57 protein-coding genes and 1 tRNA gene (1 of these 58 cut by a window edge) are annotated in these 55258 nt (G+C 70.5%); 36 read left to right on the forward strand and 22 right to left on the reverse strand.

Annotation, left to right across the window (positions count from 1 at the left end; all coding sequences use genetic code 11):
- Window positions 1–349: 349 nt before the first annotated feature.
- The gene (locus ACK8GG_RS00005) at window positions 350–1006 is read right to left on the reverse strand and encodes a hypothetical protein (protein WP_440355216.1); all 657 of its coding nucleotides are present in this window, start codon (window positions 1004–1006) and stop codon (window positions 350–352) included.
- 267 nt (window positions 1007–1273) lie between these two features.
- Here ACK8GG_RS00005 and ACK8GG_RS00010 point away from each other — a divergent pair, with 267 nt between their 5' ends.
- Entirely contained in the window at window positions 1274–1603 is a 330-nt protein-coding gene (locus ACK8GG_RS00010) for a hypothetical protein (protein ID WP_440355217.1), read from the forward strand.
- Window positions 1604–1865: 262 nt separating this feature from the next.
- Here ACK8GG_RS00010 and ACK8GG_RS00015 read toward each other — a convergent pair whose 3' ends face one another.
- On the reverse strand, window positions 1866–2795 hold the full coding sequence (locus tag ACK8GG_RS00015; RefSeq protein WP_440355218.1) for a hypothetical protein: 930 nt from the start codon (window positions 2793–2795) through the stop codon (window positions 1866–1868).
- Between the two features lie 405 nt (window positions 2796–3200).
- Between ACK8GG_RS00015 and ACK8GG_RS00020 the strand changes: the two genes are divergently transcribed.
- Window positions 3201–3620, forward strand: coding sequence for a GNAT family N-acetyltransferase (locus ACK8GG_RS00020; RefSeq protein WP_440355219.1), 420 nt, complete (start codon window positions 3201–3203; stop codon window positions 3618–3620).
- 136 nt (window positions 3621–3756) lie between these two features.
- On the opposite strand, the gene ACK8GG_RS00025 is transcribed toward ACK8GG_RS00020, so the two are convergent.
- Window positions 3757–4176: an ester cyclase gene (locus ACK8GG_RS00025; RefSeq protein WP_440355220.1), complete on the reverse strand. Its 420-nt coding sequence runs from the start codon at window positions 4174–4176 to the stop codon at window positions 3757–3759.
- 156 nt (window positions 4177–4332) lie between these two features.
- Window positions 4333–5223 carry a GNAT family N-acetyltransferase gene (locus tag ACK8GG_RS00030; RefSeq protein ID WP_440351322.1) on the reverse strand — a complete coding sequence of 297 codons (891 nt, stop codon included), beginning with the start codon at window positions 5221–5223 and terminating at the stop codon, window positions 4333–4335.
- Between the two features lie 289 nt (window positions 5224–5512).
- Here ACK8GG_RS00030 and ACK8GG_RS00035 point away from each other — a divergent pair, with 289 nt between their 5' ends.
- Together ACK8GG_RS00035 and ACK8GG_RS00040 are read left to right on the forward strand one after the other, a co-directional pair.
- Window positions 5513–6091, forward strand: coding sequence for a hypothetical protein (locus tag ACK8GG_RS00035; RefSeq protein ID WP_440351323.1), 579 nt, complete (start codon window positions 5513–5515; stop codon window positions 6089–6091).
- Window positions 6092–6198: 107 nt separating this feature from the next.
- Window positions 6199–6753, forward strand: a complete 555-nt coding sequence (locus ACK8GG_RS00040; RefSeq protein ID WP_440355665.1) for an Imm21 family immunity protein — start codon at window positions 6199–6201, stop codon at window positions 6751–6753.
- Between the two features lie 69 nt (window positions 6754–6822).
- Here the strand turns inward: ACK8GG_RS00040 and ACK8GG_RS00045 are convergent, their stop codons facing one another.
- Window positions 6823–7011 (reverse strand): hypothetical protein, encoded by a 189-nt coding sequence (locus tag ACK8GG_RS00045; protein ID WP_440351325.1) that lies wholly within the window; start codon window positions 7009–7011, stop codon window positions 6823–6825.
- A 17-nt stretch (window positions 7012–7028) separates the two neighbouring features.
- The gene (locus tag ACK8GG_RS00050) at window positions 7029–7376 is read right to left on the reverse strand and encodes a nuclear transport factor 2 family protein (protein ID WP_440355221.1); all 348 of its coding nucleotides are present in this window, start codon (window positions 7374–7376) and stop codon (window positions 7029–7031) included.
- 56 nt (window positions 7377–7432) lie between these two features.
- Here ACK8GG_RS00050 and ACK8GG_RS00055 point away from each other — a divergent pair, with 56 nt between their 5' ends.
- Window positions 7433–8251, forward strand: a complete 819-nt coding sequence (locus tag ACK8GG_RS00055) for a MerR family transcriptional regulator (protein WP_440355222.1) — start codon at window positions 7433–7435, stop codon at window positions 8249–8251.
- An 82-nt stretch (window positions 8252–8333) separates the two neighbouring features.
- Here ACK8GG_RS00055 and ACK8GG_RS00060 read toward each other — a convergent pair whose 3' ends face one another.
- From ACK8GG_RS00060 to ACK8GG_RS00070, 3 genes are all read right to left on the reverse strand, one after another.
- Window positions 8334–8759 (reverse strand): SgcJ/EcaC family oxidoreductase, encoded by a 426-nt coding sequence (locus ACK8GG_RS00060; protein WP_440351328.1) that lies wholly within the window; start codon window positions 8757–8759, stop codon window positions 8334–8336.
- Between the two features lie 110 nt (window positions 8760–8869).
- Complete coding sequence (locus ACK8GG_RS00065) at window positions 8870–9340, reverse strand: SRPBCC family protein (protein WP_440354565.1); 471 nt, start codon at window positions 9338–9340, stop codon at window positions 8870–8872.
- Entirely contained in the window at window positions 9337–9669 is a 333-nt protein-coding gene (locus tag ACK8GG_RS00070) for an ArsR/SmtB family transcription factor (RefSeq protein WP_440351330.1), read from the reverse strand. Before ACK8GG_RS00070 ends, ACK8GG_RS00065 begins: the two co-directional genes overlap by 4 nt.
- 134 nt (window positions 9670–9803) lie before the next feature.
- Between ACK8GG_RS00070 and ACK8GG_RS00075 the strand changes: the two genes are divergently transcribed.
- Complete coding sequence (locus tag ACK8GG_RS00075) at window positions 9804–11186, forward strand: MFS transporter (RefSeq protein WP_440355223.1); 1383 nt, start codon at window positions 9804–9806, stop codon at window positions 11184–11186.
- A 91-nt stretch (window positions 11187–11277) separates the two neighbouring features.
- The gene (locus ACK8GG_RS00080; protein WP_440355666.1) at window positions 11278–11829 is read left to right on the forward strand and encodes a YbaK/EbsC family protein; all 552 of its coding nucleotides are present in this window, start codon (window positions 11278–11280) and stop codon (window positions 11827–11829) included.
- Window positions 11830–11987: 158 nt separating this feature from the next.
- On the opposite strand, the gene ACK8GG_RS00085 is transcribed toward ACK8GG_RS00080, so the two are convergent.
- Both ACK8GG_RS00085 and ACK8GG_RS00090 read right to left on the reverse strand, forming a co-directional pair.
- On the reverse strand, window positions 11988–12416 hold the full coding sequence (locus tag ACK8GG_RS00085; protein ID WP_440351332.1) for a SufE family protein: 429 nt from the start codon (window positions 12414–12416) through the stop codon (window positions 11988–11990).
- 173 nt (window positions 12417–12589) lie between these two features.
- Window positions 12590–13015 carry a CBS domain-containing protein gene (locus ACK8GG_RS00090; protein ID WP_440351333.1) on the reverse strand — a complete coding sequence of 142 codons (426 nt, stop codon included), beginning with the start codon at window positions 13013–13015 and terminating at the stop codon, window positions 12590–12592.
- A 234-nt stretch (window positions 13016–13249) separates the two neighbouring features.
- On the opposite strand from ACK8GG_RS00090, the gene ACK8GG_RS00095 reads away from it, so the two are divergent.
- The 9 genes from ACK8GG_RS00095 to ACK8GG_RS00135 all read left to right on the forward strand — a co-directional run bounded on the left by ACK8GG_RS00095 (window position 13250) and on the right by ACK8GG_RS00135 (window position 24220).
- A complete protein-coding gene (locus tag ACK8GG_RS00095; protein ID WP_440355224.1) occupies window positions 13250–14017 on the forward strand; it encodes an SGNH/GDSL hydrolase family protein in 768 nt (255 codons plus the stop codon).
- Window positions 14017–14463, forward strand: a complete 447-nt coding sequence (locus tag ACK8GG_RS00100) for an imidazolonepropionase-like domain-containing protein (protein WP_440355225.1) — start codon at window positions 14017–14019, stop codon at window positions 14461–14463. Before ACK8GG_RS00095 ends, ACK8GG_RS00100 begins: the two co-directional genes overlap by 1 nt.
- Before the next feature lie 70 nt (window positions 14464–14533).
- On the forward strand, window positions 14534–15436 hold the full coding sequence (locus ACK8GG_RS00105; RefSeq protein WP_440355226.1) for a sulfurtransferase: 903 nt from the start codon (window positions 14534–14536) through the stop codon (window positions 15434–15436).
- A gap of 162 nt (window positions 15437–15598) precedes the next feature.
- Window positions 15599–16684, forward strand: coding sequence for an S-(hydroxymethyl)mycothiol dehydrogenase (locus ACK8GG_RS00110; protein WP_440351337.1), 1086 nt, complete (start codon window positions 15599–15601; stop codon window positions 16682–16684).
- Window positions 16684–17313: an MBL fold metallo-hydrolase gene (locus ACK8GG_RS00115; protein WP_440351338.1), complete on the forward strand. Its 630-nt coding sequence runs from the start codon at window positions 16684–16686 to the stop codon at window positions 17311–17313. The genes ACK8GG_RS00110 and ACK8GG_RS00115 overlap by 1 nt, the downstream gene beginning before the upstream one ends.
- 158 nt (window positions 17314–17471) lie before the next feature.
- Window positions 17472–19268 (forward strand): HSP90 family protein, encoded by a 1797-nt coding sequence (locus tag ACK8GG_RS00120; RefSeq protein ID WP_440351339.1) that lies wholly within the window; start codon window positions 17472–17474, stop codon window positions 19266–19268.
- Entirely contained in the window at window positions 19265–22120 is a 2856-nt protein-coding gene (locus ACK8GG_RS00125; RefSeq protein WP_440351340.1) for a tetratricopeptide repeat protein, read from the forward strand. The genes ACK8GG_RS00120 and ACK8GG_RS00125 overlap by 4 nt, the downstream gene beginning before the upstream one ends.
- A gap of 63 nt (window positions 22121–22183) precedes the next feature.
- The gene (locus ACK8GG_RS00130; RefSeq protein WP_440351341.1) at window positions 22184–22813 is read left to right on the forward strand and encodes a TetR/AcrR family transcriptional regulator; all 630 of its coding nucleotides are present in this window, start codon (window positions 22184–22186) and stop codon (window positions 22811–22813) included.
- Window positions 22814–22873: 60 nt separating this feature from the next.
- Window positions 22874–24220, forward strand: a complete 1347-nt coding sequence (locus ACK8GG_RS00135) for an acetyl-CoA carboxylase biotin carboxylase subunit (RefSeq protein ID WP_440355227.1) — start codon at window positions 22874–22876, stop codon at window positions 24218–24220.
- A gap of 45 nt (window positions 24221–24265) precedes the next feature.
- Here the strand turns inward: ACK8GG_RS00135 and ACK8GG_RS00140 are convergent, their stop codons facing one another.
- Window positions 24266–24676, reverse strand: a complete 411-nt coding sequence (locus tag ACK8GG_RS00140; protein ID WP_440355228.1) for a hypothetical protein — start codon at window positions 24674–24676, stop codon at window positions 24266–24268.
- A 66-nt stretch (window positions 24677–24742) separates the two neighbouring features.
- On the opposite strand from ACK8GG_RS00140, the gene ACK8GG_RS00145 reads away from it, so the two are divergent.
- The 4 genes from ACK8GG_RS00145 to ACK8GG_RS00160 all read left to right on the forward strand — a co-directional run bounded on the left by ACK8GG_RS00145 (window position 24743) and on the right by ACK8GG_RS00160 (window position 28886).
- Window positions 24743–25651: a hydroxymethylglutaryl-CoA lyase gene (locus tag ACK8GG_RS00145; protein WP_440355229.1), complete on the forward strand. Its 909-nt coding sequence runs from the start codon at window positions 24743–24745 to the stop codon at window positions 25649–25651.
- 2 nt (window positions 25652–25653) lie between these two features.
- A complete protein-coding gene (locus ACK8GG_RS00150) occupies window positions 25654–26034 on the forward strand; it encodes a GntR family transcriptional regulator (RefSeq protein ID WP_440351345.1) in 381 nt (126 codons plus the stop codon).
- A gap of 86 nt (window positions 26035–26120) precedes the next feature.
- Complete coding sequence (locus ACK8GG_RS00155; protein WP_440351346.1) at window positions 26121–27653, forward strand: acyl-CoA carboxylase subunit beta; 1533 nt, start codon at window positions 26121–26123, stop codon at window positions 27651–27653.
- An 84-nt stretch (window positions 27654–27737) separates the two neighbouring features.
- Window positions 27738–28886, forward strand: coding sequence for an acyl-CoA dehydrogenase family protein (locus tag ACK8GG_RS00160; protein WP_440354553.1), 1149 nt, complete (start codon window positions 27738–27740; stop codon window positions 28884–28886).
- Window positions 28887–29035: 149 nt separating this feature from the next.
- Here the strand turns inward: ACK8GG_RS00160 and ACK8GG_RS00165 are convergent, their stop codons facing one another.
- Complete coding sequence (locus ACK8GG_RS00165; RefSeq protein ID WP_440351348.1) at window positions 29036–29521, reverse strand: MarR family winged helix-turn-helix transcriptional regulator; 486 nt, start codon at window positions 29519–29521, stop codon at window positions 29036–29038.
- A gap of 94 nt (window positions 29522–29615) precedes the next feature.
- Here ACK8GG_RS00165 and ACK8GG_RS00170 point away from each other — a divergent pair, with 94 nt between their 5' ends.
- The 3 genes from ACK8GG_RS00170 (at window position 29616) to ACK8GG_RS00180 (ending at window position 33053) form a co-directional block, all read left to right on the forward strand.
- The gene (locus ACK8GG_RS00170; protein ID WP_440351349.1) at window positions 29616–30194 is read left to right on the forward strand and encodes a YceI family protein; all 579 of its coding nucleotides are present in this window, start codon (window positions 29616–29618) and stop codon (window positions 30192–30194) included.
- Between the two features lie 221 nt (window positions 30195–30415).
- Entirely contained in the window at window positions 30416–31894 is a 1479-nt protein-coding gene (locus ACK8GG_RS00175) for a glutamate-cysteine ligase family protein (protein WP_440351350.1), read from the forward strand.
- Window positions 31895–32381: 487 nt separating this feature from the next.
- A complete protein-coding gene (locus tag ACK8GG_RS00180) occupies window positions 32382–33053 on the forward strand; it encodes a PASTA domain-containing protein (RefSeq protein WP_440355230.1) in 672 nt (223 codons plus the stop codon).
- Here ACK8GG_RS00180 and ACK8GG_RS00185 read toward each other — a convergent pair.
- Window positions 33028–33312: a hypothetical protein gene (locus ACK8GG_RS00185; RefSeq protein ID WP_440351352.1), complete on the reverse strand. Its 285-nt coding sequence runs from the start codon at window positions 33310–33312 to the stop codon at window positions 33028–33030. The genes ACK8GG_RS00180 and ACK8GG_RS00185 overlap by 26 nt on opposite strands.
- A 136-nt stretch (window positions 33313–33448) precedes the next feature.
- Window positions 33449–33631: a hypothetical protein gene (locus ACK8GG_RS00190; RefSeq protein ID WP_440351353.1), complete on the reverse strand. Its 183-nt coding sequence runs from the start codon at window positions 33629–33631 to the stop codon at window positions 33449–33451.
- A 233-nt stretch (window positions 33632–33864) separates the two neighbouring features.
- On the opposite strand from ACK8GG_RS00190, the gene ACK8GG_RS00195 reads away from it, so the two are divergent.
- From ACK8GG_RS00195 to ACK8GG_RS00210, 4 genes are all read left to right on the forward strand, one after another.
- Window positions 33865–34746 (forward strand): helix-turn-helix domain-containing protein, encoded by an 882-nt coding sequence (locus ACK8GG_RS00195; protein ID WP_440355231.1) that lies wholly within the window; start codon window positions 33865–33867, stop codon window positions 34744–34746.
- A complete protein-coding gene (locus ACK8GG_RS00200) occupies window positions 34710–34937 on the forward strand; it encodes a DUF397 domain-containing protein (protein WP_440351355.1) in 228 nt (75 codons plus the stop codon). The genes ACK8GG_RS00195 and ACK8GG_RS00200 overlap by 37 nt, the downstream gene beginning before the upstream one ends.
- 203 nt (window positions 34938–35140) lie before the next feature.
- Window positions 35141–35533 (forward strand): hypothetical protein, encoded by a 393-nt coding sequence (locus tag ACK8GG_RS00205; protein ID WP_440351356.1) that lies wholly within the window; start codon window positions 35141–35143, stop codon window positions 35531–35533.
- A 171-nt stretch (window positions 35534–35704) separates the two neighbouring features.
- Window positions 35705–37549 carry a S8 family peptidase gene (locus tag ACK8GG_RS00210; RefSeq protein ID WP_440355667.1) on the forward strand — a complete coding sequence of 615 codons (1845 nt, stop codon included), beginning with the start codon at window positions 35705–35707 and terminating at the stop codon, window positions 37547–37549.
- A gap of 191 nt (window positions 37550–37740) precedes the next feature.
- On the opposite strand, the gene ACK8GG_RS00215 is transcribed toward ACK8GG_RS00210, so the two are convergent.
- From ACK8GG_RS00215 to ACK8GG_RS00225, 3 genes are all read right to left on the reverse strand, one after another.
- Complete coding sequence (locus ACK8GG_RS00215) at window positions 37741–38544, reverse strand: WecB/TagA/CpsF family glycosyltransferase (RefSeq protein WP_440351357.1); 804 nt, start codon at window positions 38542–38544, stop codon at window positions 37741–37743.
- On the reverse strand, window positions 38541–39614 hold the full coding sequence (locus ACK8GG_RS00220; RefSeq protein ID WP_440351358.1) for an NAD-dependent epimerase/dehydratase family protein: 1074 nt from the start codon (window positions 39612–39614) through the stop codon (window positions 38541–38543). The genes ACK8GG_RS00215 and ACK8GG_RS00220 overlap by 4 nt, the downstream gene beginning before the upstream one ends.
- A 112-nt stretch (window positions 39615–39726) precedes the next feature.
- A tRNA-Leu gene (locus tag ACK8GG_RS00225) sits at window positions 39727–39812 on the reverse strand.
- Between the two features lie 320 nt (window positions 39813–40132).
- Here ACK8GG_RS00225 and ACK8GG_RS00230 point away from each other — a divergent pair.
- Genes ACK8GG_RS00230 through pknB form a run of 7 tightly spaced genes read left to right on the forward strand, consistent with a single transcriptional unit; the run spans window position 40133 to window position 48923 of the window.
- Window positions 40133–40897, forward strand: a complete 765-nt coding sequence (locus ACK8GG_RS00230) for an FHA domain-containing protein (protein ID WP_440351359.1) — start codon at window positions 40133–40135, stop codon at window positions 40895–40897.
- A gap of 4 nt (window positions 40898–40901) precedes the next feature.
- Window positions 40902–41390, forward strand: a complete 489-nt coding sequence (locus ACK8GG_RS00235; RefSeq protein ID WP_440351360.1) for an FHA domain-containing protein FhaB/FipA — start codon at window positions 40902–40904, stop codon at window positions 41388–41390.
- Window positions 41387–42748 carry a BofC C-terminal domain-containing protein gene (locus ACK8GG_RS00240; protein ID WP_440351361.1) on the forward strand — a complete coding sequence of 454 codons (1362 nt, stop codon included), beginning with the start codon at window positions 41387–41389 and terminating at the stop codon, window positions 42746–42748. The genes ACK8GG_RS00235 and ACK8GG_RS00240 overlap by 4 nt, the downstream gene beginning before the upstream one ends.
- 25 nt (window positions 42749–42773) lie before the next feature.
- On the forward strand, window positions 42774–44261 hold the full coding sequence (locus ACK8GG_RS00245) for an FtsW/RodA/SpoVE family cell cycle protein (RefSeq protein ID WP_440354548.1): 1488 nt from the start codon (window positions 42774–42776) through the stop codon (window positions 44259–44261).
- Window positions 44258–45760, forward strand: a complete 1503-nt coding sequence (locus ACK8GG_RS00250) for a peptidoglycan D,D-transpeptidase FtsI family protein (protein WP_440351363.1) — start codon at window positions 44258–44260, stop codon at window positions 45758–45760. Before ACK8GG_RS00245 ends, ACK8GG_RS00250 begins: the two co-directional genes overlap by 4 nt.
- A complete protein-coding gene (locus tag ACK8GG_RS00255; protein WP_440355232.1) occupies window positions 45760–47115 on the forward strand; it encodes a serine/threonine-protein kinase in 1356 nt (451 codons plus the stop codon). The genes ACK8GG_RS00250 and ACK8GG_RS00255 overlap by 1 nt, the downstream gene beginning before the upstream one ends.
- Window positions 47112–48923, forward strand: coding sequence for a Stk1 family PASTA domain-containing Ser/Thr kinase (gene pknB, locus ACK8GG_RS00260; protein ID WP_440355233.1), 1812 nt, complete (start codon window positions 47112–47114; stop codon window positions 48921–48923). The genes ACK8GG_RS00255 and pknB overlap by 4 nt, the downstream gene beginning before the upstream one ends.
- Window positions 48924–49060: 137 nt before the next feature.
- Here pknB and ACK8GG_RS00265 read toward each other — a convergent pair whose 3' ends face one another.
- From ACK8GG_RS00265 to ACK8GG_RS00280, 4 genes are read right to left on the reverse strand one after another with little or no spacing between them, the layout of a single operon-like run.
- The gene (locus ACK8GG_RS00265; protein ID WP_440355234.1) at window positions 49061–49708 is read right to left on the reverse strand and encodes an aminodeoxychorismate/anthranilate synthase component II; all 648 of its coding nucleotides are present in this window, start codon (window positions 49706–49708) and stop codon (window positions 49061–49063) included.
- Between the two features lies 1 nt (window position 49709).
- Entirely contained in the window at window positions 49710–49991 is a 282-nt protein-coding gene (locus ACK8GG_RS00270; RefSeq protein WP_440355235.1) for a hypothetical protein, read from the reverse strand.
- Window positions 49992–49994: 3 nt separating this feature from the next.
- A complete protein-coding gene (locus ACK8GG_RS00275) occupies window positions 49995–51581 on the reverse strand; it encodes a class E sortase (protein ID WP_440355236.1) in 1587 nt (528 codons plus the stop codon).
- Window positions 51578–52390: a DUF881 domain-containing protein gene (locus tag ACK8GG_RS00280; protein WP_440351369.1), complete on the reverse strand. Its 813-nt coding sequence runs from the start codon at window positions 52388–52390 to the stop codon at window positions 51578–51580. Before ACK8GG_RS00280 ends, ACK8GG_RS00275 begins: the two co-directional genes overlap by 4 nt.
- A 214-nt stretch (window positions 52391–52604) precedes the next feature.
- On the opposite strand from ACK8GG_RS00280, the gene ACK8GG_RS00285 reads away from it, so the two are divergent.
- Both ACK8GG_RS00285 and ACK8GG_RS00290 read left to right on the forward strand, forming a co-directional pair.
- A complete protein-coding gene (locus tag ACK8GG_RS00285) occupies window positions 52605–52868 on the forward strand; it encodes a cell division protein CrgA (protein WP_440351370.1) in 264 nt (87 codons plus the stop codon).
- 290 nt (window positions 52869–53158) lie between these two features.
- Window positions 53159–55258 carry the 5' portion of a (Fe-S)-binding protein gene (locus ACK8GG_RS00290; protein ID WP_440351371.1) on the forward strand. Its footprint extends 111 nt past the window's final position, so the window shows 2100 of its 2211 coding nt (coding positions 1–2100); the start codon lies at window positions 53159–53161; the stop codon falls past the right edge of the window.

The raw sequence follows: 55258 nt of genomic DNA on the forward strand, positions 1-55258 counted from the left end.
TATTTTAATAAAACTCCGGGGGGCCGGCTTGGGGCCCCCCGCCGCCCGGCCTCGGCCTGCTGGCGACCTCCGGCCGGCATCGGCCGGACCGGGCGGCAAACGCATGTGGATTCCAGGGGCTTTGAAGACCTCGGGGCTCCGCCCCGAACCCCGGCCCTCCCCGGAGATGCCGCCGCGGATCACCTCGCCGGGCACCACAAGGGCTACCAGCCTCCCCGGGCGGGGCCAAGGTCGTTCGTCCAGTAGGGCGCTCCACCTTGTCCCCGCCCGGGGAGGCCGGAAGGTCGGAGACTGCCCGACGAGGAGATCCGCTTTAACTCAGGGTCGCTTGTTGAAACGAACAAAGGCCTCACGGACGCCAGTTCGGATCGTTTGCCCAGACGATGTACGCCGAATCATCAATAATCTCGGTGTGCAAGTCGAACGTCAAAAGGCCGATCCACCGTTCGCGGTGCGACATCTTCACCTCAACCGTGGCGGTGCAGGGCCCTCCGATCCAGTTCAGCGGCGGCTTGTTCGGCTCGCGCTCGTTGCCAAATTCAACGAACACTGTGACAGCCGTCCTGCCGGGCACGGGAAAGACGGCAGGAAGCTGACGCCCGCCGTCGGCGGGGCGCAGGTGGGGCCTTGTCCCCCGCCACAACACGGTCATCGGCAAGGGTTCCGGTGCATCCAGCCCTTCTGATGGCCGATCTACGATGTTGCCGATTTTTTGAGGGGCTTCCCCTGGGGGCCGTTCCAGCCGTAACCGGAGATCCTGAATGATGATCGGTGCTGCCCCATCGTTATGAAACACCAGCGGCAGGTTGATGTCCATGTCTTCGGGGTCGACAGAGGCGGCATAGGAATGTGGGCGATGCAACCTCAGTGAGCCGCGGCGGACGTTCATCCACCAGAACGAGATGACAGTAAACGCCAGGGCTGCCAGGGCAATTACCATGCTCGGCGTGACCAAGGCGTCAGAGCTGGTGCCGAAAACAGGCGTTGCGGATGTGACTGCGTTCATAGCCGGTAAGCGTGCCATCTGCGCGCCAGTAACGGTTGCCAGGAGCAGGGCGCAAGTGACCGCTTACTCCGCGAGCAACGGGTAGAGTTCTTCGGCATCCGTTAGCCTGATCGGCTCAGAGCGTCCGGACCTGCGCCACCGGCGGCCAGCGTTGTCGACGAAGACGACATCCAGAGGAATCCAGTGTGGTGTCCCAGGGCACCCCGCGCCAACGTTCATGAGATGCCAATCGGCAGGAGCATCTAGCCATCCGTTCAGCTCAGAACTATGCGGGTCGACACGCTCGTAGAGCAGCGGGCGGGCTTCCCGGCCAGGGACGGGAACCTTGACATCCCATATGGGCTGATCACTGTGATTGAAGACCCGGACGTAGACCTCGCTTCGACCTGCGGACGCCTCTTGCGGGAGATCCTGACCCGCTTCGAAGGGAGGGGCGGCGTCCAACCTCGCGTAGACCAAGCGAGCCTGTCGGCGTTCATCATCCCGCCGCTCTTCATCTCGCCTTTGATCGGCCTCGCGGATTTGCCTTCCTTCGCGCAACAAGATCCACAGGGTGCCGCCGAAGGCAAGACTTGTGGCGATCCCGCCTACGAATGACCCAAGGGCACCGAGTTCATTCCAACCGAATGCCACAGCAGCTCCTCCCCGTCGTATTCCCGGTCACACGGTTTGCCGAGCGGACTCCGTCCGTGACCACACTTCCTAAGTCGAGTGGCAGCAATGCCGCCACCTGCGTTGCCTGCGCGCCTGTACCCGTGGCGCCGGGCACTGTTTCCTATGGCTGCTGGACGTAGCAGAGGCACGTAATTGCCGAACCGGCTTTCTGGTGGTGAGGGTCGGCGGCAGATGAGATTGGTAACTATGCGTCGCTACTTGATTCCTCCTCCCGCGAGATCTTCCGCAACTTACTGATTCTCTCACGCAAGCCCTCTGGTCCATCTTCGTTGGACACAACGATTCGTGCTACGTCAAGCCCTAGCGAAGTGAGGACGATGATTGGCTCGCCATCCGGGCTGACGGACTCGCGTCCGAGGTCCGATTCGTAAAGCTCGCTAGCCTTGTCCATCCACTCTTCGGGGTATCCGACATAGGTTCCGCTCCTTGTGCTGGTGATGAAGTCACGGCCAAGGTCACGCAAGGCTGCCAGTGCGGCGGGCGACAGCTTTTCCAGTATTTCTAGGTGCGAATCTAGCGCGCTAGGATCTTTCGGGAGAGTCTGAAGTCTCCTGCTTATGCGCTTTTGTTGGGCTGATGGTGTACGGGGTGCGGCCCTATATGGTGTAGTCGGTGCATGCATAACCTCGGCTCTCACCTGACTCAAGTTCTCCTGTAGGCGCTCCCGAAGCTTCTCAAAGTCGATCCTATCTGCGCCTCCTGCGCTTGCGCCAACGGTTTTCTCGGCAGTGAATAGGAAGCGGTTCAGCATCTTGTCGTATTGCTGATTAAGCATTTGATTTGTGTTATTGGTGCTTTCGCGCAGTTCGCCCAGCAGGGCTCTCGTGTCGGCGTTGATTGCCTGGCTCTGCACCATTTGTTGACCCGATGTCCAAGACTGAGCGATGAAGACGACGATCTGCAGAATGAACGCCAGAATGGCCAACAATAGGGCGATCGTCGACAAGCCATCGACATTTTTGTACCAGGCGATTACGACAAGAGTTCCGATAGCGGACAGGGCCACTGAGGAGCTGGCAAATGCCACTACCGACCACTTAAGCGTCACGGTGGCCGAGGGCTGCCTGAGGCTTAGCGCAATCTCCTCAGCTTTGGGCGCGGGTGCCTTATTCACATCCGCCACTGTAGGTTCTAGGCGCAAACGCGACGGCGGTCGAGGGTGAACGGCGGTCAACTGCTTAGGGTGCCGGCTAGCTTGGCGATGCAGGTCAGACCAGGTCGTAGGCATCCGACTGCCCATCATGACCAGACTTCCTAGACCGTGTGGCTGTACAGCCATCCGTACAGCCAAGCCGACTGACGGACCCAGCCCGAGACCGACGGTGAGCGACAGGGTGAGCAGGTCCGCAGCAGTCACCGACGTCGGCTGACAGCAGGCTTGATCTTTGCAAGGCAGGGGTTAGGGGTTCGAGTCCCCTCGGCTCCACCAGCACTTTTCCCGGTTGACCTTGGCCCCTTCAGGGCACGGTTGACTGGTGGAGTGGATCTTGAGCGGTGTCGCGCGTCAGATGTAGAGGCCTTGACCGGCTTCTTGAACGAAGTCGATCTGACGCTAAGCGGCCTGGATGCGCCCAGTGTGCGGCTGTGGATCGAGCGCGACGAGCGCGGCGAGGTGGTCGGCAGCACGGGCTATGAGATCAGCGCTGATGGGCGGCATGCGTTGATCCGGAGCGTCGCGGTGAGCCCGTCGCACCGATCACGTGGGCACGGCAGCGCGCTGGCGCGTTTCGCGTTGGTGCGCGCGGCGGCGGAGGGCGCCACGACGGCGTGGTTGTTCAGCCGTCGCTCCGGGCCGTTCTGGCAGAGCTTGGGATTCGAGTCCGCTGACCGGGACGAGCTCGTCCACGCACTCGCGGACACGCATCAAGTGCGTCTGTTTCGGCAGACTGGTCAGCTTGGCCGGGAGGTCGCCTGGTCGCGGTCTCTGGCATCTGTCTGACGTTGCCGCCTCCGTCCGAGTGGCGGACGCGGGCCGGTGCGGTCAGCGAGGTGGCCTCCGGAGCCCTCCGCCCCGGCCCGTAGAGGATCGGGACGGAAGGCGAGCCGGCCGCATCCCCCACGGCCGGCGTGCCGGGTCAGGCGGCGAGCTGGCGCCGCGCCGCGTCGATGTCCATCAGGTACGACATGTGCTTGAACCGGCCGTCCTCGATCCGGTAGAAGGCGGTCTCGGTGATCGTCACCGACTTTCCGGTGGGGGTCAGGCCGTTCCACTCCCTGACCGGGGTTCCGGTGTCAATGAGGCGGGCGGCCACCCGGTCGCCCTCGACAACGAGGTCCTGGATCTCCCAGTGGAGATCCGGCACCGCGTCGATGTGCTTGTAGAACTCGGCCACCATGTCGGCCATCTTGACCGGGGTGCCGTTCATGATCACCTCTTCGTGGGCGAAGTCGGCCATCTGGGCGAACTCGCGCTTGTTCGCCAGCTCGACGTACCGCAGGTAGAAGTCGCGCAGTTCCTCGGTCGACATACCCGAACGCGTCGCAACAGAGCTCATGATCATCATCCTTTTGTTGGTGCCGACCGGTCTGCCTACACGTGGGCAGGCCAGTCGGCGCGAACCCTTCCCATTTTTTGTACCGCTCGGTACGGGACTAACCGTAGCAGACTTCTGTACCGATCGGTAAAGGGTGGGGGTGGAAAGACGACGACCTCAGCGGGGCCCGCGGTGCAGATCGGCCACCTGAGCTGACGGCGTGAAGCCGGCCGAGGCGTAGGTGGCAACGGCGGCGATGTTGGAGCTTTCCACGCACACACTCGCGCTGGACGAACCCATGTTGCGAAGGGTCGCAGCGGCGGCAAGCGTGATCGCTGTGCCGTACCCGTGGCCTCGGTGGCTGCGGTGGACGCCCATCGGTTCCAGCAGTCCCGGCCGCCCGGGGCCGGCTGACCACACGGCCGCCACTGCCACGGCGTCGTCGTTGGCGTCGAATGCGGCGAGGAAGCGTCCGTCGCCGTAGAACGGGCCACCGGCCATGGCGAGCCAGCGTCCGACCCGGCTGCGTCGGTCGGCATCGGTGAAGGGCGAGCCGCGGAACGCGGACCAGTGCACGGCGACCCATACCTGCGCGCGATCGGGCTCGATCGTCTCGATGCGCAGACCGCAGTCCTCCACCGGGTCCGAGAGGCCTCGGTGGAAGGTTGTCCACACCTCGGCTGGCTCCCAACTCCGTTTTACCAGCAACTGGGTGAGCAGTTTCGCACCTCGGGCTTCGACGGTCGCGCCGTCGGGCGGCAGGACACCGCGTGCCGGGTCGTCCAGATCGGCGGCGAGCCGGTGGGCCAGTGCCTCGTCATCGCGCCACTGAGGAGCGACGGCCATGCGCACCAGCTCAGGGCCGTCCAGCAGCCCGACCGCGAGAACCTCCCCGTCCCGCGACCACATGCGGATGGCAGCGGCAGTGGCTTCGACGCCGTTGAGCGAGTGCCAGCCGAGATCGCCGGGGTGCAGATGCAGCGGGCCTCCGTCGTACTGCGACCGCTTGAGCGCGTCGACCGCTCGTGACATCTCACCCACGCTCGGGGTGCTCACCATGATGCTCATGTCCGCACCCAAACCCAAGGAGCGGCCTGGCGCCATCCGTTTTCGGCGGAGCCGGCGGGCTCAGCACGGTTCGCCGAGGCCCGGTAGTAGGAGCTGTCCGCTCATTGGAGTCTGCTTCCAACCGTCGGGCCCAGATGGTTTTGCCGCTGCCCTGGATGCCGCACATCAGGAAAGAGTGGCGCTTTCCCGGTTGGCTTCGGCCACGATGCTGCGGAAGCGGCCGCCGTCGGGGTGGGTGGGCGCAAAGATCAATCAGCGTTGCTGGCGTGGTGTCGGTAGGGTCCGACGCATGACGACGGCGCAGCGCAGGACGCAACCTTCGGGCATCGTGGTCGGATCGATGGTCGCCATCACGTTCGGGGCCGTCTTCGTACTGGTCAACAGCGCCGGCCTGCCAGGGCCGTGGCCCCTCGTCATTCGCGCGGCCGGGCTGGTCGTGGCCGTGATGCTCCTGGTCGGGCTCGTGCTCGTGGTGCGTCAGGCACCGCCTGCGGCATTCGCGCCGGCACCCGGCTACATGAACCGGCGCTACTGGCTCATCCTCGCGCTGGAAGCGGTGGCGCTCTTCGGCGGCCTGGCCGTGATCAACAACGTCCTGCACCGTACGGCGGTGTCGGTGGCCTGGGTGGCGCTGGTGGTCGGCGTGCACTTCTTCGGGCTCGCCTGGATCTGGCGGATGCCGCTCTATCACTGGCTCGGGGCGGCAATGACCCTCCTCGGTCTCGCCGGTTTCCTTGTCTACGCGCTCGGCGGCACCGCCGCGACCGTAGGGCTGGTAGCCGGGGTCGGCTCGGGCGTGGCGCTCTATGCCGCAGTCGGCGCGGCTCTGCGCGACGCGCTGCGCGGCCGGGATCCTGTCGCCACCTGATCCCTCGCGGAGCAGAGCGGTTCCTTCTCGGCCCGGCGCTAGTATCAGCCGTGACTCCCACACCCGAACGCCCGGCAGCCGTGGACGAAGACGTGACCAGCACCGGGATGCACGCTCAGACGACCGGCGGGCGGGAGCCACGGAGCCGGCTGCCGTGGGTCGAGTCGGGCGGCGGGCCGCTCGTCCTCGTACCGGTGGCGATACTCGCTGAATGGACGGGCGCGTCCCCAGACTTCGATCCGGACGACCTGGACAGCTGGGGCGACTACGGCCGCGCCTGTCTGATCGACGGCTACGCCGGTTGCCTGGCAGCCGGTGACGGCCAGGTGCTCGTCCTGGGTGACGAACCGGCGTCGACGACGTACCTGCCGGAGCAGCGGCTCTTTGTCCGGTGGATCTGCGCCGACTCCGAGGATGACGTCATCCGCCTCGTCCCGAAAGCCGTGGAGACCGCAGACTGGGAAGACGCGGGCACCTGGACGACCGGCGGACCGGCGCAGCTCTTCGACTCCGCGTACGCCGGGGACGAACTGGACGACGAACAGCCGCTTGCCGTCGACACGGCTGGCGGCACCTACCTGGTGCGAGCCGCGTGCGTCGAGCCGGAGGAAGGGACGACGCTGGTGCTCGTCCAGTTGATCGCGCAGACCTCGGGCATCTGAGCAGCCGCCCCGCGCCGGCTGCGTCGCCGACGCGAACAGAAAAGCCGCTCTCCCCTGGGTGGGCTGGTCTCAGCCGGGCCAGTCGATCGCGTCAAGGAACTCCTCGACGGCGACCACGATGCGGCCGAGCACGGCGATCGAGTCGGCGAGCGGCCCGGGGACGTACATGCCGTGGTCGGCCCCGGGCACCTCCAGCACGTGGGGTGAAAGTCGGCGCGCGACGTCGCCGTTCCAGTGGGTGTCGGCGGTGCCGCCCACGAGCAGGAGCGGCGCGGTCAGGGCGCGATTGCCAGCCTGGCGATCAGGTCGCCGTGCAGGGTGAAGCGGTAGTGCAGGTCGACCACGCCGCCGGGGAAGTTGCCTTCGAGGCGCTGCCGCACGTCGACGTCGGCGCCGTTCACCGTCGCGCCGATGAACGTGGTGGTGTACGTGTACTCGCTGCTCGTACGGGACAGCCAGGCGCGGATCTCGTCGTGGCCCCGGTGCGTACGGCCCTCGTCGGTGACGGTGGCGTCGGAGGTGAAGGTCGCGACGGCGGCCTCCACGTCGTGGGTCCGGTGGGCGGTGAGGTACGCGGTGATCGTGGCCGGCAGTTCGTCCCACGGGACGTCGGTGGCGTTCATGCCTTCACCCTCGGGTCTCCCGCGGGGGGAGGGTCAAGGCAGGCAGACTGGCACGCATGCGTTCGGGCCTGACCATCGGCGAGTTCGCCACCGTGACCCAGTTGAGTGTGCGGACGCTGCGCCGCTACCACGAGGCGGGGCTGCTGGAGCCGGCGACGGTCGACCCGTTCACCGGCTACCGCTACTACCGGCCCGAGCAGATCCCCACCGCGCAGGTCATCCACCGGCTCCGCGGGCTCGACGTGCCCCTGGCGGAGGTGCGGTCGATCCTCACCACCGACGATCCGCAGCGGCGCGCCGAGGTGGTCGAGGGGCATCTGCGGCGGCTGGAGGAGGAGCTGGACCGGACCCGCGCGGCCGTGGTCTCCCTGCGCCGGCTGGTCCGCCCCGACCCCGCCGGCCTGTCGGTGGAGCTGCGCTCCGAGCCCGCCCGGACCGTCGCCGCGATCAGCGGCCACGTCGCGGGCGAGGACGTCCTGACCTGGTACGGCGCAGCGATGGCCGAACTGGACGCCGCCTTCGCGCCGGACGAGCGGACCGGGCCGCCGGGCGGGTGCTACGCCAATGAACTCTTCACCGCCGACGCCGGGGAGATGGTCGTCTACCGGCTGGTCCGCACGCCGCGTGCCGTCGGCCGGGTCGAGGTGCGTGAACTGCCGGCGGTCGAGCTCGCCGTCACCATCCACTCGGGAGCCCATGACGACATCGGCGTCACGTACGGCCGCCTCGGCGCCTGGGTCGTCGAACATGCGCTCGGCGTGGCGGGGCCGGTCCACGAGACGTACCGGGTCGGGCCCCGCGACACCGAAGAGCCCGGCCGGTGGCGTACGGAAATCGGCTGGCCGGTCTTCCGGCTCGCCCCGGCGAGCCGGTGAGGGCGCCCGTCGTCGGCCGGACCATCTGGCGGGGCTGGTGTGTGCGATCCCGTCGCGGGTGAATCGACACGACCTGCGGCGATCAGTCCGGTACGAAGGTGGTGTTCTGGCCCGAGGTGATCAGCCAGTCCGTGCCCTGACGCCGCCAGACGTACGTTGGCCGGCCGAGTTGCCGGGGAGTCAAGGGCGTGCCGTCGGCGGTGAGGTACTCCTGGTCGACGCTGGTCAGGGCGACGTCCGGCGTGATGAACCGGATGTGGGCGACGTCGTAACGCACGGAGCCGCCGGTCATCGCGCCGGGCAGCACCGCGCGGGTGAAGGTGGCGATCGCCTCGCGGCCGATCAGGCGTCGGCCGCCGCCGGTGATCCAGACGGCGTCGGGGTCGAAGAGGACGAGGAAGCCGTCGACGTCCTCGGTGCGCTGGGTGTGTTCGACCATCGCCACCAGGCTGATCAGGCGTTCGACGTCGGCGGCGGGGGCATGCGCCGGAGAAACGGAGATGTTCATTCCTGCACTGAAGTACATCAAGTGCACTTCAGGTCAATGGCGCTGCCGGACGAGGCGCGGAGGTCTGCGCGACCGCAGACCTCCGCGTGCGTCCTGTCGTCGGGCCTGGATCAGATGAGCGTCTTCAGGTAGGTGTCCAGGGCCGCGTAGGACTGGCGGGCGCCGGCCTCCATGCCGGACTGCGCCATGCCGTCGCGGTCCTCCCTGGTGTCGAAGCGGGTCGTGGTGGTGACGACCGTCTGGCCGTCGCGCTCGTCGAAGACGTGCGTCTCGACGGCGATGTGACCGGGCATGCCCTCCCACTCGAAGGTCTGCACGAGCCGGTGCGGGGCGTCGATCTCACGGAACTCGCCGCGGAAGCCGTGCGCGTCGCCGTCGGCGTGCTCGACGAAGCGGTACGTGCCGCCGACCCGGAAGTCCATCTCGATGTCGAGCGGGTTGCCCCGCCCCCACCAGTGCGCGAGGTGCTCGGGCTGGGTGTGCACGGCGAAGACCAGCTCGCGCGGCGCGTCGAAGGCGCGCGACATGACGATCTCGTGGTCACCGGAGAGTTCGACGGTGAGGTCCTGGGCCTGGGTCATTTCCCTTGCTCCTTCAACTCGTTGAGGTACTCGTCCAACCTGTCGTAACGGTTCTCCCAGAACCGCCGGTACTGCTCGACCCACTGGGCGACTTCGCGCAGTGGTTCCGGGTCGAGCCGGCAGCGGCGCCACTGGGCATCGCGGGTGCGGGTGATCAGGCCGGCGCGCTCCAGCACCTTGAGGTGCTTGGAGATGGCCTGGAGGCTCACCGGGAAGGGCTGCGCCAACTCGTTGACCGTCGCGTCGCCCTCCGCGAGGCGGGACAGGATCGCCCGCCGGGTCGGGTCGGCGAGTGCCGCGAAGACCATGCTGACCGGATCTGTCGCCATCCCCTGCTCTCAACCACTTGGTTAATCAACCGATAGGTTGAATATACAGGTGGAGGCGGTGACGTCAAGCACTATCGGTGGATGCGGTCGGTGGCACTTGACTTCAAGCAGGGTTGACATAGGAGGCTGCCGCCATGAGCGCCACCCTCACACCATCGCCCGCCCCACGCACAGGCCGGGAAAGCCTCTTCTCGCCGGCGTACCGGGCGCTCACCATCGGCGCCGTCGCGCTCGTCGCGCTGTTCGCCTTCGAAGCGCTCGCCGTCGGCACCGCGATGCCGACCGTCGCCGCGGCCCTCGACGGCATCCCCCTCTACGCCATCGCCTTCGCCGCGCCCTTCGCCGCCGCCGTCCTGGGGTTCGTCGCCTCCGGCATCTGGTGCGACGCCCGCGGACCCGCCCGCCCCATCCTGTACGGCGTCGGCTGGTTCGTCACCGGCCTGGTGATCGCCGGCACGGCACCCGTGATGGAGCTCGTCGTCGCCGGCCGGGCGATCCAGGGTTTCGGCTCCGGGATGCTCTCGGTGGCGCTCTACGTGCTGGTCGCCAAGGCGTACCCGGAGGCGCTGCACCCGCGGATCTTCGCGGCCTTCGCGGCGGCCTGGGTGGTGCCCGCGCTGGTCGGCCCCGCCCTGGCCGGCCTGATCGTCGCGTACGTCGGCTGGCGCTGGGTCTTCCTGCTCGTGCCGCTGCTCGCGGTGCCGGCGGTGCTGCTGGTCCTGCCGGCGCTGCGGCGAGCCGGCGCGCCCGTACGGGAGCGGGTGCCGGCGGACGCGCGGGCGCGGATCGGCTGGGCGGCCGGCGCTGCGGTCGGGGCCGCGCTGCTGCACTACGGGGGGCAGCAGCGCGGCGCCCTCGCGGTCGTCGGTGTCACGGTGGCGCTGGTGTCGCTGCTGGTCTGCGTGCCGCGGCTGATGCCGCCGGGGTTCCTGCGCGCGGCGCGCGGACTGCCCACGGTGATCGTGCTGCGCGGCCTGGCGGGGGCGGCGTTCTTCGGTGCGGAGGCGTTCATTCCGCTGCTGCTCACGCACGAACGCGGCTTCGAACCGGCGCAGGCGGGACTGGCGCTGACCGTCGGCGCCGTCTTCTGGTCGGTCGGCTCCTGGCTGCAGGGACGGATGCGGCCACCGCGGTCGCGGGCGACCCTGCCACGAGCGGGACTACTGCTGGTCGCTGTCGGCGGCATGCTGGTGGCGGCCGTTCTGCTGCCCTGGATGCCGGTGGCGGTGATGATGGCCGGCTGGGGGCTCGCCGCGCTGGGGATGGGGCTGACGTACCCGGGCCTCTCGGTGCTGACGCTGGAGCTTTCCGCGCCGGACGAGAAAGGACGCAACAGCTCATCGCTGCAGCTCTCCGAGTCGATCTTCAACGCGGTGGTGCTCGCCTTCGGCGGCGCGCTCCTGGCGGGTGCGGCGGCGCCGGCGCGGAGCACCTTCCTCGCCGGATTCGGGCTGGCGGTGCTCCTGGCGCTGACCGGCGCGGCACTCGCCGGCCGGGTCGTGCCGCGCACCGGTTAGCTCCGGAGGGAGTGGTCAGACCGCCGTGGGTCTGGGACAAACCGTGGGCCGACCACGACCAGGGCCTTGCCGGTGCGAAAATCGCGGCATGCTGGGGACCTTGAAGACCGAAACCGCCCGGACCCGTCCCGACCTGCTCGCGCCCTCGGTCGCGGCGGCCCTCGACGCCTGGCCCGCCGACGCGCCGGTCGACGCCGATCAGGTGCTGGTCGCGCCGATCGACGCCGCGCTCTCGGACACCGCCGCCTTCTGCGAGGCGTACGAGGTGTCGCCGGAGGAGACCGTCAACTGCGTGATCGTCGCCGGCAAGCGGGAGGGCGAGGTTCGCTACGCGGCCTGCGTCGTGCTCGCCACCACCCGCGCCGACGTCAACAGCGTCGTCCGCCGCCACCTCGGCGTACGCAAGTGCAGCTTCGCCCCGATGGACGACGCGGTCAGCGCCACCGGCATGGAGTACGGCGGGATCACCCCGATCGGGCTGCCCGCCGACTGGTCGGTGCTGGTGGACCCGCGGGTCGTGGCCGTGCCGCACGTGGTGATCGGCTCGGGGATCCGGGGCAGCAAGATCGTGCTGCCGGGGACGGCGCTCGCCGCACTGCCGAACGCCGAGGTCGTCCCGGATCTGGCCAAGCCCGTCCAGTGACGCCAACGGCCGACGGGTGAGCCGACGCCTCCGGCCGCCCACGCCCGAACCACGGAGGCAAGACCCAAGCCGGGCCGGAGCCTTCGGCGTACGTCGATGTTGTTGCACGTGAAACATCGCCCGGCCGCAGCTCAGCCGGTGTGCCGGTGGCGCTGCGGTCAGGCGAGCTGCTCGCGGACCTGGCGCTTGAGACGGCCGAGGATCGCGATGCCGCCGCGGATCCGCAGCGGGCTGATCGCCTGCGCGAGCCCCATCCGCTGGTAGATGTCCTCCGGCACCGCCAGCACCTCCTCCGGGCTCGCCCCGGCCAGTCCTTCGGCGAGGATGCCGGCGAAGGCCCGGGTCGTCGGCGACTCCGGCGGGCAGTCGAACCAGGTCCGCACGGTCCCGTCGGCAACCTCGGCGCGCAGGAAGAACGGGGTCTGGCACTCCACGACCTGCTCCATGCCCTCCCGGTCCATCTCGGCCGGCAGTGGCGGCATCGCGTCGGAGAACTCCAGCAGCATCTCCAGGACGACCTCGCGGGGTGCGGAGGCGAAGTCGTCGACGATCTCGGCGAGCTTGGGGGGCATCGTGGGCGCGGACATGAGTCCAGGCTACCGGGGCCGCCGGGCACCCTCCGGCGGCTCCGCCCAGCGGCCCGCGCCCACCACCGACCCCAGCCCTGACCGGCTCAGGCCCACCACCGATCCCGGCCCTGACCGGCTCGGGCCCGCCGATCCGGGCCCCGTCGGCCCGAACTCCGCCGCCGACGTGCGGGTCAGCGGTCCGCGCTCTGTGCGGCGATTTCACCGAGTGCGGAGTTGGGGTCCAGTCGCAGCGCGAGGTCGCCGAGGGAGACGATGCCGACGAGCTGCCGTTCGGCGTCGCAGACCAGCACCCGGCGTACGCCCCGTTCCCGCATCAGGTTGGCGGCCTCGGTGACGTGGCAGTTCTGTTCGATCATCACCACTTCGCGGGTGGTGATCGAGCCGATCGTGGTGCTGTCGGGGCTGCGCTTCTCGGCGACCGCCCGGACGACGATGTCCCGGTCGGTGACCATGCCGATCAGCTCAGCCCCCTCGGTGACCACGACATCGCCGATGTCCGCGTCGCGCATCGCGCGGGCGGCCTCGTCGATCCGGGTCTCGGCCGGCAGGTAGATCACGTTCTTGGTCATCACATCGCTGACCCGGTAACCGTTCATGAGAGCCCTTCCAAGTTCTGCGACTGCCCAGCGATCCGTACCCCACTGTCTTCCCGTTACACCCTTACGGCAACCCTGGTCGATGTCCGCCCTGACGCGCCGCACGGGCACTGTGGACGTACCGAAGGCCGGGTGGCCGGTTGGGAGTTGCGCCACTCGCGGTGCGAGCGGCTGCGGTAGTTGCCCGCGGCAAGGTAAAACTGATCGACGCAGGGTGAGCGAGGGAGAACACGGGTGCGCTGGCGCAGTTACGTGGCTGTCGGGGACAGCTTCAGTGAGGGCATGGACGATCCGTACCCCGACGGCACCTACCGGGGCTGGGCGGATCTGGTCGCCACCCGGCTCGCGGCCGAAGCCGGCCCGGACTTCGGGTACGCCAATCTCGCCATTCGCGGCAAGCTCTTCGGGCACGTCGTCGACGACCAGGTGCCGGTGGCCCTGGAGATGAAGCCGGACCTGATCAGCTTCGCGGCCGGTGGCAACGACGCGCTCCGGCCCGGACTGGACATCGCGGCGATCGCGCGGCGGCTCGACACGGCGGTGGCCGAGATGCGCGCCGGCGGCACCGACGTGGTGCTCTTCCGCTACGCCAACGTGATGGCCCGGCTTCCCGGCAACCGCTGGGTCACGCCCAAGGTGGTCCAGATGAACACCGTGGTCGGGGAGGCCGCGCAGAAGCACGGCGCGATCCTGGTGGACCTCTACTCCGACGACACCTTCCTCAATCCGCTCCTGTGGGGACCGGACCGGCTGCACCTGTCGCCCGCCGGGCACCGCCGGGTCGCCGCGCAGGTGCTGACCGCGCTCGGCGTCGGCTGCGACGAGGAGTGGCTGCTGGTTCCCCCGCACCCCGAGCCGACGCCCTGGCTCTCGGCCCGCACCGCCGACCTGCGCTGGGCCGGCAAGCACCTGGCGCCCTGGGTCAAGCGGCGGCTCACCGGCCGCTCCTCCGGGGACACCGTCACCGCCAAGCGTCCGACGCTGTCGCCGCTGACCGACTGATGCTGACTCTCCACACCGCACCGCAGCTGCGCCGCCGCCTCGACGCCGCTGCCGGCGGGCCCGGGGCGGTCCTGGTCTCCGGCGACCGGATCCTCGCCGTCGGCGACGCCGACCAGCTGACCGAGGCGTACCCGGGGGCGCGGGTGCGGCACTGGGCCGGCGTCCTCGCCCCGGGTGTGCTGCGTGACACGCCCCTGCCCGAGGCGCCGACCCCTCGGGAGCGGGTGCACGCCCTGCTCGGACTCGGCGTGACCGCGGTCACCACCGGCCAGGTGACCGACCCGGCGCTGCGGGCCGCGGCCGACCGGATCGGGCTGCCGGTGGTCGACGGCGGGCCGGCGCCGGCGCTCGCCGCCGGCCAGCGGGCGGACTTCGTCGTCCTGCGCGCCGACGGGGCCTGCCAGGTCACGGTGCTGGCGGGACGCCTGGTGCACCGGCGCGCCTGAGGACGCCGGGACGTGGGACGGGTGCGGGCGAGTGTGGGACGACGAACTGCCCGCGGCGTAGTTTGGGATCATGCCAGTTTCCACCGATCCCAGTCCCGAACTCGCCTCCTACGCGCAGCCTGAGCGCCTGGTCACCACCGAGTGGCTGGCCGAGCACCTCGACGACCCGGGTCTCGTCGTCGTCGAGTGCGACGAGGACGTGCTGCTCTACGAGACCGGGCACATCCCCGGCGCCGTCAAGATCGACTGGCACCTGGAGCTCAACGACCAGCTGACCCGCGACTACCTCGACGCCGAGCGTTTCGCCGAACTCTGCGCCGCCAAGGGCATCGGCCGCGACAGCACCGTCGTCTTCTACGGCGACAACTTCAACTGGTGGGCCGCGTACGCGCTCTGGGTCTTCACCCTCTTCGGACACTCCGACGTCCGGCTGCTCGACGGCGGCCGGCAGAAGTGGGTGGCGCAGGGCCGGGAGATGACCCGCGAGGCGCCGAAGCGCGCCCGCGCCGACTATCCGGTGCCGGTCCGCGACGACGCCCCGATCCGGGCCTTCCGCGAGGAGGTCCTCGACCACGTCCGGGCCGGGCGCCCGCTGGTCGACGTCCGCTCGCCCGGCGAGTACAGCGGCGCGATGCTGCACATGCCGGACTACCCGCAGGAGGGGGCGCTGCGCGGCGGCCACATCCCGGGCGCGGTGAGCAAGCCCTGGAAGTCCGCGGCCAACGACGACGGCACCTTCAAGTCCGCCGACGAACTGCGCGCCATCTACGCCGACCAGCTCGGGCTGGCGCCCGACGACGACGTGATCGCCTACTGCCGCATCGGCGAGCGCTCCAGCCACACCTGGTTCGTGCTGCGCTACCTGCTCGGCTACGACAAGGTCCGCAACTACGACGGCTCCTGGACCGAGTGGGGCAACCTGGTGCGGGCACCTGTGGTCCAGGGCGAAGAGCCCGGCTCGCTCAAGGGCTGAGTCAGCCCCCCGCTGCGCCCCTCCCGCTGCGGCCGTGCGCCGGCCGCAGCGGGAAGGGCGGGCCCTCTGTGCTGCGGCAACGTCGTCTGGTCGATGAAACCCGTCCCGGCGTAGCGTCACAGGAGGGATCTTCACCATCGCCGAATCGAACAGGGGTGCAGCGTGAGTCAACAGGTCAAGGGAGTCATTTCGCGGGCCAAGGGCGCGCCGGTCGAGGTCGTCACCATCGTGGTGCCCGACCCGGGACCGGGCGAGGCCGTCGTACGCGTACAGGCGTGCGGTGTCTGTCACACCGACCTGCACTACCGCGAGGGCGGGATCAACGACGACTACCCGTTCCTGCTGGGGCACGAGGCCGCCGGAATCGTCGAGCAGGTCGGCGAGGGCGTCACCGACGTGGCCCCCGGTGACTTCGTGGTGCTCAACTGGCGGGCCGTCTGCGGCGACTGCCGGGCCTGCCGGCGCGGCGAGCCCTGGTACTGCTTCGCCACCCACAACGCCGCCCAGAAGATGACCCTGACCGACGGCACCGAACTGACCCCGGCGCTGGGCATCGGGGCGTTCGCCGAGAAGACCCTCGTGCACGCCGGGCAGTGCACCAAGGTCGACCCGGCGGCCCGTCCGGCCGCCGTCGGCCTGCTCGGCTGCGGCGTGATGGCCGGCCTGGGCGCCGCCATGAACACCGGCCAGGTGACCCGGGGCGACTCGGTCGCGGTGATCGGCTGCGGTGGGGTCGGCGACGCCGCCGTCGCCGGGGCCGCGCTCGCCGGGGCGACGACGATCATCGCGGTCGACACCGACGCCCGCAAACTCGACCTGGCCCGCAAGTTCGGCGCCACCCACACCGTCGACGCCTCCCAGCAGGACGTGGTCGAGGCGATCCAGGCGCTCACCGGCGGCAACGGCGCCGACGTGGTGATCGACGCGGTGGGGCGGCCGGAGACCTGGAAGCAGGCCTTCTACGCCCGTGACCTGGCCGGCACCGTCGTGCTGGTCGGCGTCCCGACCCCGGAGATGACCGTCGAACTGCCGCTGCTGGACGTCTTCGGCCGCGGCGGGTCGCTCAAGTCCAGCTGGTACGGCGACTGCCTGCCCAGCCGCGACTTCCCGATGCTCACCGACCTCTACCTGCAGGGCCGGCTCGACCTGGACGCCTTCGTCAGCGAGGAGATCGCGCTGGACCAGGTCGAGGAGGCGTTCGCCCGGATGCACCACGGCGACGTGCTCCGCTCGGTGGTGGTCTTCTGATGGCCGCCCGCGTCGACCAGACGGTCACCTCGGGGACCTTCTCACTGGACGGGCAGACCTTCGACGTCGACAACAACGTCTGGGTGCTCGGCGACGACCACGAGTGCGTGGTGATCGACGCCCCGCACGACGTGGCGGCGATCCTCGAGGTCGTCGGCGACCGCCGGGTCACGGCGATCCTCGCCACCCACGCCCACGACGACCACGTCCGGGTCGCGCCGGAGCTGAGCCGGGCAACCGGGGCACCGGTGCTGCTGCACCCCGCCGACCGGGTGGTCTGGGACCTGGTCCACCCGGACACCGCGCCCGACGGCGAGCTCGCCGACGGCCAGGAGATCACCGTGGGCGGTACGACGCTGCGGGTGCTGCACACCCCCGGCCACAGCCCGGGCGCGTGCAGCTTCCACGTGCCGGAGCTGGGGACCGTCTTCACCGGCGACACCCTCTTCTGCGGTGGCCCGGGTGCCACCGGCCGGTCGTTCAGCGACTTCGGCACCATCGTGGCCTCGATCCGGGACCGGCTGCTTACCCTGCCGGCCGGGACGGTGGTGCGCACCGGGCACGGGGACTCCACCACCATCGGCGCGGAGGCGCCGCACCTGGCGGAGTGGATCGCCCGCGGTCACTGAGCCGACAGTGGAGGGCCGCCGCGGCGGCCCTCCACCAGGCCCCGGCGGGTGGACGTTCCGGGACCGACCGGTCACCGCGGACAGCAGTCGTACCGCCTTGCGCCCGGGGTCGCACCCAGCCGGTACGGTGAGCGCCGTCACCGGACCGGGGGTATCAAGTGGACCGCGCTTTCCAGGTCGATCTGCGCGGCATGGTCGACCTGCTCAGTCATCATCTCTACGGCAGTCCCCGGGTCTATCTGCGGGAGCTGCTGCAGAACGCCGCGGACGCGATCACCGCCCGCCGCGCCGCCGACCCGGCCGCGCCGGCCCTGATCCGGATCGAACCGCCCGAGCTGACCGGCGACGGCACCCTGCGCGTGCACGACACCGGCATCGGCCTGACCGAGGAGCAGGTCCACGAACTGCTCGCCACCATCGGCCGCAGCTCCAAACGCGACGTCCTCGGCTTCGGCCGGCACGAGTTCCTCGGCCAGTTCGGCATCGGCCTGCTCTCCGGTTTCCTCGTCGCCGACGAGATCCGGGTGCTCACCCGGCACGGCGACGGGCCGACAGTGCGCTGGACCGGGCATTCCGACGGCCGCTACTCCGTCGAGCCGGCTGCCGGGCCCGAGCAGCGCGCCGAGCCGGGCACCACCTTCATCCTGGTGCCGCGCCGCGGCGCCGAGCAGTGGGTCACCACCTCCACGGTCACCCAGCTCGCCCGCCACTACGGCAGCCTGCTGCCGGTCACCGTCCGCGTCGGCGGCGAACAGACAACCGTCGGCGCCCCGCCCTGGCAGCGCCGCGCCGGCACCGCCGCCGAGCGGCGGGAGGAGCTGATCCGGTACGCCCGCGAACAGCTCGGCTTCACCCCCTTCGACGTCATCGACCTTGCGGTGCCCGAGGCCGGCCTGACCGGTGTCGCCTTCGTCGCACCGAACCCGGTAAACCCCGCCGTGCGGGCCGGGCACCGCGTCTACCTCAAGCGGATGCTGCTCGCCGACAACATCGACGACCTGCTGCCGGAGTGGGCGTTCTTCGCGCACTGCGTGGTGGACGCCACCGAGCTGCGCCCCACCGCCAGCCGGGAGGCGCTCTACGCAGACAGTCTGCTCGCGGCGACCCGGGACGCCCTCGGCGAGCAGTTGCGCGACTGGCTGGTCCGGCTCGCCGACGAGCAGCCGCAGCGGCTGTACGAGTTCCTCCAGGTGCACCACCTCGGCGTCAAGGCGCTGGCCCTGCACGACGACGAGATGCTGCGGCTGGTCGAACGCTGGTGGCCGATGGAGACCAACACCGGCCCGGCCACGCTCGCCGAGTTCCGCCGCCGGCACGGCCTGATCCGCTACGCCGCGACCCTCGACGAGTACCGGCAGCTCGCGGCCGTCGCCGCGGCCCAGGACCTCGCGGTCGTCAACGCCGGCTACACCTACGACCGGGAGCTGATCGAACGGCTGCCGGCGGTGGACCGGCAGATTCTCGTCGAACGGCTCGAACCGACCGACCTGACCACCCGCTTCGACGCCGTCGACCCGGCGACCGAGCTGGCGCTGCGCCCTTTCGTCAGCGCCGCGCAGGCGGCCCTGGACCGGCTCGGCTGCGAGGTGGTGGTGCGGGCGTACGACCCGGTGTCGCTGCCGGCGCTCTACCTGGTCAGCCGTGCGGCGCTCTTCGCCGACCAGCTCGAAGCAGCCCGGGAACGGGCCGACGAACTCTGGGGCGGAGTCCTCGACGCGCTCGCCGCCTCCGGCCCGCCGGACCGGCCGCAGCTGGTGCTCAACCACCGCAACCCCCTGGTCCGCCGGGTCACCACCCTCGGTGACCCGGAGCTGGTACGGCTCGCCGTCGAGGCGCTCTACGGCCAGGCGCTGCTGCTCGGCTACCACCCGATCCGGCCCGCCGACGCCGCGCTGCTCAACAACTCTTTCCTCGGCCTGCTCGGCCGGGCCGTACCGGATCAGGAGAACGAGTGACCGCCACCGACGACCTCCGGCGCATGCTGCACGAGGTGGAATCGATGCCGTACGGCGCCGGCCAGATGGCCGCTGCCGAGCAGCTCATCCGACGGGCCGACGCCGCCGGGGAGGGCGAGGAGGCCTTCGCCGCCCGGATGCTCGCCACCCAGGCGTACGTCTACGGCGGCGAGCCGGCGAAGTCCTTCGTCACCTTCTCCTGGTGCCTGGCTGACTTCGACCGCAATCCGCAGCCGTACCACAAGCGTTTCGCGCACACGCTGCTCTGGCACTTCAAGTACATGGTCCACGCGCTGCTGAACTTCCCCGAGGTGCCGCTGGAGCGGGCGTACGGGGTTCTCGACGACATGGAGCGCCGCTACCGCGACGCCGGGCACAGCCTGCAGGCGGTGTACAAGATGCGGCACCGGGTGGCCCGCCACATCGGTGACGACGACGCCGCCCGGAAGTGGTACGAGCTCTGGATCACCACCCCCCGCGACGACCTCTCCGACTGCGCCGGCTGCGACCCGTCGGCGCAGGCGGGCTACCTCGCCGACCTGGGGCGCGACGAGGAGGCGATCGCGCTGGCCGAGCCGGTGCTGGCCGGCCGCCTCACCTGTGTGGAGCAGCCGCAGGCGATGCTGACCGCGCTGCTGCTGCCGTACCTGCGGACCGGGCGCGGCGACGCCGCCCGCGAGGCGCACCGGACCGCGTACCGGCGGGTGCGGGCGAACCTGGCGGACCTGGGCGACATCGGCGAGCACGTCGACTTTTGTGCCCGGACCGGCAACGAGGCCCGCGGCCTGGAGATCGTCGAGCGGCACCTGGACTGGCTGGACCGGGCGCCGTCGCCGGCCGCGGCGATGCAGTTCGCCGAAGGGGCGGGGCTGCTCCTGCGGCGGCTGACCGCGGCCGGGCGCGGTGACCTGACGCTGCACCGCCGTGCTGGTGCGGACCGGCCGGCCGGGGAGGTGACCGTGGCGGCGCTCGCCGACGAGCTGAGTGACCTGGCGACCGGTCTGGCCGCCCGTTTCGACGCGCGCAACGGCACCTCGGCGCAGAGCGAGCGGGTGGCCGCACAGCTGTCGGCCGAGCCGATCGGGGAGCACCTGCCGCTCTCGGCGAGCCTGCGCGCGCCCCGGCCGCAGGAGGTCGCGCCCGTGGTCGCGCAGCCCGCGGCGCCGGTGCCGATCCCGGCGGACGCCGGCCCGCAGGAACTGCTCGACCTGGCCGAGGAGCAGTGGCGCACGGAGCGCCGCGACGATCTGCAGCGGGTGCTGGACGCGTTCGACGCGCGGTACCCCGAGTCGGAGCTGACCGGCGTGCTGCGGGCCCGGCGCACGGAACTGCGGGCAGCCGAGCTGAGCTGGGACGGCCGGATGGCCGAGGCGATGGCCGCCAACCGGGCGGCGGTGGCCGGTTACCGCCAGGCCGGTGACCCGGTACGCGAGGCGGTGGTCAACAGCCGCATCGGGCTGATGCTCTGCCTGACCGGTGAGGCCGAGGAGGGGCTGGCGCTGACCCGGCAGGCGGCCGGCTTCCTTGCCGACCACGGCAGCGACGCGGTCCGCGCCGGCGCGTACGACCGGCTGGCGATGTCCCGCTACGAGCAGCACGACAGGACCGGTGCGCTGGCGGAGCTGGACCGGGCCCAGGCCGCCGCCGAGGCCGCCGGGGAGATCCATCTGCGTACCCGGATCGCGCTGCACCGTGCCCAGGTGCTGGAGGAGATGGACCGGCCGGCGGAGTTCGCGGAAGCGGCGCGGGTCGCGCTCGAGTTGAGCCGCGAGGCCGGGGTGGAGGACTACCTGGTGGCGGCGGCCCTGGCGTGTGCGCGGACCGCCGACGAGGCGTCGGTGGCGGTGGCGCTCGCCGACGAGGCGGTCCGGACGGCGTCGGGGGCGAACCTGCTGCCGGCGCGGCTGCTGCGCGGCCGGGCGCTGGTCGCCGACGGCCGGGCCGGCGAGGCGGTCGCCGACTTCGTGGAGGTGGTCGCCCTCTGTGTGGAACGCGACGACCACGAGGGTGCGGCGTTCCTGCGCTGGGAGCTGGCCGACGTGTACCGGCAGGCGGGGCGGTTCGCCGAGGCGGCCGAGGTGGCCGAGGAGGCGGTTCTGCTGCTGGACGGGCAGGGCCGGCAGTACGAGGCGGACCAGTGCCGGCATCTGCTGAGCCAGATCTATCTGGCGCTCGACGAGGAGCAGCCCGCGTTGACGCTGCTGGAACAGCTCGCTGCCAATTACGACAGCCCGGACAATTTGCCGATGCGGGCGCAGGTGCTGGAGGAGGCCGGGGCAGTGCTCTACGACCGCGATCGCGACGGGCTGGCAGCGGGGCGTTTCACCGCCGCCGCCGAGGCGTACCGGCTGGCGGACCTGCCGGTCGACGAGCTGCGCGCCCGGCGGCGGGCGGCGCTGGCGCTGCTCTGGTCGGGTGACCCGGCGGTGGCGACGTCGGCGATCGACCGGGCCGACGTGATCGTCGCGGCGCTCGACGGCGAGCTCGCACAGGAGCCGGCGGTCGTCTGGGAGGTGGCGATGCTCGCCGACGCCGCCGCCCGGGTGCTGGTCGAGGCCGAGCGGCCGCAGGAGGCGCTGGTCCGGCTGGCGGGCGTGGCGGACCGGCTGCGCGGCATCGAGGCGTTCGGTGAGGCGCTGCAGGTGGAGATGCTCGTCGGTGAGCTGCTGCTGCGCAGCGACCGGGCGGGTGAGGCGGAGCCGTTGCTGCGCAGCGTGCTCGGCGCGCTGCCGACGTCGTCGGCGGCGGTGCCGCGGACGGCCTGGATGTTGTCGCGGGCCCTGGCCGAGAGCGGGCGGGAGGCCGAGGCCGAGGAGCTGCGGCAGCGGTACGGGCTGACCGAGGAGGGCTGAGCCGCCGTCCCATCTGGTTGGCGCTGCCCCCGCCCGCGTTGAGCTGCGGTTTAGGCTGACCGGATGACGGTGGACGAGCGGGTGGCACCCGCCGGGGCGGGCGGCGCGGCCGGTGGTGGCCGGCGTCGCCGCTCGCGGCGTGACGAGATCCTGCAGATCGCGGTGGGGCTCTTCGCCTCCGGCGGTTACCACGGCGTGTCGATGGACGACATCGGCGCGGCCGCCGGTGTCACCGGCCCGGCGCTGTACCACCACTTCGCCGGCAAGGAGGCGATGCTGGTCGCGGCCCTGGCGCCGGTGAGCGAGGAGTTGCTGGCCGGCGGACGGCAGCGGGTGGCCGACCACCGGGGCGACCCGCGGGCCGCCCTGGAGTCGCTGGTCGAGTTCCATGTCGACTTCGCGCTCGCCAACCCGGCCGTGATCGCCCTGCACATGCACGAGCTGGACCGGTTGCCGGACGGCCCGCGGCGGCAGATCCGGCGGCTGCAGCGGCTCTACGTCGAGGAGTGGGTGACGGTGCTGACCGCGCTGCATCCGGGGCTGACCGCCGCGCAGGGCCGGGTGCTGGCGCACGCGGCGTTCGGTCTGATGAACTCCACCCCGTACCTGGCCGGTGAGGTGGAGCCCGCGGGGCGGGCGCGGCTGCTGCGGGCGGCGGCGTCGGCGGCGCTGCTGGCGTACCCGGGTTCCTGAACGTCGATCGGTCGTGTTCTGCTGGGGATCCACCACCATCGCAGGCACAAAGAGGTGCACATGATCGAGTCGCTGCTCGTGGCGAACCGGGGCGAGATCGCCCGCCGGATCATCCGTACGGCCCGTCGGCTGGGGGTGCGTACGGTTGCCGTCCACTCCGATGCCGACGCCGACCTGCCCTTCGTCGCCGAGGCCGATGAGGCAATCAGCCTCGGCGCGGCGGCCCCGGCGCAGAGCTACCGCAACCCGGAGGCGATCCTCGCGGCCGCGAAGACGGCGAACGTCGCGGCGATCCACCCCGGCTACGGCTTCCTCTCCGAGAACGCCGCGTTCGCCCGCAGCGTCGCCGACGCCGGGCTGATCTGGGTGGGGCCGGACGCGACGGCGATCGAGGCGATGGGCGACAAGATCAACGCCCGGAATCTGATGGCCCGGGCCGGGGTGCCGGTCGCGCCGGGGACCGCGGACCCGGCCGCCGACGTCGAGGCCGCCCTCACCGCCGCGGCCGGCATCGGCTACCCGGTGATGGTCAAGGCCGCCGCCGGCGGGGGCGGCATGGGCATGGCCGTCGCCGCCGACGAGGCGGCCCTGCGTACCGAGTACGACAAGGTCCGCGCCTTCGCCGAGCGGATGTTCGGCGACGGCTCGGTGCTGATCGAGCGCTACTTCCCCCGGGTACGCCACATCGAGGTGCAGATCCTCGGCCTGGCCGACGGCCGCGTGGTGGCGCTCGGTGAGCGGGAGTGCTCGGTGCAGCGGCGCAACCAGAAGCTGGTGGAGGAGTCCCCCTCCCCGGCGCTGACCCCGGTGACCCGGCAGCGGCTGCTCGACGCGGCGGTCCGGGCCGGCGAGGCCGTCGGCTACCGCAACGCCGGCACCGTGGAGTGCCTCTTCGTGCCCGGCGAGGGCGGCGAGGGCGAGTTCTTCTTCCTGGAGATGAACACCCGGCTCCAGGTGGAGCACCCGGTCACCGAGTGCGTCTACGGCCTGGATCTGGTCGAGGAGCAGCTGCGGGTCGCCGCCGGGCTGGCCCCGGGCTTCGACCCGGAGGCGCTCACCCCGCGCGGGCACGCCATCGAGCTGCGGATCAACGCCGAGGACCCGAAGCGCTTCTTCCCCGGTCCCGGCGTGATCCGGACCTGGGTGGAGCCGGCCGGTGCGGGCGTACGGGTGGACTCCGGCTACGCCGAGGGGAACACCGTCACCCCGCACTACGACAGCCTGATGGCCAAGCTCATCGTCAGCGGCGCTGACCGGGCCGAGGCGGTGGAGCGGGCGCGGGCGGCGGTGGCGGCCTTCGAGGTCGCCGGTCCCAAGTGCAACCTGCCGTTCTTCGCGGAGCTGCTGGAGAACGACGAGTTCCTCTCCGGCGACTACGACACCGGCATCGTCGGCCGGATGCGCTGACGCGTCGCGTCCGGCTGCTCGGACGAGCAGGTCGCGTCCGGCAGCTCAGACAAGCAGGTCGTGGCGGCGGTCCGCGACCCAGAAGTCGCGTCCCTTCTTGCCGGCGAGCAGCAGGAAGGTGAGTACCGCTCCCGCGGCGTACACAAGGAGGCCCGGCCCCACATCGGATCTGTCGCCGCGGGTGAGGAGAGCCATCAGTCCGGCACCGCCGGCCGAGAGGAGGACGAGCCAGCCGAGAAGGACGACGCCGGCGGCAATCAGTGACACGAGGCGGAAATTGTCCCCCTCGAGCCGATCGACCCGCGCGGCCAACCGTCCAAGATCGCGCCTGGCCTTGTCGTCCTTCGCGGTCTCCAGGGCGGGCAGGCTAGCGGCGCCGGCGGTCGCGGGGCCGCCCTGGCGTTCGGTGCCTCCGGTCTGGTTCCCTGGGGGCAACCGGCCGGCCGGCGTCGCCATCGGCCGTCTCCAGCAGGGGCGGCGGTGCGACGGTTCCCGGCGGCCCGACGTCACAGTGAGGTGACCATGAGTCAGCTGCCAGCGACGGTGTCGATCCGTGAGGTCGGGCCGCGGGACGGGCTGCAGAACGAGGATCCGGTGCCGACCGACGCGAAGGTGCGGCTGCTCGACGCTCTCTCGGCGACCGGGGTGGGGCGCATCGAGGCGGTCTCCTTCGTGCACCCGAAGGCGATCCCGCAGATGGCCGACGCCGACGAGGTCTGGCGGCGCGCGACGAAGGCCACCGGAGTGCGCTACTCGGCGCTGGTGCCGAACTCCCGGGGCGCGCAGCGGGCGCTCGCGGCCGGCTTCACCGAGATCGAGGTGGTGGTCTCGGCCAGCGACACCCACAACCGGCGCAACGTCAACCGCGGCACCGACGAGTCGCTCGACGACATCGCCGAGCTGATCGCGATGCTGCACGGGGCCGGGGCGAGCGCCGAGGTCATCATCGCCACCAGCTTCGGCTGCCCGTACGAGGGAGACGTCGACCCGCAGCGGGTGGCGCGGATCGTCTCCCGGGTGGTGGCCGACGGCGCGAACAGGGTCGCCTTCGGCGACACCACCGGCATGGGCACTCCGCGCCGGGTGCGGGAGCTGCTCGGCGCGGTCCGGGACGCCGAGGCGGAGATCCCGGTGCTGCTGCACTTCCACAACACCCGGGGCACGGCGCTGGCGAATCTGCTGACCGCGCTGGAGTTCGGGGTGACCGAGTTCGACGCCAGCGTCGGCGGGCTCGGCGGCTGCCCGTACGCGCCGGGGGCCAGCGGCAACCTCGCCACCGAGGAGGCGGTGCACATGCTGCACGACATGGGCATCGACACCGGCATCGAGCTGGACGCGCTGCTTGCGGCGGCAGCGCTGGCGGAGGAGATCGTCGGGCGGGAACTTCCGTCGGGTGTGCTGCGCGCCGGCCCGCGTACCCGGCTGGTGTGAGCATGCGAATCTTTGTGGACCCGGCGTCCCCGGAGGCGCCGTACGAGCAGGTCCGGACCCAGCTGGCGGCGATGATGGCCGACGGGCGGATGCCGGCGGGTACCCGGTTGCCGACCGTGCGGGGCCTCGCTGCCGAGTTGGGGCTGGCGGTGAACACGGTGGCCCGGACGTACCGGGAGCTGGAGGAGGCCGGGCTGGTGGTGACCCGGGGGCGGCACGGCAGTTTCGTCGCCCCGGGCGCCGGCGGTGCAAACGCGGAACTGGTGGAGCTGGCGCAGCGCTACGCCGAGGCGGCGCGCCGGCTCGGGGTGCGGCCGGAGGCGGCGCTGGGTCTGGTGCGGGCGGCGCTGGGTCTGGCGCCGGAGTCCACAGACGCCGGCTGAGTCGTCTGGCCGGGGCCGCGCCGATGCACTAGCCTAACGATCGTTCAGGTAAGCGCGGCGGGCGCCGCAACGGCGAGGGAGTCGGTGTGACGTTCGACGGCGAGGCGTTGGAGCAGCTGCGCAAGCGGGTCCGGGCCGGCGGGGCCGAGAAGTACCACGCGGCCAACGCCGCCAAGGGCAAGCTCTTCGCCCGTGAGCGCATCGCGCTCCTGGTCGACGAGGGCTCCTTCATCGAGGACGGGCTGCTGGCGAACGCGCAGGCCGACGGGCTCCCCGCCGACGGCGTGATCACCGGTCAGGCCACCATCGACGGCCGGCCGGTCTGCCTGATGGCCAACGACTCCACCGTCAAGGCCGGCAGCTGGGGCGCGCGCACCGTCGAAAAGATCATCAGGATCATCGAGCGGGCGTACGAGGCCGGCCGGCCGATGGTCTATCTGGTCGACTCGGCCGGCGCGCGGATCACCGACCAGGTCGACCTCTTTCCCGGCCGCCGCGGCGCGGGCAACATCTTCTGGAACCAGGTCCGCGCCTCCGGCTCGATCCCGCAGGTCTGCGCCCTCTTCGGGCCGAGTGCGGCCGGCGGGGCGTACATTCCGGCCTTCTGCGACGTGGTCGCGATGGTCGAGGGGAACGCCAGCATGTACCTCGGCTCCGACCGGATGGTCGAGATGGTGACCGGGGAGAAGACCACGCTGGAGGAGATGGGCGGCGCCCGGGTGCACTGCGCCGAGTCCGGTGTGGGGCACTTCCTCTGCAAGACCGAGTCCGACGCGCTGGAGACGGTGCGCCGCTACCTGTCGTACCTGCCGTCGAACTGGACCGCGCAGCCGCCGGTGGCCGAGCCGGCCGACGCGCCCGCCAAGATCGACCTGACGGCGCTGGTGCCGGCGAGCGAGCGGCAGGCCTTCGACATGCGCCGCTACATCAAGGGACTGCTCGACGAGGATTCATTCCTGGAGATCCAGGCGCTCTGGGCCAAGGAGCTGACCGTCGGCTTCGGACGGCTCGACGGCCAGGTCGTCGGTGTGCTCGGCAACAACTCGATGTTCAAGGGCGGCGTGCTCTTCGTCGACTCCGCCGACAAGGCCGCCCGTTTCGTGCAGCTCTGCGACGCCTTCAACATCCCGCTGCTCTTCCTCAGCGACGTGCCCGGCTTCATGGTCGGCACCTCGGTGGAGAAGCAGGGCATCATCCGGCACGGCGCAAAGATGATCACCGCGATCTCCGAGGCGACGGTGCCGAAGATCTGCGTGGTGGTCCGCAAGGCGTACGGGGCCGGTCTCTACGCGATGGCCGGTCCGGGATTCGCGCCGGACGCCACGATCGCCCTGCCGACGGCGAAGATCGCGGTGATGGGGGCGGAGGCCGCCGTCAACGCCGTCTACGCCAACAAGATCGCCGCCATCGCCGACCCGGACGAGCGGGGCGCCTTCATCGCCGCCCGGCGCGCCGAGTACGAGCGCGACATCGACGTCGTACGCCTCGCCAGTGAACTGGTCATCGACGCGATCGTCGAGGCGGGCGAGCTGCGGGGCGAGCTGATCCGCCGCTTCGCCGCCGCCAAGGGGCGCGACCGGCACTTCTCCCGGCGCCGCCACGGCGTAACCCCCGTCTGACCGTGCCGCCGGTGCGGACCGGCACCCGACTTGATCAGCCCACCCCCGCCGGGCAGGCGGTGGCGATCTCCCAGGAGGAACCCGATGGACTTCCGCCTCACCGAGGAGCAGGAGGCGCTCCGGGCCGGTGCGCGCCAGTTCGCCCGCGACCGGATCGCACCGGTGATCACCGAGCACTACACCAACCACACCTTCCCGTACGAGATCGTGCGGCAGATGGGGAAGATGGGCCTCTTCGGCCTGCCGTTCAGCGAGGAGTACGGCGGCATGGGCGGCGACTACTTCGCGCTCTGCCTGGTCCTGGAGGAGCTGGCCCGGGTCGACTCCAGCGTGGCGATCACCCTGGAGGCGGCGGTCTCGCTCGGGGCGATGCCGATCTACCGTTTCGGCACCGAGGAGCAGAAGTCGCGGTGGCTGCCGAAGCTGGTGCGGGGTGAGGCGCTGGCGGCGTTCGGGCTGACCGAGCCGGGGACCGGTTCCGACGCCGGGGGCACCACCACCCGGGCTGTTCTCGACGGCGACGAGTGGGTGATCAACGGGGCGAAGGCGTTCATCACCAATTCCGGCACCGACATCACCTCGCTGGTGACGGTGACCGCGGTGACCGGCACCCGGCCGGACGGCTCGAAGGAGCTCTCCACGATCATCGTGCCGGCGGGGACGCCCGGTTTCACGGTGGCGCCGGCGTACTCGAAGGTGGGCTGGTCGGCTTCGGACACCCACGAGCTGCACTTCGACGACTGCCGGGTGCCCGCGGAGAACCTGCTCGGTGAGCGGGGGCGCGGCTTCGCCCAGTTCCTGCGGATCCTCGACGAGGGGCGGATCGCGATCGCGGCGCTGTCGGTCGGGCTGGCGCAGGGCTGTGTCGACGAGTCGCTGCGTTACGCCCGCGAGCGGCACGCCTTCGGTCAGGCGATCGGCAGTTACCAGGCGATCCAGTTCAAGATCGCCGACATGGAGATGAAGGCGCACACCGCGCGGCTGGCCTACTACGACGCGGCGGCGCGGATGCTGGCCGGCGAGGACTTCAAGCGGCAGGCGGCGATCGCCAAGCTCTACGCCAGCGAGATCGCCGTCGATAACGCCCGCGCGGCTACCCAGGTGCACGGCGGCTACGGCTTCATGAACGAGTTCGCGGTGGGGCGCTTCTGGCGCGACTCCAAGATTCTGGAGATCGGCGAGGGGACCTCCGAGGTCCAGCGCATGATCATCGCTCGTGACCTGGGGCTCTGACCGGCGGGTCCGAGCCGGCGGCGGCGACTCGGGGTGACCGAGTGATCACCTTCGCGGCGGTCGACTAGTCTCTTTCTATACGGGGGGTAGCGGCGCGGCCGACGCAGCGATTGGTGCAGTGTGCTGGTCGGCTGCTCCGCTGCACCCCCTCAGCATTCACCCGCGGTGAGGCTGCCCGAGGTGGCGCCCGGATGCACGGCGTCGCGGAGCGTGCGCAGCCCGTCCAGCAGGCTCTCCAGGGCGGCCGGGTCGAGTTGACCGGTGAACCAGTGCTCGATCGTCGTCAGGTGGCCGGGGAGCGCCTCTTCCAGCCGGTGCAGCCCGGCCTTGGTGATCACGGCGAAGGAGCCGCGGCGATCCTCCGGGCAGGCCCGGCGGTCGAGGAGCCCGTCGCGCTCCATCCGGTCCACGACCCGGGTGACGCCGCTGGTCGACAGGGTCGTCTGGGCGGCCAGGTCGGTCATCCGCAGGGCGTTGCCGGGCGTACGCGCCAGCCGGAGCAGGACGTCGAACTCGACCAGCGAGAGCTTGTGTTCGTCGAGTTGTGCCGAGATCCGCGCGGAGAGCCCCGTGTACGTCTCGGTGAGAAGGCCGTACGCGGTGATCCTGGGGTCGTCGGGCCGGTTGGTGGTCACGGGATCGAGTCTACCAGTAGTTGACAGGTCAATAGTTGCGGCTGCTATAGTCTGCATGTCAGATAGTTGAAGCTTAAACCCCCCGAGGAGCGTCATGACCGCCGAGACCCAGCCCGTCACCCGCGAGTGGAACGGCCTCACCATCCCCGCCGCCGGGACCTACCAGCTCGACCCGGCCCACAAGCGCGTCGCGTTCTCCGCGCGGCACATGATGGTCTCCAAGGTCCGGGGCGAGTTCACCGATGCGACCGCGACCATCACCATCGGTGAGGACCCGCTGCAGTCCGGCGTCACCGCGACCATCGGGACCGCGAGCATCAACACCAGCCAGGAAGACCGCGACGGCCACCTGCGCAGCGGCGACTTCCTCGACGTCGAGAAGTTCCCGACGATGGAGTACCGCAGCACCGGCATCAAGTCCCACGACGGTGACGAGTTCATCCTCAGCGGCGAGCTGACCATCCGCGGCGTCACCCGCCCCGTCGACCTCGAGGTCGAGTTCGAGGGCGTCGGCCGCAGCCCGTTCGGGCAGGACATCTTCGGCTTCTCCGCCAAGGCCGAGATCGACCGGGAGGACTTCGGTCTGGTCTGGAACGTCGCGCTGGAGACCGGCGGCGTCCTGGTCGGCAAGAAGATCGTCATCGAGATTGAGGGCGAGGGTGTCCGCCAGTAGCTCGACCGGCGACAACCCCGGCGATCGGCGATCGCAGCCTCTTCGACGCCCCGGCGACCATCGGCGATGGTGGCCGGGGCGTTCGGCTGGGTAAGAGCAGCGCAGGCCCGATCGTTCCGCTCTGGCTCCGGACGGCCCGGGCCCTTACCGTGGATACGGCTCGCATAGCGCTGAGTGGTCGGACCCTTACCGTCCCCCGGCGCCTGGCACCGGGAGGGCAGATGGGTCAGGACGTCGCGCAGGGCGCCTTTTCCCGGGAGGATCGCCTCCAATACCGCCAGAAGGTGCGGCGATGTCTCGACGTCTTCGCACTGATGCTGGACGAGTTCACCTTCGACGCCGACCGGCCAACCACCGGTCTGGAGATCGAACTCAACCTCATCGACGCCGACGCCGAGCCCGCGATGCGCAACCGGGAGATCCTCGACGGACTCGCCGACGCCACCTTTCAGACCGAGCTCGGCCAGTTCAACCTCGAGCTCAACGCCCTGCCCCGGCTGATCGAAGGCAACGGCTTCACCGACTACGAGCGGGATGTGCGCGAGAGCCTTGACCGCGCCGACGTCCGGGCCGGCAAGTCCGACGCGGACCTTGTCCTCATCGGCATCCTCCCCACCCTGACCGAGCAACACCTGGTGGTGGAAAACCTCTCGGTCAACGAGCGCTACCGGGTGCTCAACGACCAGATCGTCGGCGCCCGCGGCGAAGACCTCGAGCTTGACATCCAGGGCGTCGAGCGGCTGCGGACTCACACCGACTCCATCGCGCCGGAAGCGGCCTGCACCAGCGTGCAGTTCCACCTCCAGGTCGCACCCGACAGCTTCGCCAACTACTGGAACGCCTCACAGGCCATCGCCGCGGTCCAGGTCGGCATCGGCGCCAACTCGCCGTACCTCTATGGACGCCACCTCTGGGCGGAGACCCGCATCGCCCTCTTCGAGCAGGCGACCGACACCCGCCCCGACGAGCTCAAAGCCCAGGGCGTACGTCCGCGCGTCTGGTTCGGCGAACGCTGGATCACCTCGATCTTCGACCTCTTCGAGGAGAACGTGCGCTACTTTCCGCCGCTGCTGCCGATCTGCGAGGAGGAGGACCCGGTCGAGGTGCTCCACAACGGCGGCGTCCCGCACCTGGCCGAGTTGCGGCTGCACAACGGCACCGTCTACCGCTGGAACCGGCCGGTCTACGACGTGATGAACGGCCGGCCGCACCTGCGGGTGGAGAACCGGGTCCTGCCGGCCGGACCGACAGTGGTCGACATGCTCGCCAACGCCGCCTTCTACTTCGGGCTGGTGCGCGACCTCGCCGAGGACGACCGGCCGATCTGGAGCCGGCTGAGCTTCAGAGACGCCGAGGAGAACTTCCACCTCGCCGCCCGCCGCGGCATGGATGCCGTGCTGCACTGGCCGGACCTCGGCGACGTACGCGTCAACGACCTGGTTCTCGAGGTGCTGCTGCCCCGCGCGGCGGCCGGGCTGGACGCTTTCGGGGTGGCGCCGGCGGACCGGGACCGGCTCCTCGGGGTGATCGAAGGGCGCTGCCGCAGCGGCCGCAACGGGGCGATCTGGCAGACCGAGACGGTCCGAGCCGCCGAACGGCTGCACGGCATGGACCGCGACGCCGCGCTGCACCACATGCTCCGCCGCTACCGCGACCTGCAGCGCACCAACGAGCCGGTGCACACCTGGGAGGTGCGGTGAGCGGCCCCGCCGGGTACTGATCGACGGCTGCTGTCACGTCGAAAACCGCCAGGGGGTGGCCCGCGAGTTCGAGGCCCGGCGTGTGATCGACGTTCGGCGGGTGGCCGGTGACGACAGTGGCTAGTTTGAACGGGTCGTGGGTGACCCACCCAGGGAGAGGACGTACCAGGCCATGGAGGACGACCGCCCGGACTCACCGCAGCAACGGCCCGATGGCGCCGGTGACCAGACCCGCCCGCTGCCGCCGTCGCACGACCCCGACGCAACCGGGGCCATGCCGCCCGTGGACGGCGGCGATCAGACGCAGGCCATGCCGCCCGTGGACGGCGGCGATCGCACCCAGGCGATGCCGCCGGTGGATGGTGGGGATCAGACGCAGGCGATGCCGTCCGTGGACGACGGCGATCGCACGCAGGCGATGCCGCCGGTGGATGGTGGGGATCAGACGCAGGCGATGCCGCCGGTGGATCGTGGAGACACTCAGGCGATGCCCCCGGTCGGCGCCGGCGAGGAGGGTGGTCCCGGTGGGGCCGCTGTCTGGTCCGGGCGGGCCGAGGTCCGGCCGCCGCAGGCCGAGGAGGCCGAAGAGGTCTGGTATCCGCAGGACGAGCCAGGGCGGCGCTGGTGGATGCCGATCCTGATCGGCGTTGTCGTGCTCGTGCTGCTGGCGGCGCTGGGCACCGGGCTCTGGCTGATCCTCGGCGCGGCCGGCGACTCCGAGCCGGATCCGGCGCCGGTCTCGCCCACCGCGACCCGCAGTGCGACTCCGGCGACCTCCGCTCCCCCCACGACGCGGGGCCCGGCCACCCCGAGCGCTTCGGCGACCACGACCGCCCTGGTGCAGGTGCCGGCGGTGGTCGGCTGGCCGGTCAGTGCGGCGCAGACGGCGATGAGTCAGGCCGGCCTCGGCTACCGGGTACGGCTGGAGGAGTCCGGCCGTCCGGCCGGAACGGTGCTGCGGGTCGAGCCCTCGGCCGGCTCGCAGGTGCCGACCGGGACGGAGATCGTCCTGGTGGTGGCCGCCGAGCCGAGCGCGGCGCCAACCGCGGAGCCGACAGCTCCGGCACCGCCGAGCCCGACCGGTGCCACGGCGAGCCCGCGGGCGGAGGGGCCGAGCGTGCCGCCGGCGCCGGTCAACCCACGCGGGCCGGGGTCCTGACCAGGGGCCGGGACGGCCGTACGGTCTGCTGGCGGGGCGCGGTGGAGTTGCGCAGGGTGCGCAGGCCCGCCGACTGGACGAAGACCGAGCGACGGCTGACCGCGTCGCCGGTGGCGTTCAGTTCGTAACCGTCGAGCCAGATCCAGCCGTCGTAGGTGGGCCAGTCGAGTTGGCGGATGACGCGGAAGAGGATCGGTTTGACGAACTGCACGCTTGCCGCGCGGGTCACGTGCAGGACGTCGCCGGAGCGGGGAAGCACATCGACTCCTCAGGGAAGTGGCCGGTGGCAACCGGCGCGAGGTTCTGGATCGTTCGCTGTGCGCGGCGGGATCGGCCGCCGTCTGCTCGGTTGTGGAGCCGGCCAAAGGAGTGCCGCGGTGGCGGCGTGCCCCTGGTCAGTCTCCGGTCACTGCACCGGACCGTTCCCGCCACCGCAGCCGTACGGCGTGCGGCGCCGGGGTCGTCACCCGGTGAAGCAGCGTGATCTGGTTCTCGCGGCAGGCCCGGATCGCCCCTGCCCGCTCGGTGACGCGCCCCCGCATCTCCACCTTGCCGGAACTCTGGGTAACCTGGGCCATACGGACAGCGTGCATCAGTGTCCATCGACATGCAAGTTGCAAGTAGCGTTTTGCCAGTTGGAACATTGCTGCTCCTTGATGCCCCTCACGTACAACGGGCACACTGGACGCCGGTTCCGCCGTCGCGGCCGGCAAAGTGGATTCACGCCGTGAAAGATCCGTCCCGAGCCCGATCAGCCGCCGCAAAGAGCGGCGGAACCAGAAGACACGCGCGATGAACCGGAGGTGACCCGGTGACCGAGCGCCGGAGCCCGACCATCCGCCGCCGCCGACTCGGCGCGGAGCTGCGCCGCCGCCGGGAGCACGCCGGCATCACCATCGAGACCGTCGCCGAGCAGCTCGAGTGTTCGGCGTCCAAGGTGTCCCGCATCGAGACCGGCCACACCAGCGCCACCCCCCGCGACGTCCGCGACATGCTGCGCATCTACGACGTGGTCGGTCCGGAGAGCGACGAGCTGGTGCAGATCGCCCGCGAGGCCCGCCAGAAGGGCTGGTGGCACCCGTACAGCACGGTCCTGACCGGGGCGTACGTCGGTCTGGAGGCGGCGGCCGGTTCGATTCGCGCCTACGAGCAGCAGGTGGTCCCCGGGCTGCTGCAGACCGAGGAGTACGCCAGGGCGATGATCCGCGCCGCGCGGCCGGACTTCACCGTCGCACAGGTCGATCAGCGAGTGCGTGTCCGATTGGAGCGCCAGTCGTTGTTGAACCAGGACGATCCGATTGAATTCTGGGTGGTGCTCGATGAGGCGGTGGTGAGCCGGCCGGTGGGCGGCGAAGCGGTCATGCGTGACCAGCTGAAACGCCTCGTCACGACGGCGGAGCTGCCGAACGTGACGCTTCAGGTGCTGCCCTTCGAGGTCGGCGCGCATGCCGGGATGGACGGGACGTTCACCATCCTCAGCTTCCCGGAAGCCGGTGATCCCGACGTCGTGTACGCGGAGAACGCCACCGGCGGGCTCTTCCTGGAGAAGAACGACGAGTTGCAGAAGTACATCTACATCTTCGATCACATTCGCGCAGCGGCCATCCACCCGGACGCGTCCATTGCATACATCGCCGAGTTGGCAGAGGAGCCGTTGTGGAAGTCTCGACGAAAGGGTTCCGTGTGGACCTGACCAACGCCGGTTGGTACAAGAGTTCACGTAGCGGGCCGAACTGCGACAACTGTGTGGAGGTGGCGTTCGTGTCGGGGGCGGTCGCGGTGCGCGACTCCAAGAACCCGACCGGCCCGGCGCTCATCTTCACCCCGGACGAGTGGGACGCCTTTGTCGGCGGCACCAAGGACGGCGAGTTCGACCTGGCGTAAGTGCCGGGCAGCGGTAGAGGTGCGGTCGTTCGTCGGCGTGAGCCGGCCGGACGGCCGCATTTTCGCGTTCGCTGGGCTGGGCGGGCGGACGGGCTGGCGGGGGCGTCGCCTGCCGCACTTCACCTCGTTGTACCGGGTGAAAAGCAGACAAGCCGGTCGATCCCGTACAGGGTTCGCATCTCATTTGAGGTAGGCGAGACGCCATGACAATCGGTTCGGAGAACGTAGGCAACGGAAAGTCCGAGCGGTTCGGCGGCAAGTACCGCGGCTCGCGCCGGGACAGCGTCCTCACCGAGGTGCCGCCGGAGGGCGAGGACGACGGCCAGCCGGGTGGCCCGGCCCTGGAACTGGCGGAGCCGCCGGTCTCACTGCCCTCGCTGGACGCCGACCCGCTGATCGAGCCGACCTTCCCGCCGGCTGCCGGCTGGCCGCAGGCGTCGAGCGTCTCCATGGTCGACCACCCGCTGCTGCGGGGCCTGCTGCTGGAGCTGCCGCCGAAGGGCAACCCGCCGGGCGCCGAATGGCTGGACCGCTGGTTCGAGGCGACCCGGTCGATTCTCGAGCTGCTCTACGTCCAGCCCGGGCGCCGGCTCTGACCGTACGGTGACGCCCCTCCCGCCGCGCGGGTTCCATCATCGCGACGGTATGGGTGAATCGGTATGACCCCTTCGACGCTTGTCGATGTCTAGCCTCACTGCAACGGCGGCTGTGATCGAGTCGTGACACACGGCTGCGCAGCTCGCCGGAGAGGGAGGCAGAGCATGCACATGAAGAGGCTCCTCTTCGTCGGTCTGGCCGCCGCCACCATGGCGGCCGCGGCGACACCGGCCTTCGCGGCCGAACCCACCGGCGCGATCCTGCACGCCGGTGGCGAGACCGCCGTCGAGGGCAGCTACATCGTCGTCTTCAAGGACACCGCGGTGCAGCGGGGCGCGGTGCCGACCAAGGCACGTGAACTCGCGTCGAAGCACAGCGGGCAGGTAGCCCGGACATACTCCGCCGCGCTGCGCGGCTTCGAGGCGCGCGTCGACGCCAAGACCGCCGCCCGGATCGCCGCCGACCCGTCGGTGGCGTACGTCGAGCAGAACCACGAGGTGAGCATCAGCGGCACCCAGACCAACCCGACCTGGGGCCTGGACCGCATCGACCAGCGCGCGCTGCCGCTGAACAACTCCTACACCTACCCGAACACCGCTCCCGGCGTCCGGGCGTACGTCATCGACACCGGTGTGCTCAACACCCACAGCGACTTCGGCGGGCGCGCCACCAGCGGATACGACTTCGTCGACAACGACAGCAACGCCACCGACTGCAACGGCCACGGCACCCACGTCGCCGGCACCATCGCCGGCACCACGTGGGGCGTGGCCAAGGAGGCCCGGATCGTCGGCGTCCGCGTGCTCGACTGCGCCGGCAGCGGCACCAACGCCGGTGTCATCAGCGGCGTCGAGTGGGTCACCACCAACGCGGTCAAGCCCGCGGTGGCGAACATGAGCCTCGGCGGCGGCGCGAACACCGCCCTCGACAACGCGGTCGCCGCCTCCATCGCCTCCGGCGTCACCTACGCCATCGCGGCCGGCAACTCCAACGCCAACGCCTGCAACTACTCGCCGGCACGTACCGCGGCCGCGATCACCGTCGGCGCCACCACCAACACCGACGCCCGCGCCTCCTACTCCAACTTCGGCACCTGCCTGGACATCTTCGCCCCGGGCACCTCGATCACCTCGGCCTGGTACACCAGCACCACGGCCACCAACACCATCAGCGGCACCTCGATGGCCGCACCGCACGTCGCCGGCGCCGCCGCGCTCGTGGCCCAGGCCAACCCGACCTGGACTCCGGCGCAGATCCGCGACTACCTGGTCAACAACGCGACCAGCAACGCGGTCACCAGCCCGGGCACCGGCTCGCCGAACAAGCTCCTCTACGTCGTCAACGGCGGCACGCCGGTCAACGACTTCTCGGTGGCGGTCACCCCGACCGCCGGCTCCACCGCCCCCGGCGGCTCGGTGACGGCGACGGTCAACACCACGACCACCAGCGGTACGGCCCAGACGGTCAACCTCAGCGCCAGCGGACTGCCCAGCGGCGCGACCGCCACGTTCAGCCCGTCGAGCGTCACCTCCGGCGCCTCGTCGACGCTGACCATCAGCACCTCGGCGGCGACCGCTCCCGGCACCTACTCGATCACGGTCACCGGCACCGGTGCCTCCGGCGTCAAGACCGCGACCTACACGCTGACCGTCACCGGCTCCGGCGGCGGCAGCTGCTCCGGCACCAACGGCACCGACGTGAACATCCCCGACCGGGCCACCGTCACCAGCTCGATCGTGATCAGCGGCTGCGGCCGTAACGCCTCGTCGGCCTCGACCGTGCCGGTCAACATCGTCCACACCTACCGCGGCGACCTGGTCATCGACCTGATCGCGCCGGACGGCTCGACCTACCGGCTGAAGAACAGCAGCGGCAGCGACAGCGCCGACAACGTCAACACCACCTACACCGTCAACCTCTCCTCCGAGGCGGCGAACGGCACCTGGCGCCTGCAGGTGCGCGACGCGTACGCCGGTGACACCGGCTACATCAACTCCTGGAGCCTGAACCTCTAGGCGCCGGCAGGCCAGACCCCGGCCCGCGCCCATGCGGACCGTGAAGGGGTTTTGGGGGTGAAAGACGGCGGCCCTCCCGTACGCCCGACCGTCAGGTCGAGCGGCCGGGAGGGCCGTTGGTGTCCGGGACGTGCTCACCGACGCCGGGAAAGACGACGCTCCGGGGCCGAGGTGCCGACCGGTGCCCGGGCTCAGACGGGGAAGGTCGCCACCGGCTCGGTCGCCGCTGCCGGCGGCGTCGCCTTCCACAGGCCGGTCTTCTGCGCCGCCAGCCGGGCCAGGTACGCCGGGTTGAGCAGCACGTAGCGCCGCCAGAGCCGCCCGGGCTCCAGGCCCAGGCGCCAGAACCACTCCAGTCCGGCCCGCTGCATCCACGGCGGTGGCTTGCGCAGCAGCCCGGCGTGGTAGTCGAAGGCCGCGCCGACGGCCATCAGCGGCATGTCGAGCAGGGGCCGCATGGCGTAGGTGAAGACCTCCTGGCGGGGACAGCCGAGGCCGACCAGGACCAGCCGGGCGCCGGAGGCGCGGATCCGCTCGGCGATCTCGGCGTCCTCGCCGGGACGGGCGGTGCGGAACTTCGACGGCTCCGAGCCGGCGATCTTCAGCGCCGGGAACATCTGCTCCAGCGCCGGGATCAGCTTCGCCAGCGTCTCGTCGGTCGAGCCGTAGAGGTAGACCGGCAGTCCTTCGTCGGCGAAGCGGGCCAGCACGTGCAGCGTCAGCTGCGGGCCGTAGACCCGGTCGGTGAGGCCGAACCGGTGCAGCAGGTTCAGTGCCCAGCGCACCGGCTGCCCGTCCGGGGTGACCAGGTCGAAGGAGTTGAGCCGGGCGTTGTGCGGCGGGTCCAGCACGCCGGTCATCACGCCGTGCACGGCCAGCGCGGTGAGCGCCAGCGGCCGGCGGTCGCGGCCGGCGGCCACCACCTGATCGGTCGCCTGGGCGTAGTCGACGGCGTCGACGTAGACACCGAGCACGTTGCCCCGATGGGTCGTCATGCCTGCGCTACCCACCTGTCCACGTTCGCCTCGTAGATCTCCTGCAGGATCATCGGGACGTCGTAGACCTGCTTCCAGTCCGGGTAGTCCGTCTGGAATGCCTCGTTCGATCCGATCCACCACTGGTGGTCCCCGATCCGGTTGGCGTCGTGGTACTCGGTGATCATCTCGCGGCCGGTGATCTGCTCGGCCAGCGTGAACACCTCCAGGTGCGAGGTGTTGGAGTGCCGGCCACCGCCCAGGTTGTAGACGGCAGCCGAGCGTGGGTTGCGGAAGAACGCCTCGAAGGCGGCGACCACGTCCGAGCTGTGGATGGCGTCCCGCACCATCTTGCCCTTGTAACCGAAGATCTTGTAGGTACGCCGCTCCATGTTGCAGCGCATCACGTAACCGAGGAAGCCGTGCAGCTCGGTGGCGGAGTGCGCCGGACCGGTGAGGGTGCCGCCCCGGAAACAGGCGGTCTTCATGCCGAAGTAGCGGCCGTACTCCTGCACCATGACGTCCGCGGCGACCTTGGAGGCGCCGAAGACCGAGTGCAGGCAGGCGTCGATCGACATGTCCTCCTTGATCCCGTTGTAGTACGGGTGGTCCGGCTCGAGCTCCCAGCGGGTCTCCAGCTCCACCAGCGGCAGGCTGTTCGGCCGGTCGCCGTAGACCTTGTTGGTGGAGCAGTGGATGAAGGGCGCCTCGATGCAGTGCTCACGGACGTTCTGCAGCAGGTTCAGCGTGCCGACGGCGTTGACGTCGAAGTCGGTGAAGGGATCCCGCACCGCCCAGTCGTGGGACGGCTGCGCCGCGGTGTGGATCACCACCGCGATCTCCCTGCCGTACCGGCGGAAGATCTGCGCGACCGCGTCCCGGTCACGGATGTCCACCGCGTGATGGGTGTACGCCGCACCGAGCTGCTCGGTCAGCCGCTTGACGTTCCACGCCGTGGAGGCCTCCGCGCCGAAGAACTCCTGACGCATGTCGTTGTCGAGGCCGACCACATCAAGACCGAGGGCGGCGAAGTGCCGGGCCGCCTCCGAGCCGATCAGACCGCCGGAACCGGTCACCAACGCGACAGCCACTCGTACTCCTGAAGGGATCTTCGGCGGGGCAGGAATCAACCGGAGCATAACGCGCCCGCATGGGTGCCCTACGACGAAGAAGGGCCCCGCGTGAACGCGGGGCCCTTTCTGCTGGTGGGGAAGGGGGGAGTTGAACCCCCACGCCCTTTCGGGCACACGGACCTGAACCGTGCGCGTCTGCCATTCCGCCACTTCCCCGTGGCTCGACTCGTCACACTGTAGTCTGCCCCGTGCCGTTCATTCGAACGGGTGCGACGCAGGTTACTTTTGTTGCGAGTCGTGGTGCCAGGTGAGGTCTGGCCGACGTTGACCCTTTTTACCGGCTCTGATCTGATCCGGTCCAGGGTCTGTGCTGGTCACACCTCGCCTACCGCATCCGGCTGGCGTTTGCGGCGGATGGAAGACTAGCACGACGTACAGGGCCCGTCCGAGCGGGCCACCGACATGCTGCCGAGCGGCATGTGAGCTGGGTGGGCCGAGTCCGGATACCATCATGTCCTCGGACCGAGGAGGAGCCGGTGAGCGTGCTGCAACGCTTCGAGAAGCGTCTGGAAGGCCTGGTTGAGGGGGCCTTTGCCAAGGTCTTCAAGGGTGTCGTACACCCCGTGGAGATCCTCAATGCAATGCAGCGGGAGGCGGAGGCGCACAAGGCCATCCTGGCCGGTGGCCGTACTCTCGTGCCGAACCGTTACGTGATCGATCTCTCGCCCTACGATCACAGCCGGCTGGCGCCGTACGCCGCCGCACTGGCCCAGGAGCTGGCCCAGTCGCAGGCGGAGTTCATCGGCGAGCAGGCCTGGACGGTCTACGGCGACGTGATCGTCGAGATCGAGCGCGGCGAAGGGCTGGACACCGGGATGTTCCGGGTGACGGCCGAGGTCTACACCGGCAGCGACGTGGCGCCGGTCTCCGGTGGCCCCGGCTTCGACGCCGGTCCGCCCGCGTACCCCGCCTACGACCAGGGCGGCGGGTACGGTCCGCCCCCGGGACACGGCGGTGGCCGCAACATCCGCCTGGTCTCCGGCGACGGGCGCAACTACCCGTTGCAGATGGGCTCGACGATCATCGGTCGCGGCGACCAGGCCACCCTGCGCCTGCCCGACGTGGGGATCTCCCGCCGGCACGCCCGCCTCGACTTCGACGGTGGTCAGGTGGTCCTCACCGACCTCGGCTCGACCAACGGCACGATGGTCAACGGCCAGCGGGTCTCGGCGGTCGCCCTCAATCCCGGCGACATGATCCAGCTGGGGACGACCACCCTGACCTTCCGCGTGGACGGCTGATTCGTTGCCGGCCTTCGTCATCCCGGTAGCCCGGTTCGGGTTCATCATCCTGCTGTGGATCTTCGTGTTCACCGTGGTCGGAGTCATCCGTCGCGACCTGTTCGCCGGGGCGCGCTCGGGCCGGCTGGTCGCGGCGCCGCGTGGGGTCGGCGCGTCGACGGGGCAGACGGCGGGGACGCCGGCGAAGGTCAAGCGCGGCCGCGCCGCCCGGCAGCTGGTGGTGACCGCCGGACAATTGGCCGGCACCCGGATAACCCTCGGCGAGAATCAGATAACAATCGGACGCGCGGAGGACTCCACCCTGGTCATCACCGACGACTATGCCTCCGCGCGGCACGCCCGGTTGGTGCCCCGGCAGGGACAGTGGTTCGTGGAGGACCTCGGCTCGACTAACGGGACCTATCTGGATCGCGCTAAGGTCACCGGACCGACCCCCGTCCCCCTTGGCGTACCGATCCGCATCGGGCGCACCTCCCTCGAATTACGGCCATGAATCTGACCCTGCGCTACGCGGCCCACAGTGACCGCGGTCTGATCCGCGACGGAAACCAGGATTCCGTCTACGCCGGACCGCGGCTGCTCGCCGTTGCCGACGGCATGGGCGGCATGGCCGCCGGTGACGTCGCCAGCAACATCGTCATCGGTGCCATGGCGCCCCTCGACGAGGACGTCCCCGGGGACGCGCTCGTCGACGCACTGCGCTCCGCCGTGGAGACCGCCATCCAGCAGTTGCGTGAGACGGTGGAGGCCAACCCTCAGCTCGAGGGGATGGGCACCACCCTGACCGCGACTCTCTTCTCCGGTAGCAAGATCGGCATGGTGCACATCGGGGACTCCCGGGCGTACCTGCTGCGCGACGGTGAGTTCAACCAGATCACCAAGGACGACACGTACGTCCAGATGCTGGTCGACGAGGGCCGCATCAGTCTGGAGGAGGCGAGCAGCCACCCCCAGCGCTCGCTGCTCACCCGGGCCCTGGACGGCCGTGAGGTCGACCCGGAGTACTCGGTGCGCCAGGTCCGCGCCGGCGACCGTTACCTGATCTGCAGCGACGGGCTCTCCTCGGTGGTCAGCGCCGAGACCATCGGCGACACCCTGCGGGAGTACACCGACCCGCAGAAGTGCGTGGAGCGGCTGGTGCAGCTGGCGCTGCGCGGCGGCGGACCGGACAACATCACCGTCGTCATCGCCGACGCCACCGACCAGGACATCGTCGAGGCCGCACCGATCGTGGGCGGCGCCGCCGCCCGGGACCGGGGAATGGCCACCTCCGCCGACGTCTCCACCCCGGCGGCCCGCGCCTCGGCGCTGCAGACGCCCCGACCGGCCAGCCCCGAGGAGGAGCCGTCGGCCGCACGCGACGACGACCGCCCGCGGCGGCGCCCGCTGCGTACGGCGCTGCTGCTGGTGCTGGTCGCCGCGCTGCTCGGCGGTGGAGTCTGGGGTGGCTGGGAGTACCTGCAGCGGCAGTACTACGTCGGCGTCAACGCCGACGGCAAGCTCGCCGTCTTCCAGGGCGTGCGGGGCGAGATCGCCGGTTTCGAGCTCGCCACCGTGCACAGCGTCAGCGAGATCGACCTCGACGACCTGACCGCCGCCGCCCAGGAGAAAATCAAGGTCGGCATCCAGGCCGGTGACGCCACCGACGCCGAGCGCCGGCTGGCCGAGCTGACGAACGACTATCCGGGCAACCCGAACCTCAAGCCGCTCTGCCCTCTCCCGGTGGCGAGCGCGACGCCGGCGCCGAACGGGAGCGCCTCCGGCAGCCCGGTCACTCCGACCCCCGGCGACGACGGTTTCCCCGTCGAGCCCGACCCGGTCGATCCGGCGGACTGCCGGTCGCCGCAGTGAGCGACAAGGACCCGAGGACACGATCATGACCGCTCAGACCGGATCACCGGCGCCGCCCGCCACCGCGGGCGACGCCGGTGCGACCCGTCTGGCCCGGTCCCGGCGCAACTCCGAGCTCTGGCTGCTGCTGCTGGCCATGGTGCTCGTAGCCCTGTACGGCGCGACCGTGGAGGCGAACCAGTTCGGCTCGATCACCGCCGACTTCTGGGTCCCGGCCGCCGTGCTGACCCTGGTCTACCTCGGCCTGCACGTGGCCGTCCGGTTCCTGGCGCCCTTCGCCGATCCGGTGCTCATCCCCGCGGTGGCACTGCTCAACGGCATCGGCGTCGGTTTCCTGCGCCGGCTGGACCTGGCCCGGGCCGACGCCGCAGACCGGGAGCACCTGGCGATCTTCGCCGGCACCGGCGGCCGGCAGCTCGCCTGGACCCTCATCGCGGTGGTGCTCGCCGTGGCGTTGCTCTTCATCGTCCGCGACCACCGCTCGATCTCGAAGTACGCCTACACCCTCGGCCTGGCCGGTGTCGTACTGGTAATGCTTCCCGCGGTGCTGCCCAGGAGCATCTCCGAGGTCAACGGGGCGCGACTCTGGATCCGGATCGGCTCCTTCAGCATCCAGCCGGGCGAGTTCGCCAAGCTGGCGCTGCTGGCCTTCTTCGCCTACTACCTGGTCCGCAAGCGCGAGGTGCTCTCGCTGGCCAGCCGCCGGGTGCTCGGCATCGACTTCCCGCGCGGACGCGACCTCGGCCCGGTGCTGGTGGTCTGGGCGATCAGCCTCCTGCTGCTGGTCTTCGAGAAGGACCTCGGTACCTCGCTGCTCTACTTCGGCATGTTCGTGGTGACGCTCTACATCGCCACCGAACGGGTCAGCTGGCTGCTGATCGGCCTGGTCCTCTTCTTCGGCGGGGCGTACCTCGCGTACTTCCTCGGTGGCACCATCGGCGGGCCGTTCTACAACTTCCGCCAGCGTGCCGACATCTGGCTGGACCCGTTCCAGGACCCCTTCGACAAGGGTTACCAGCCCGTGCAGGGGCTGCTCGGCCTCGGTAGCGGCGGCCTCTTCGGCGCCGGCCCGGGCGGCGGTGAGCCGCTGCAGATCCCCGAGGTGCACAACGACTTCATCTTCGCCGGCATCGGCGAGGAGATCGGTCTCTTCGGGCTCACCGCTCTGCTGATGCTCTACCTGCTGGTCTCCCAGCGCGGCCTGCGGGCCGGGCTCGGCGTACGGGACTCCTTCGGCAAGCTCCTCGCCGGCGGCCTCGCCTTCACCCTGGCGCTGCAGGTCTTCGTGATCATCGGCGGGGTCACCGGGCTCATCCCGCTGACCGGACAGACCACTCCGTTCCTCTCCGCCGGCGGCTCGTCGCTGATGGCGAACCTGCTGCTGATCGCGCTGCTGCTGCGGATCTCCGACGCCGCCCGCCGCCCCGTCACCGGCGGCGGCCCGGTGCGCCCCACCACCGGCGGCAAGCCCGACCAGCTGCACGGCGCTCCCACGGAGGTGATCCGCACGTGAACGCACCCCTGCGCCGGGTCGGCGTCGTCATCATGGTCCTCTTCGGGCTGCTCTTCGCCAACCTCAACTACGTCCAGGCGTACAAGGGCAGCGAGTACAGCGCCAGCCCGTACAACGGCCGGGTCCAGGTCGCCGAGTACGAGCGCCAGCGCGGCAACATCGAGGTCGGCGGCAAGGCCATCGCCAGCAGTCGCGCCACCGACGGCCACCTGAAGTACCTGCGCACCTACCCCTCGGGGCCGCTCTACGCCCACGTGCTCGGCTACAAGCCGGTCAACCTGGGCCAGACCGGCATCGAGGCCAGCGAGGACGCCTTCCTCAGCGGCAGCAGCGACCAGCTCTTCGGTGACCGGCTGCTGGACATGTTCACCGGCGACCAGACCGCCGGCGCGAACGTGCTGCTGACCTTGTCACCCAAGGCGCAGGCGGCCGCCTACAACCAGCTGCGGGAGAACAACGTCGGCTCGTCGCGGGGGGCCGCGGTCGCGCTCGACCCGCGTACCGGCGCCGTGCAGGCGATGGTCTCGTTCCCCAGCTTCGACCCGAACCCGCTGGCCGATCACAACACCAGAGCGGCCCAGGCGGAGTACGACAAGCTGCTCGGCGCCCGCAACAGCCCGCTGAGCAACCGGGCCACCGCCGAGGTCCTCCCGCCCGGCTCGACCTTCAAGGTTGTCGTCGCCGCCGCGGCGCTGGAGGAGGGGATCACCCCCGACACCCGCATCCCGGCCGGCCCCAGCTACACCGCGCCCACCTCCGGTACGCCGATCACCAACGCCCACCCCTCGATCTGCCCGCAGTCCCAGGTCACGCTCAACTCGGCACTGACCCAGTCCTGCAACACCGGCTTCGCCCGGCTCGGCGTCGAACTCGGCGCGGACAAGGTCAAGGAGACGGCGGCCAAGTTCGGTTTCGGCCAGGAGGACCTGACCGTCGGCCGGCTCGGCGACGGTGGTCTGCCGGTGGCGCCGAGCCGGACCGGTGACATCCAGAACCCCGACGGCAGCGCCGACCCGGCAGCTCTCGCCCAGTCCTCCATCGGGCAGAACGAGGTCCGCATGACGCCGCTGGAGGGCGCGATGATCGCCGCCGCGGTCGCCAACGGCGGCAGCCAGATGCGGCCGTACCTGGTCGACCAGATCCTCGGCTCGGACCGCACCACCAGCTACTACCAGGCCAAGGACCAGGAGCTGCGCCGCTCGGTCAGCCCAGCGGTCGCCTCGGACCTGCAGGAGATGATGGTCAGTGTGGTGCAGAACGGCACCGGGACCAACGCCCGCATCTCCGGCTACACCGTCGGCGGCAAGACCGGCACCGCCGAGCACGCAGCCGGGGCCAAGGAACACGGCTGGTTCATCGGCTTCGTGATGAAGGACGGCAAGCCGATCTCCGCGGTCTGCGTGGTGCTGGAGGAGTCCGGCGACGGGGGCAGCGGCGAGGCCACCCGGATCGCCGGTCAGATCATGCGCGCGGTCATCAACGACTCCGGAGGGCGCTGATGCTGAGCGCCGGCGTGGAACTCGGCAACCGTTACCGCCTCGACGAGCGGATCGCCGGCGGCGGCATGGGTGATGTCTGGCGCGGCACCGACCAGGTGCTCGGCCGCACCGTGGCCGTCAAGAGCCTGCTTCCGGCCCTGATGGACGAGCCGGGCTTCGCCGAGCGCTTCCGCCACGAGGCCCGGACCATGGCGACCATCAACCACCCGGGTGTGGTCGACGTCTACGACTTCGGCAGCGACCAGAACATCGCCTTCCTGGTCATGGAGTACGTCGAGGGCGACGCGCTCTCCCGTACCCTGTCGCGGGTGGCGCGGCTCACCCCGGCCCGGACGATGGCACTGATCGCGCAGGCCGCCGACGCGCTGCAGGCGGCCCACGACAAGGGCGTGGTGCACCGCGACGTCAAGCCCGGCAACCTGCTGGTCCGGCCGAACGGCACCCTCGTCCTCACCGACTTCGGCATCGCCCGCTCGGAGATGGCCGCGCAGCTGACCGCGGCCGGTTCGGTGCTCGGCACCGCCTCGTACATCTCGCCGGAGCAGGCATCCGGCGCGACCGCGAGCCCGGCATCGGACATCTACGCCCTCGGGGTCGTCGCCTACCAGTGCCTCTCCGGCCGCCGTCCCTTCGACGGCGACAATCCGCTGGAGATCGCCATGAAGCACGTGCGCGACCACCCGCGTCCGCTGCCGGGAGACATCCCACCGCAGGTACGGATGATCGTCGAGCGTGCCCTGGCCAAGGACCCGGCGGCACGCTGGCCGAGCGCCAACGCGCTCGCCGCGGTGGCGCGCCAGGCCGCCGCGTCGGCCGCCGCCGGACAGGGGCGGCCCGCTCCCCGTACCGCCGGACCGGTCTCGCCGGCCCCACCCGTGCCGCCGCAGCCGGCCCCCGGCCGGGCCCGGCCCGTGCCGCCGCCGGCCGCGATCCCGGTACGCCCACCCGCGGCCCTGCCGCAGCAGCCGATGAACGCCTGGCCGGCCCATCCGCAGTCCCGGCCGCCGGCCCCGATGCCGGCCCGCCCCGCGGAACCGCTGCGGGGCGCCGCACCCGTGCCGCCCGCGCGGCCGGTGCCGGGCTTCGGCTACCCCACGGCAACCCCGACGCCGGCCCGTACGGCGAACCACCCGCTGGTGGTCACCCTGCTGGTCGTACTCGCGGTGCTCGTGGTCTGCTCGATGTGGCTCTACTTCGCCGACGAGACGACCGCCGCCATGTCCCGCCCTGCGGTCGCCGGGTCGGTGGGAGTGGACGGCGGGTGGAATGATGCGCCGGTGGAGCCGTACGGTCTGATGGAACTGGATGCCTCGGCCCGGGGCGACCAGACGAGCGAAGGACGACAGACGCGATGACGGCGCAGGCCCGCCTGCTCGGTGGCAGGTATCAGGTCGGCGAGCTGCTCGGTTACGGCGGCATGGCCGAGGTGCATCGCGGTCGCGACCTGCGCCTTGGCCGTGATGTCGCGATCAAGATGCTCCGCACCGACCTTGCCCGGGACGACACGTTCCAGATGCGGTTCCGGCGCGAGGCGCAGAACGCCGCCTCCCTGAACCACCCGGCGATCGTCGCCGTCTACGACACCGGCGAGGAGATCGCCCCGACCGGTGAGACGCTGCCCTTCATCGTCATGGAGTTCGTCAACGGCCGCACCCTCAAGGAGGTGCTGACGGCGGAGGGACGCCTCCAGCCGCGCCGGGCGATGGAGATCACCGCCGACATGTGCGCGGCGCTGGAGTTCAGCCACCGGCACAGCATCATCCACCGCGACATCAAGCCCGGCAATGTCATGCTCACCCAGACCGGCCAGGTCAAGGTGATGGACTTCGGCATCGCGCGGGCGCTCGCCAGCGGCGTCACCAGCATGACCCAGACCAGCGCCGTGATCGGCACCGCGCAGTACCTCTCCCCGGAGCAGGCCCGCGGCGAGGCGGTGGACGCCCGCTCGGATGTCTACGCCGCCGGCTGCGTGCTCTTCGAGCTGGTCTGCGGACATCCGCCGTTCGTCGGGGACAGCCCGGTCAGTGTGGCGTACCAGCATGTGCGGGAGGCGCCGCCGACGCCGAGCGACATCAACCCGGACGTCACCGCCGAGCTCGACGCCATCGTGCTCAAGGCGCTGTCGAAGAATCCCCTGAACCGCTACCAGAGCGCCGGGGAGATGCGGGCCGACCTGCTGCGTGCCGTCTCCGGCCGGCCGGTCATGGCGACCCCGGTGATGCGCGCCGACGAGACGATGGCGCTGTCGGCGGCCGGCGGGGGCATCCCGCCACGCGGCGACGGCACCGCGACCCGGGTGGTGCCGGCGGCCACCGCCGACCAGGGGGGCAACCGCAAGCCGTGGCTGGTGGCGCTGCTCAGCGGGCTCGCCGTCTTCGCGGTGATCGCGCTGATCGCCGGGCTCCTGCTCACCGGCAACGACGACGACAAGCCGAAACTCGTCGCCGTGCCGAACGTGGTGAACCAGTCCGAACAGGCCGCGGTGGACAGGTTGACGGCCAGCAACCTGGACCACGAGTTCACCCCCAAGGAGTTCGGTTCCTGCCAGAAGGGCAACGTCACCCAGCAGGAGCCGGACTCCGGCGAGGTGGACCCCGCCACGACGACGGTGAAGCTGACGGTCTGCGGCGGACCGGAGACCGTTGACGTGCCGGACAAGCTCGTCGGCCAGTCGATCGAGACGGCCCGATTCGCCCTCACCCAGGTCGGCCTCGAGGCGGACGAGGTGCCGCAGGACAGCGCCGAGCCGCGCGGCACCGTGCTGAAGCTCGACCCTCCCTCCGGCGAGGCCGTCGCCAAGGGTGACAAGGTCAAGGTCTACTACTCCAACGGCAAGATCCGCCCGGTTCCCGGCGTGGAGGGGATGACCGAGGAGCAGGCCCGTAAAGCGCTGAGCAGCGCCGGCTTCAAGAACGTGCAGGTCAAGACGGCGGGAGCGCCGCTCCCGGCCGGCGAGGTGCCGCGGGTGGTGCGACAGACCCCGGCCGCCTCCACCTCGGAAAACATCGACTCGACGATCACCATCTTCCTGCCGAAGGTGCAGGAGGTGGAGCCGACTCCGACCGGGGAGCCGACGCCCACGCCGGAACCGTCCGACGACGATGGCGGCGATGGCGGCGCCGGTGGTGGCGTCGGCGGCGGCGAGTACGCCCGGCGCGACTGAGCGAAGCAACTGCAACGACGGCGGCGCCGGGGGTGGGAAATTCGCCCCCGGCGCCGCCGTCGTTGCGATGATGTCGAATCCAGCGTTCGGCGCGGCGGTCGGGTGCCGGTGCCGGACGCGCCGCCTACCGGGTGGCCTCAGGCCGCGAAAGCGGCCCGGCGGCGGGTGTCGACCTCGGCGGCGAGCGCCGGGGCGCGGTCGAGCGCCTCGGTGAAGCCGCACGTCGCGAGCCAGTTTGCCAGCATCAGGTGGCCCCCCTCGGTCAGCACCGACTCGGGGTGGAACTGCACGCCCTCGATCGGCAGCGTCCGGTGCCGCATCGCCATCACCAGACCCGACTCGGTCCAGCCGGTGACATCCAGCTCCGCCGGCACTGTCTCCCGGACCACGGTCAGGGAGTGGTAGCGGGTGGCGGTGAACGGGTCCGGCAACCCGGCCAGCACTCCGCCCGAGCGATGCCGTACGTCGGAGGTCTTGCCGTGCAGCAGCTCCGGCGCCCGGGCGACGGTCGCCCCGAAGGCCTCCCCGATCGCCTGGTGGCCGAGACAGACGCCGAAGATCGGCAGCTCGCCGGCGTACTCGCGGATCACGTCCAGGCAGATTCCCGCGCGGTCCGGACTGCCCGGCCCGGGTGAGAGCAGCACACCGGCGGCACCCGTGCGGCCCACCTCGGCCACCGAGATCTCGTCGTTGCGGCGTACGTCGCACTCCGCGCCGAGCTGACCGAGGTACTGCACGATGTTGAAGACGAACGAGTCGTAGTTGTCGATCACCAGAACGCGCATCTCAGCCTCCGTCGCCGGGCGCGGTCGTGTCGTACGGGATGGCGTGCTCGTCGTCCGACTCGCCGGTGTCCGGGTTCGGCCCGTCACCGGGCAGGTCGAAGTCCGAGTCGCCGGTCTCGTAGCCGTCCTGGGTGACCTGGACGTCGTCGAAGGGCAGCAGCGGCTCGGCCCACGGGAAGACGACGAACCAGAGCAGCGCCAGGGCGGCCGTTGCCAGCAGGAGGGTCCCGATCAGTTTGCCGGCCAGCCCGAAGGGCAGGTGCCGCCAGATCCACGAGTACATCGCTCAGCCTCCCAGCTCGGCCGGTGTGCCGTCGGCCTTGGGCTGCGACCGGACCATCTCGGCGTGAATGATCAGGCGCTGGTAGTTGTCGTACTTCGGGTGGCATGTCGTCAGCGTCAACATCGCCTTCTTCGGCTTGGCACGGGCGTTGCCCGGTACCGGCGCCACCACCTCCACCGCCGAGGGCTTGACGATCAACTGCTCGGTGACGCGGTAGATGTACCAGTTCTCCCGGTCGCCGACGACGATCGCCTCGCCCGGCGGGACTTTGTCCAGGTCCCAGAAGGTCGCGGGGTTGCGGTGGCCGGCCACCGAGAAGTTGCCGACCTGGCCGGGCAGCGCGCTCTTGGGGTAGTGCCCCGGCGCGTACCGGATGTCGTCCTGGCCGACGCCTTCGACGACGACCCAGCTCTTGTCGAGGCCGGGGATGTAGAGCTGGGCGATGGGCGTGCCGGGGACCGCCGGTGGCGGCTTGGGTCGCTTCGCGGAGGGGGCCGGTGTCGGCTCGACCGTCGCCGGGTTCTGCCACTCCTGGGCCAACTGCTCGGAAAGATCATTCTGGTGGGCGTTGACGATGACCGACTTGCCCCAGATCTCGTAACCCGCGAAGAGCAGGACGACCAGGCCGAAGGTGATCAGCAGTTCGCCGGTGAAGCGGATGGTTGTGCGCACTCGTGAACCCCACGTCGGACGGGTCAGTTCGGAATAGACGCTCTTGTAGCCCTCGTCGGTACGTTGCGGACGCAGCTTGACGACCCGTTCGCCGCGGCGCGGCTGTGGTTCGGACTCTGGCTCGTCCGCCGGCCCGGTCGCCTCGGCGCCCTTCGCGTCGTCGGGCTTCTGCGCAGGTACGACGGGGATCAGGCCGGTGGGCTGATCGGCAGCGGTGGACCTGACGGCCGGAATCAGCGCGGTCTTGTCGTCGTCGCCGGTCTCACGCGGCGTGACCCGCAGTGGCGGCAGGCTCCGGGTGGGGCGCGGCTGGGCCGGCTCGTTCGCGGCGGTGGCCTTCGGGATGAGGGCGGTGGCGTCGGAGTCGGCTGCGGCGATCTTCGGGATGAGGGCGGTGGCGTCCGAGTCGGCCGCGGTGATCTTCGGGATCAGCGCAGTGGCGCCGTCGTCCTGCTGGTGCCGGCCCCGCGGCGCGGCCGGGGCTCCGGAGGGCGTGGCCGAGGTCCCGGACGGCGCGGCGGGAGGCCGGGCGTCGTGCGCCGGACGGGGCTCGGCGGTGGAGCGGGGCTCGGCGCTGAGGTCGGGCTCGTGGGCCCATGCGTCGGAGGCTGGGCCGCGACGGCTGCTCTCCAGCCTTCCCGGCCAGCGGGGCGGTGGGCTGCCGCGTCGATCGTCGCCGCCCGGGGGGCGGTCGGGGCCGGCCCAGGAGGCGGTCGGCGGGCGGTCGCGGGGCGGTGCCGCCGGCGAATCGGGACGCCCGGTGGGCGCGTTCCGGTGACCGGTGTCGCCGGTTTCGGCGGGAGTGTCGGTTATCCGGGGGATGAAGGCGGTGGGTTCTTCGACCGGCCCTGGCCGGCGTCGGCCGTCCCGGTCGCCGGAGCGCCACTCGTCGCCGGGATCCCGGTGCTGGGGGCTCACCGGATCACCTTTGCCGACGGCAGATTGGTGGAACCCTCGAAGGCCTTGACGCGGATGGTGTCAACGGTGGTCTCCCGGTACCCGAGGCGGTAGTGCTCGGCCGCATCCTTGAAATCCTGGACTCCCTTGGAGTCGGCGAGGGCCTGCTTCATGGCTGCCGGGTCGCCGATCGCCGCGATCTTGAAGGGTGGGGAGTACACCCGGCCGTGGAGCAGCAGGGTGTTGCCGACGCAGCGTACCGCGCTCGTGCTCAGGATACGGACATCCATGATCGACATAGCCTCGGCGCCACCTGCCCAGAGGGCATTCACGACCGCTTGTACGTCCTGCTGGTGGACCACCAGGTCGTCGTTGTTGGCACCTTCGGGTAGTTCTTCACCCGCCATCCGGGGAGCGTCGTCCAGCTCCACCACCACACCCTGGCCGGCGAGTGCGGTGAAGCCCGCGTTCTGCCGGCTGGCGGCCGCCCGGTCCCGCTGTCGCGCGACCGGGGTGTCGGAGTCGGCGGTGGCATCGGTCAGGGCGTCGACCTCGGCCCGTAGTGCCGCGGCGCGGGTCTCGGCGTCGTTCACCGCGCCGCGCCGGTCCTCGATCAGCTGGGTCAGCTCGGGGCGGCGGTCCTCGCGCAGCGCGGTGCCATCGGCGGTGTTGGCGCTGGTGGTGAAGAGAAAACCGGCGGCCAGCGCGATCAGCGGCACCGCCGCCGACCAGCCCGGACGGCGCTGCCGGCGTCGGCGCGGCAACAGGCCGGCGCCCGCGCGGCGCGCCACCTTCCGCCAGGACGCGGCACCACCGGATGTGTACTCCACCGGGATCACCTCCTCGTACCGGCCGACCCAGGGGGGCGGGAGAGCCGGGAGCCGCCGGGTCCCGACCCGGCACGGGGATCAGGATCACCCCGTTCATGGCTCTACGGCCGGGGCACGACTAGGCTAGCTGTCAGAACATTATTGGCCATGGACCGTCGCCCTCGCGCCCGGTTGTCAGGCCCGGACGAGGTCGTCACCCCCTCAGGAGAGCGCCGTGCCCAAGTCGCAGGTCCGCAAGAAGAAGGTGTACACCCCGCCGTCGGACGTTCGTCCCACGGCCACCGCCGCGACGGGAAAGCCGAGCCCGGTCTGGGTGCCGATCCTCGCCGTGTCGCTGGTCGTGCTGGGCATCGGCTGGCTGGTGATCTACTACCTGTCCGCGACCCAGTACCCGGTCGCGTCGTGGGGGTACTGGAACCTCGCCGTCGGCTTCGGCGCGATGGTCGCATCGTTGATCGTCTTCACCCGCTGGAAATGAGCGCACCGGGCCTGGCCCGGTGCGGTGTGGCGTAGGCATCTCCGAGGATCCCCAGCCGAGCGCGGGGCCCGCACTCCCCCTAAGGTAGGCGCGGGCACCGTGCGCAACTGCGAGCAGAGTCACGTTACCGATCGGTAACGTGACGCGTAGGCTGCACGGTACGACGGGCGACAACTGCCCGTCGTCGACCGGTGGTATCCGGGCTTGTCGCGGTCGTCGTCTCGGCGGTCGCGCCTCGGAGTCGCGGTCGGCTCGCCGCTCGCCAGGCAGTAGACCGGGAGGCCACACGCATGGGCAGCGTCCAGATCGTCACGACGGTCCTCGCCGCCGCCATCACCATCGTCGCGGTGGGATTGGCGGTTCGGGCCGTACTGCGGATGGTGTCGGTGATCCGGTTGGGTCAACCCGACCCGGATCGCTTCGACCAGAAGGCCGTCCGTCTCAAGACGATGTTGAAGGAGACGGTCGGGCACACCCGGATGCTCAAGTGGGGCGTCGTGGGGGCGAGCCACTGGTTCGTCATGATCGGCTTCATCGTCCTGTCGCTGCTCGTCCTCGAGGCGTACTTCGAGGTGGTAAGCACCACCGGCGCGATCCCGATCCTGCACAGCCTGGCCATCTGGGGGCTGGCGACCGAGGTCATCAGCATCCTGGGCACCATCGGCATCCTGATCCTGATCGGCATCCGGATCAGGAACCGGCCGACCCGGCCGGGCGGACGCTCCCGCTTCACCGGCTCGACCATGTGGCAGGGCTACTTCGTCGAGGCCGTCGTCCTGATCGTGCTGATCCTCGGCATGCTGATCCGCGGCTTCCAGGTCTCCACCGGCCACTTCGGTTTCCCGGTCTGGGCCACCCCGGTCAGCCACGCCATCGGCGCGGTCCTGCCCGACTGGCCGAACGCCATCAGCATCGTCGCGCTCATCAAGATCTGCGTCTCGATGACCTGGATGATCGTCATCGCGCTGAACGTCACGATGGGCGTCGCCTGGCACCGCTTCTCCGCGTTCTTCAACATCTTCTTCAAGCGCAAGGTCGCCGGCGCCGGCTCCGGCCTGGGCGGCCTCAAGCCGATGATGAGCAACGGCAAGCCGCTGGACTTCGAGGAGGCCGACCCGGAGACCGACCAGTTCGGTGTCGGCCAGGTCGAGCAGTTCACCTGGAAGGGCCTGCTGGACTTCACCACCTGCACCGAGTGCGGTCGCTGCCAGTCGCAGTGCCCGGCCTGGAACACCGCCAAGCCGCTCTCGCCGAAGCTGCTCATCCTCAGCCTGCGCGACCACGCGTACGCCAAGGCGCCGTACCTGCTGGCCGGCGGCGGCAAGGACCTCACCGGTGAGGAGAAGGCGACCGCCGAGCAGCTGGCCGGCGTCGACGTCCTCGCGATGGCCGAGTCCGAGCGCCCGCTCATCGGCACCGCCGAAGAGGGCGGCATCATCGACCCGGACGTCCTCTGGTCCTGCACCACCTGCGGTGCCTGCGTCGAGCAGTGCCCGGTGGACATCGAGCACGTCGACCACATCGTCGACATGCGCCGCTACCAGGTCATGATCGAGTCGAGCTTCCCGGCCGAGGCCGGTGTGATGCTGCGCAACCTGGAGAACAAGGGCAACCCGTGGGGTGCCCCGCAGAACACCCGCGAGGACTGGACCAAGGGTCTGGACTTCGAGGTGCCGCGGGTCGGCGAGGTCGAGGACTTCGAGTACCTCTTCTGGGTCGGCTGTGCCGGTGCCTTCGAGGACCGCGCCAAGAAGACCACCCAGGCTGTCGCCACCCTGCTGCACGAGGCCGGCGTCAACTTCGCGATCCTTGGCGAGGGCGAGACCTGCTCCGGTGACCCGGCTCGCCGGATCGGCAACGAGTTCGTCTTCCAGATGCTCGCCCAGCAGAACGTCGAGGTCCTCAACGAGGCCTTCGGCGACCGGGAGAAGGCCAAGCGCAAGATCGTCGCGACCTGCCCGCACTGCTTCAACACCCTGCGCAACGAGTACGGCCAGCTCGGCGGTGACTTCGAGGTCGTGCACCACACCGAACTGCTCGCGCACCTGGTCTCCACCGGCAAGCTGACCCCGGTCCAGCCGGTCGAGGGCGGCGTGACCTACCACGACCCCTGCTACCTGGGCCGGCACAACCGGATCTTCGCGCCGCCGCGTGAGGTGCTCGGCAGTGCGATCGGCGCGGGAGACGGCGCGGGCCTGGTCGAGATGCCGCGCAACACCGAGCGCTCCTTCTGCTGTGGTGCCGGTGGCGCCCGGATGTGGATGGAGGAGACGATCGGCAAGCGCATCAACGTCGACCGGGTCGAGGAGGCCATGTCGACCGGCGCCAAGACGGTCGCGGTCGGCTGCCCGTTCTGCAGCACGATGCTGACCGACGGCGTCAACGGCAAG

It is taken from the genome of Melissospora conviva, assembly GCF_049523535.1.
In the GTDB taxonomy this organism is placed as follows: Bacteria; Actinomycetota; Actinomycetes; order Mycobacteriales; family Micromonosporaceae; genus Melissospora; species Melissospora conviva.

Coding starts and splice junctions, on each gene's coding strand:
- ACK8GG_RS00005 (WP_440355216.1), bottom strand. CDS start 1,006: ATGAACGCAGTCACATCCGCAACGCCTGTTTTCGGCACCAGCTCTGAC.
- ACK8GG_RS00010 (WP_440355217.1), top strand. CDS start 1,274: ATGCGGGTCGACACGCTCGTAGAGCAGCGGGCGGGCTTCCCGGCCAGG.
- ACK8GG_RS00025 (WP_440355220.1), bottom strand. CDS start 4,176: ATGAGCTCTGTTGCGACGCGTTCGGGTATGTCGACCGAGGAACTGCGC.
- ACK8GG_RS00030 (WP_440351322.1), bottom strand. CDS start 5,223: ATGAGCATCATGGTGAGCACCCCGAGCGTGGGTGAGATGTCACGAGCG.
- ACK8GG_RS00035 (WP_440351323.1), top strand. CDS start 5,513: ATGACGACGGCGCAGCGCAGGACGCAACCTTCGGGCATCGTGGTCGGA.
- ACK8GG_RS00040 (WP_440355665.1), top strand. CDS start 6,199: ATGCACGCTCAGACGACCGGCGGGCGGGAGCCACGGAGCCGGCTGCCG.
- ACK8GG_RS00050 (WP_440355221.1), bottom strand. CDS start 7,376: ATGAACGCCACCGACGTCCCGTGGGACGAACTGCCGGCCACGATCACC.
- ACK8GG_RS00055 (WP_440355222.1), top strand. CDS start 7,433: ATGCGTTCGGGCCTGACCATCGGCGAGTTCGCCACCGTGACCCAGTTG.
- ACK8GG_RS00060 (WP_440351328.1), bottom strand. CDS start 8,759: ATGAACATCTCCGTTTCTCCGGCGCATGCCCCCGCCGCCGACGTCGAA.
- ACK8GG_RS00065 (WP_440354565.1), bottom strand. CDS start 9,340: ATGACCCAGGCCCAGGACCTCACCGTCGAACTCTCCGGTGACCACGAG.
- ACK8GG_RS00070 (WP_440351330.1), bottom strand. CDS start 9,669: ATGGCGACAGATCCGGTCAGCATGGTCTTCGCGGCACTCGCCGACCCG.
- ACK8GG_RS00075 (WP_440355223.1), top strand. CDS start 9,804: ATGAGCGCCACCCTCACACCATCGCCCGCCCCACGCACAGGCCGGGAA.
- ACK8GG_RS00085 (WP_440351332.1), bottom strand. CDS start 12,416: ATGTCCGCGCCCACGATGCCCCCCAAGCTCGCCGAGATCGTCGACGAC.
- ACK8GG_RS00090 (WP_440351333.1), bottom strand. CDS start 13,015: ATGAACGGTTACCGGGTCAGCGATGTGATGACCAAGAACGTGATCTAC.
- ACK8GG_RS00100 (WP_440355225.1), top strand. CDS start 14,017: ATGCTGACTCTCCACACCGCACCGCAGCTGCGCCGCCGCCTCGACGCC.
- ACK8GG_RS00105 (WP_440355226.1), top strand. CDS start 14,534: ATGCCAGTTTCCACCGATCCCAGTCCCGAACTCGCCTCCTACGCGCAG.
- ACK8GG_RS00115 (WP_440351338.1), top strand. CDS start 16,684: ATGGCCGCCCGCGTCGACCAGACGGTCACCTCGGGGACCTTCTCACTG.
- ACK8GG_RS00130 (WP_440351341.1), top strand. CDS start 22,184: ATGACGGTGGACGAGCGGGTGGCACCCGCCGGGGCGGGCGGCGCGGCC.
- ACK8GG_RS00135 (WP_440355227.1), top strand. CDS start 22,874: ATGATCGAGTCGCTGCTCGTGGCGAACCGGGGCGAGATCGCCCGCCGG.
- ACK8GG_RS00140 (WP_440355228.1), bottom strand. CDS start 24,676: ATGGCGACGCCGGCCGGCCGGTTGCCCCCAGGGAACCAGACCGGAGGC.
- ACK8GG_RS00145 (WP_440355229.1), top strand. CDS start 24,743: ATGAGTCAGCTGCCAGCGACGGTGTCGATCCGTGAGGTCGGGCCGCGG.
- ACK8GG_RS00150 (WP_440351345.1), top strand. CDS start 25,654: ATGCGAATCTTTGTGGACCCGGCGTCCCCGGAGGCGCCGTACGAGCAG.
- ACK8GG_RS00160 (WP_440354553.1), top strand. CDS start 27,738: ATGGACTTCCGCCTCACCGAGGAGCAGGAGGCGCTCCGGGCCGGTGCG.
- ACK8GG_RS00170 (WP_440351349.1), top strand. CDS start 29,616: ATGACCGCCGAGACCCAGCCCGTCACCCGCGAGTGGAACGGCCTCACC.
- ACK8GG_RS00175 (WP_440351350.1), top strand. CDS start 30,416: ATGGGTCAGGACGTCGCGCAGGGCGCCTTTTCCCGGGAGGATCGCCTC.
- ACK8GG_RS00180 (WP_440355230.1), top strand. CDS start 32,382: ATGCCCCCGGTCGGCGCCGGCGAGGAGGGTGGTCCCGGTGGGGCCGCT.
- ACK8GG_RS00190 (WP_440351353.1), bottom strand. CDS start 33,631: ATGGCCCAGGTTACCCAGAGTTCCGGCAAGGTGGAGATGCGGGGGCGC.
- ACK8GG_RS00205 (WP_440351356.1), top strand. CDS start 35,141: ATGACAATCGGTTCGGAGAACGTAGGCAACGGAAAGTCCGAGCGGTTC.
- ACK8GG_RS00210 (WP_440355667.1), top strand. CDS start 35,705: ATGAAGAGGCTCCTCTTCGTCGGTCTGGCCGCCGCCACCATGGCGGCC.
- ACK8GG_RS00215 (WP_440351357.1), bottom strand. CDS start 38,544: ATGACGACCCATCGGGGCAACGTGCTCGGTGTCTACGTCGACGCCGTC.
- ACK8GG_RS00240 (WP_440351361.1), top strand. CDS start 41,387: ATGAATCTGACCCTGCGCTACGCGGCCCACAGTGACCGCGGTCTGATC.
- ACK8GG_RS00245 (WP_440354548.1), top strand. CDS start 42,774: ATGACCGCTCAGACCGGATCACCGGCGCCGCCCGCCACCGCGGGCGAC.
- ACK8GG_RS00255 (WP_440355232.1), top strand. CDS start 45,760: ATGCTGAGCGCCGGCGTGGAACTCGGCAACCGTTACCGCCTCGACGAG.
- pknB (WP_440355233.1), top strand. CDS start 47,112: ATGACGGCGCAGGCCCGCCTGCTCGGTGGCAGGTATCAGGTCGGCGAG.
- ACK8GG_RS00265 (WP_440355234.1), bottom strand. CDS start 49,708: ATGCGCGTTCTGGTGATCGACAACTACGACTCGTTCGTCTTCAACATC.
- ACK8GG_RS00270 (WP_440355235.1), bottom strand. CDS start 49,991: ATGTACTCGTGGATCTGGCGGCACCTGCCCTTCGGGCTGGCCGGCAAA.